This is a genomic window from Burkholderia sp. MSh2, from assembly GCF_000731655.1.
In the GTDB taxonomy this organism is placed as follows: Bacteria; Pseudomonadota; Gammaproteobacteria; order Burkholderiales; family Burkholderiaceae; genus Burkholderia; species Burkholderia paludis.
Window position 1 is genome coordinate 1 of sequence record NZ_JPGM01000099.1, and the last position, 44,885, is coordinate 44,885.

At 68.7% G+C, this 44,885-nt stretch carries 38 protein-coding genes; 21 read left to right on the plus strand and 17 right to left on the minus strand.

Translation table 11 applies throughout. The annotated features are described in order from the left end of the window. Positions 1 to 144: 144 nt before the first annotated feature. The gene (locus tag GQ57_RS43485; RefSeq protein WP_006489933.1) at positions 145 to 315 is read right to left on the minus strand and encodes a hypothetical protein; all 171 of its coding nucleotides are present in this window, start codon (positions 313 to 315) and stop codon (positions 145 to 147) included. Between the two features lie 150 nt (positions 316 to 465). Between GQ57_RS43485 and speG the strand changes: the two genes are divergently transcribed. The 3 genes from speG to GQ57_RS35950 all read left to right on the plus strand — a co-directional run bounded on the left by speG (position 466) and on the right by GQ57_RS35950 (position 2,602). Then, a complete protein-coding gene (gene speG, locus GQ57_RS35940) occupies positions 466 to 1,023 on the plus strand; it encodes a spermidine N1-acetyltransferase (RefSeq protein ID WP_031401500.1) in 558 nt (185 codons plus the stop codon). Positions 1,024 to 1,513: 490 nt separating this feature from the next. Further along, a complete protein-coding gene (gene sap1, locus GQ57_RS35945; RefSeq protein WP_031401499.1) occupies positions 1,514 to 1,861 on the plus strand; it encodes a surface attachment protein Sap1 in 348 nt (115 codons plus the stop codon). A 186-nt stretch (positions 1,862 to 2,047) separates the two neighbouring features. Beyond that, entirely contained in the window at positions 2,048 to 2,602 is a 555-nt protein-coding gene (locus GQ57_RS35950; RefSeq protein ID WP_031401498.1) for a YaeQ family protein, read from the plus strand. Between the two features lie 21 nt (positions 2,603 to 2,623). On the opposite strand, the gene GQ57_RS35955 is transcribed toward GQ57_RS35950, so the two are convergent. After that, positions 2,624 to 3,037 (minus strand): VOC family protein, encoded by a 414-nt coding sequence (locus GQ57_RS35955; protein ID WP_031401497.1) that lies wholly within the window; start codon positions 3,035 to 3,037, stop codon positions 2,624 to 2,626. A 431-nt stretch (positions 3,038 to 3,468) separates the two neighbouring features. On the opposite strand from GQ57_RS35955, the gene ada reads away from it, so the two are divergent. The 3 genes from ada (at position 3,469) to gshA (ending at position 7,563) form a co-directional block, all read left to right on the plus strand. Next, on the plus strand, positions 3,469 to 4,560 hold the full coding sequence (gene ada / locus GQ57_RS35960; RefSeq protein ID WP_031401496.1) for a bifunctional DNA-binding transcriptional regulator/O6-methylguanine-DNA methyltransferase Ada: 1,092 nt from the start codon (positions 3,469 to 3,471) through the stop codon (positions 4,558 to 4,560). Positions 4,561 to 4,580: 20 nt separating this feature from the next. Beyond that, positions 4,581 to 5,516, plus strand: coding sequence for a DNA-3-methyladenine glycosylase family protein (locus tag GQ57_RS35965; RefSeq protein WP_031401495.1), 936 nt, complete (start codon positions 4,581 to 4,583; stop codon positions 5,514 to 5,516). Positions 5,517 to 5,949: 433 nt separating this feature from the next. After that, positions 5,950 to 7,563, plus strand: coding sequence for a glutamate--cysteine ligase (gene gshA, locus GQ57_RS35970; protein WP_034200386.1), 1,614 nt, complete (start codon positions 5,950 to 5,952; stop codon positions 7,561 to 7,563). A 93-nt stretch (positions 7,564 to 7,656) separates the two neighbouring features. Here gshA and GQ57_RS35975 read toward each other — a convergent pair whose 3' ends face one another. Next, on the minus strand, positions 7,657 to 7,968 hold the full coding sequence (locus GQ57_RS35975; protein WP_034200387.1) for a DUF4148 domain-containing protein: 312 nt from the start codon (positions 7,966 to 7,968) through the stop codon (positions 7,657 to 7,659). Between the two features lie 542 nt (positions 7,969 to 8,510). Between GQ57_RS35975 and GQ57_RS35980 the strand changes: the two genes are divergently transcribed. Further along, positions 8,511 to 10,151 carry an L-lactate permease gene (locus GQ57_RS35980; protein WP_031401492.1) on the plus strand — a complete coding sequence of 547 codons (1,641 nt, stop codon included), beginning with the start codon at positions 8,511 to 8,513 and terminating at the stop codon, positions 10,149 to 10,151. 104 nt (positions 10,152 to 10,255) lie between these two features. Here the strand turns inward: GQ57_RS35980 and GQ57_RS35985 are convergent, their stop codons facing one another. Further along, complete coding sequence (locus GQ57_RS35985; RefSeq protein ID WP_031401491.1) at positions 10,256 to 11,164, minus strand: LysR family transcriptional regulator; 909 nt, start codon at positions 11,162 to 11,164, stop codon at positions 10,256 to 10,258. 231 nt (positions 11,165 to 11,395) lie between these two features. Here GQ57_RS35985 and GQ57_RS35990 point away from each other — a divergent pair, with 231 nt between their 5' ends. After that, positions 11,396 to 13,567: a phosphocholine-specific phospholipase C gene (locus tag GQ57_RS35990; RefSeq protein WP_034200388.1), complete on the plus strand. Its 2,172-nt coding sequence runs from the start codon at positions 11,396 to 11,398 to the stop codon at positions 13,565 to 13,567. 221 nt (positions 13,568 to 13,788) lie between these two features. Next, complete coding sequence (locus GQ57_RS35995) at positions 13,789 to 14,514, plus strand: phosphonate utilization associated transcriptional regulator (protein ID WP_031401489.1); 726 nt, start codon at positions 13,789 to 13,791, stop codon at positions 14,512 to 14,514. Between the two features lie 135 nt (positions 14,515 to 14,649). Here GQ57_RS35995 and GQ57_RS36000 read toward each other — a convergent pair whose 3' ends face one another. The 6 genes from GQ57_RS36000 to GQ57_RS36025 all read right to left on the minus strand — a co-directional run bounded on the left by GQ57_RS36000 (position 14,650) and on the right by GQ57_RS36025 (position 21,727). Further along, entirely contained in the window at positions 14,650 to 14,922 is a 273-nt protein-coding gene (locus GQ57_RS36000; RefSeq protein ID WP_031401488.1) for a hypothetical protein, read from the minus strand. A gap of 153 nt (positions 14,923 to 15,075) precedes the next feature. Further along, positions 15,076 to 16,464, minus strand: a complete 1,389-nt coding sequence (locus GQ57_RS36005; RefSeq protein WP_034200389.1) for an FAD-dependent oxidoreductase — start codon at positions 16,462 to 16,464, stop codon at positions 15,076 to 15,078. A 126-nt stretch (positions 16,465 to 16,590) separates the two neighbouring features. Beyond that, positions 16,591 to 17,721 carry a 2-aminoethylphosphonate--pyruvate transaminase gene (locus GQ57_RS36010; RefSeq protein ID WP_034200390.1) on the minus strand — a complete coding sequence of 377 codons (1,131 nt, stop codon included), beginning with the start codon at positions 17,719 to 17,721 and terminating at the stop codon, positions 16,591 to 16,593. A gap of 47 nt (positions 17,722 to 17,768) precedes the next feature. Continuing rightward, complete coding sequence (locus GQ57_RS36015; RefSeq protein WP_031401485.1) at positions 17,769 to 19,496, minus strand: putative 2-aminoethylphosphonate ABC transporter permease subunit; 1,728 nt, start codon at positions 19,494 to 19,496, stop codon at positions 17,769 to 17,771. Beyond that, on the minus strand, positions 19,493 to 20,584 hold the full coding sequence (locus GQ57_RS36020; protein ID WP_034200402.1) for a putative 2-aminoethylphosphonate ABC transporter ATP-binding protein: 1,092 nt from the start codon (positions 20,582 to 20,584) through the stop codon (positions 19,493 to 19,495). The genes GQ57_RS36015 and GQ57_RS36020 overlap by 4 nt, the downstream gene beginning before the upstream one ends. Before the next feature lie 87 nt (positions 20,585 to 20,671). Next, positions 20,672 to 21,727 (minus strand): putative 2-aminoethylphosphonate ABC transporter substrate-binding protein, encoded by a 1,056-nt coding sequence (locus tag GQ57_RS36025; RefSeq protein ID WP_031401483.1) that lies wholly within the window; start codon positions 21,725 to 21,727, stop codon positions 20,672 to 20,674. Positions 21,728 to 21,935: 208 nt separating this feature from the next. Here GQ57_RS36025 and phnA point away from each other — a divergent pair, with 208 nt between their 5' ends. From phnA to GQ57_RS36040, 3 genes are all read left to right on the plus strand, one after another. Beyond that, positions 21,936 to 23,174, plus strand: coding sequence for a phosphonoacetate hydrolase (gene phnA, locus GQ57_RS36030; protein ID WP_031401482.1), 1,239 nt, complete (start codon positions 21,936 to 21,938; stop codon positions 23,172 to 23,174). Between the two features lie 29 nt (positions 23,175 to 23,203). Further along, the gene (gene phnY, locus GQ57_RS36035) at positions 23,204 to 24,658 is read left to right on the plus strand and encodes a phosphonoacetaldehyde dehydrogenase (RefSeq protein WP_034200403.1); all 1,455 of its coding nucleotides are present in this window, start codon (positions 23,204 to 23,206) and stop codon (positions 24,656 to 24,658) included. 431 nt (positions 24,659 to 25,089) lie between these two features. Next, positions 25,090 to 26,151 (plus strand): asparaginase, encoded by a 1,062-nt coding sequence (locus tag GQ57_RS36040; RefSeq protein WP_034200391.1) that lies wholly within the window; start codon positions 25,090 to 25,092, stop codon positions 26,149 to 26,151. Positions 26,152 to 26,229: 78 nt separating this feature from the next. Here GQ57_RS36040 and GQ57_RS36045 read toward each other — a convergent pair whose 3' ends face one another. Then, on the minus strand, positions 26,230 to 27,204 hold the full coding sequence (locus GQ57_RS36045; protein WP_034200404.1) for a LysR family transcriptional regulator: 975 nt from the start codon (positions 27,202 to 27,204) through the stop codon (positions 26,230 to 26,232). Between the two features lie 411 nt (positions 27,205 to 27,615). On the opposite strand from GQ57_RS36045, the gene GQ57_RS36050 reads away from it, so the two are divergent. Further along, a complete protein-coding gene (locus GQ57_RS36050; protein ID WP_034200392.1) occupies positions 27,616 to 29,139 on the plus strand; it encodes an amino acid permease in 1,524 nt (507 codons plus the stop codon). A 56-nt stretch (positions 29,140 to 29,195) separates the two neighbouring features. Here GQ57_RS36050 and GQ57_RS36055 read toward each other — a convergent pair whose 3' ends face one another. From GQ57_RS36055 to GQ57_RS36065, 3 genes are all read right to left on the minus strand, one after another. Beyond that, a complete protein-coding gene (locus GQ57_RS36055) occupies positions 29,196 to 29,885 on the minus strand; it encodes an alpha/beta hydrolase (protein ID WP_031403452.1) in 690 nt (229 codons plus the stop codon). Positions 29,886 to 30,033: 148 nt separating this feature from the next. Continuing rightward, entirely contained in the window at positions 30,034 to 31,521 is a 1,488-nt protein-coding gene (locus tag GQ57_RS36060; RefSeq protein WP_034200405.1) for an aldehyde dehydrogenase family protein, read from the minus strand. A gap of 18 nt (positions 31,522 to 31,539) precedes the next feature. Then, positions 31,540 to 32,118 carry a thioesterase family protein gene (locus tag GQ57_RS36065; protein WP_034200393.1) on the minus strand — a complete coding sequence of 193 codons (579 nt, stop codon included), beginning with the start codon at positions 32,116 to 32,118 and terminating at the stop codon, positions 31,540 to 31,542. Positions 32,119 to 32,376: 258 nt separating this feature from the next. On the opposite strand from GQ57_RS36065, the gene GQ57_RS36070 reads away from it, so the two are divergent. Continuing rightward, entirely contained in the window at positions 32,377 to 33,507 is a 1,131-nt protein-coding gene (locus GQ57_RS36070) for a porin (protein ID WP_034200394.1), read from the plus strand. Between the two features lie 43 nt (positions 33,508 to 33,550). After that, a complete protein-coding gene (locus GQ57_RS36075; RefSeq protein WP_034200395.1) occupies positions 33,551 to 34,948 on the plus strand; it encodes an FAD-binding oxidoreductase in 1,398 nt (465 codons plus the stop codon). A gap of 75 nt (positions 34,949 to 35,023) precedes the next feature. Here the strand turns inward: GQ57_RS36075 and GQ57_RS36080 are convergent, their stop codons facing one another. The 3 genes from GQ57_RS36080 to GQ57_RS36090 are packed head-to-tail and all read right to left on the minus strand — an operon-like array spanning position 35,024 to position 39,147. Then, a complete protein-coding gene (locus tag GQ57_RS36080) occupies positions 35,024 to 37,147 on the minus strand; it encodes an acetate--CoA ligase family protein (RefSeq protein ID WP_034200396.1) in 2,124 nt (707 codons plus the stop codon). A 50-nt stretch (positions 37,148 to 37,197) separates the two neighbouring features. Further along, entirely contained in the window at positions 37,198 to 38,355 is a 1,158-nt protein-coding gene (locus GQ57_RS36085; protein ID WP_031403458.1) for an acyl-CoA dehydrogenase family protein, read from the minus strand. 3 nt (positions 38,356 to 38,358) lie between these two features. Beyond that, entirely contained in the window at positions 38,359 to 39,147 is a 789-nt protein-coding gene (locus GQ57_RS36090; RefSeq protein ID WP_052001608.1) for an enoyl-CoA hydratase/isomerase family protein, read from the minus strand. Between the two features lie 145 nt (positions 39,148 to 39,292). On the opposite strand from GQ57_RS36090, the gene GQ57_RS36095 reads away from it, so the two are divergent. The 6 genes from GQ57_RS36095 to GQ57_RS36120 all read left to right on the plus strand — a co-directional run. Next, complete coding sequence (locus GQ57_RS36095; protein WP_034200397.1) at positions 39,293 to 40,459, plus strand: ABC transporter ATP-binding protein; 1,167 nt, start codon at positions 39,293 to 39,295, stop codon at positions 40,457 to 40,459. Positions 40,460 to 40,562: 103 nt separating this feature from the next. After that, complete coding sequence (locus tag GQ57_RS36100; protein WP_034200398.1) at positions 40,563 to 41,672, plus strand: ABC transporter substrate-binding protein; 1,110 nt, start codon at positions 40,563 to 40,565, stop codon at positions 41,670 to 41,672. Positions 41,673 to 41,697: 25 nt separating this feature from the next. Further along, the gene (locus GQ57_RS36105; protein WP_034200399.1) at positions 41,698 to 42,567 is read left to right on the plus strand and encodes an ABC transporter permease; all 870 of its coding nucleotides are present in this window, start codon (positions 41,698 to 41,700) and stop codon (positions 42,565 to 42,567) included. Positions 42,568 to 42,588: 21 nt separating this feature from the next. Further along, positions 42,589 to 43,383 (plus strand): ABC transporter permease, encoded by a 795-nt coding sequence (locus tag GQ57_RS36110; protein WP_031403463.1) that lies wholly within the window; start codon positions 42,589 to 42,591, stop codon positions 43,381 to 43,383. Between the two features lie 32 nt (positions 43,384 to 43,415). Next, positions 43,416 to 44,144, plus strand: coding sequence for an NAD(P)H-dependent oxidoreductase (locus GQ57_RS36115; protein ID WP_034200400.1), 729 nt, complete (start codon positions 43,416 to 43,418; stop codon positions 44,142 to 44,144). A gap of 24 nt (positions 44,145 to 44,168) precedes the next feature. After that, on the plus strand, positions 44,169 to 44,885 hold a 717-nt coding region (locus GQ57_RS36120), incomplete at its 3' end, for an electron transfer flavoprotein subunit beta/FixA family protein (protein ID WP_034200401.1).

The window sequence follows — 44,885 nt, forward strand, 5'->3', positions numbered from 1 at the left end:
GGCGGGCTGGTCGTTCACGGCGGCGTCTCGCGGGTTGGGCGGGAATCGGATCGAGGCGGAATTCGGGTGCGTAACGGCGCGCGATACGCGCTCACCGTCCGGGGCGGCCCGGACGGCGCGCCCTGCGGATGCACGGCAAGCGACTCAATGCCCGCGTCGCACGCGGCGCCACGGATGCTTCCAGTCGATGTGCGGTGCGTTTTCGTCGCGCGGGTGCTGACGCCGATGTTCCTGCCACAGTTCGTCGGAAAACAGCGCCGCCACGATCACGAGCGGCAGCACGAGGAAAATTCCGAGTATGACTTGCTCGATCACGATAGCCTCCCTGAGGTGGCAGGAACCCTTGCTCCCATTCTAGGCTCTGAACCTCGCCCGCGTTCAATTTCTTACAGTGCGGAACGGGCCCGGCGCGGCCATGCCGCACGGGCGTTTCGTGCGTGCGCGGGCCTCAAACAGGATACGAACATGCAACTCCAGAACGATAGCAACACGCTCGCGCTGCGGCCGCTGGAGCGCCAGGACCTGCGCTTCGTCCACGAGCTGAACAACGACGCGAAGATCATGCGCTACTGGTTCGAGGAGCCGTACGAAACCTTCTCGGAGCTGTCGCAACTGTACGACCGTCACGTGCACGACCAGCGCGAACGCCGGTTCGTCGCGGTCGATGCGCAGGGCGAACTGGTCGGCCTCGTCGAACTGATCGAGCTGGACTACATCCATCGCCGCGGCGAGTTCCAGATCATCATCGCGCCGCAATGCCAGGGCCGCGGCTATGCGGGCCAGGCGACGCGTCTCGCGATCGAGTACGCGTTCAAGGTGCTGAACATGCGCAAGCTGTACCTGATCGTCGATACGTCGAATGCGGCGGCGATTCATGTGTACGAAAAATGCGGATTCCAGCACGAGGCCGAATTGAAGGAAGAATTTTTCGGCAACGGCGCGTATCACAATGCTTATCGCATGTGCATCTTTCAGCGCGATTATTTCGAACGTCAGCAGTCCGGTGCGAATCGCGCCGGTTAAAGGGGCACGGGCTCGACATGCCGGCGGCGGAGCGTGCGCGGGCGCCGCACGCATGCGGGGAAATACGGATAAATACGGGCGCGCTTATACCTGGCATTTTTCTTGTTTCAGGTAAATGCGATTCCGCGTTGCGGTAAAGTCGAATCGTTTTGAATGACTTTATGTGCGATGCATCAAAAAGATCCGGATAGCGAAATGGATTATCCAAACCGTTCAACCGCCGCATTGTAAATTTGCTGAAAGTCTTGCCCGGCAATGCTTTCCGCCCGGCGGCGCGGGCCTGTCCGCCGCGCGGCGCGCGTCGCGCGGCCGGGGCGCGGTGCAAAAGGCGGGTGGTGTACGGGGTGCGACAATCCGCCGCTATTGCGGTCGCACAACAAATGTGCTTGCTATCGTTTGACGGTCTTCTAAAGTGAAAAACGCGGGTTGACGATCACCTTTAAACACATAGCTAACCCAAGCCTGGTGCCCGCAAGCCTGGAGACAGAACATGATGAAGCGTACCGGATTCCTTTTTGCCCTCGTCGGCGCATTTTGTGCGGTGTCGATTGCCCAGGCCGGCGGCGATGCAGCCGTCAAGCCGAAGCAGGAAATCCAGTTGACGAAGAACGCTTGGGGCTGCCTGTCGAAAGACAATCTGGACTCCGTACTGAGTCACGAGCGTGACGGCCAGTCGCAGGCGAAGCAGCAGTACTTCGACGACTACCGTTGCCTGTCGGTGCCGGAAGGCCAGCGGTTCCGCGTGGTGTCGGTCGACCAGGGCGACGTGCAGTTCGTCAGCGCCGACAACAGCGACCAGCAGGGCCTCTGGACCGATTCGCGCTTCGTCAAGCAATAACCGCCCCGTCGCCGCGCAGTCACACGACGCGCGAGCGCGCCGGCCCGATGCGCCGGCGGCCCGAACCGAGCCCGGCCCGGCGCATGCCGGGCCGTTGCGCTGTGGGGGCATGACACGCGCCGGAGGGCGCGCATTCGGTATCATCACGGCCCGACCGAACCGAATGCCCGCCCGGGCCGTATCCGCATGGCGCTGAAATCCACGATCTACAAAGCTGAACTGCAAATCGCCGACATGGATCGGCATTACTACGCCGATCACGCGCTGACGGTGGCGCGCCATCCGTCGGAGACCGACGACCGGATGATGGTGCGCATCGTCGCGTTCGCGCTGTTCGCGCACGAGCGGCTCGAATTCTGCAAGGGGTTGTCGGACGTCGACGAGCCCGATCTGTGGCAGAAGGACCTGACGGGCGCGATCGACGTGTGGATCGAGGCCGGCCAGCCCGACGAACGGCGCATCTCGAAGGCGGCCGGCCGCGCCGGACAGGTCACGGTGATCGCCTACGGCGGCAAGACCTCGGATATCTGGTGGCAGGGCGTGCGCAGCAAGGTCGAGCGGCTGCGCAACGTGCAGGTGCTGTCGCTGGCCGACGGCGTCGCGGCCGCGCTCGGACAGCTCGCGGAGCGCACGATGCGCCTGCAGTGCACGGTGCAGGACGGCGCGGCATGGATCTCGAGCGCCGACCACGATCCGGTTGCGGTCGAATGGACGGTGTTGAAGGCGCGCGCGGGCGCGTGACGACCCGCGCGCCGGCCGCACTCAGCCGATCGCGGCCGGCGGCCCCTTGAATTCGAGCATGTTGCCTTCCGGGTCGAACAGGTAGATCGACGGCCCGTAGCCGCCGGCGCCGTAGCGCTCCGCCGGGGCGCCCGGCTGCGCGCCGTGCGCGGCGAAATGCGCGATCAGCGCGTCGGGGTCGAACGGTTCGACGCGCAGGCACAGGTGATCGAGGTTGCGTCCCGCGCCGGGCGGGCCGCTGTCGGGACGGTCGATCGGGCCGCCGACCGACAGCAGGTCGATCAGCGCATCGCCGGCCCGCAACTGCACGAGGCCGAGATCGGGTTGCTCCTTTTCCACGTGGCAGCCGACGGCGTCGCAGTAAAAGCGCGTCATCGTCGCCATGTCGGTCACGCGCAGCACGATGTGATCGATCGCGCGGATGGTCGGTTTCATGGGCAGGCACTCCTTCGCAGTCGGCGAGCATCGAGTGTAGACGCATCGCGCCTGCACCGCTGGCCGGAACGCGGCACAATCGACGGACGAAAAAAAGCCCGTTCACGCAGTGCGGAACGGGCTTAATCCATATCAGGAGGAGACATGGAGGAGACAGTTCAAACTATACACACGGCGATGGTGCGACGCAATATTCCGAATGAAAAAAAACGTCAGGACGGCGATTTGTCGCATCCGCACTGCAGCAAAATGGTGACGAAACGATGACGGAAACCGCGTTGTCGCAGCTGTCGCGGGCGTTTTGACGGACTTATTTTCGATCGATGTGTCCCCGGTTCGCTGGAGCGAATCACAGAGCAAGATTCAGGGCGCGTCGGCAGGTGCCGATGTCTAGAGTAGGCGCCATCTACACTAGAGAGTGCGAGGTTCAGATGAAAACCGCCTATCCGACCGATGATGCCCGCTGGGGCGCCGTGACCGAGCGCGATCCGCATGCGGACGGCGCGTTCTTCTATGGCGTGCGCACGACCGGCGTGTTCTGTCGGCCGACCTGCGCATCGCGGCTGCCGCGTCGCGAAAACGTGTCGTTCTTCGCCGATCCGGCGGCGGCGCGCGCGGCCGGCTTTCGTCCCTGCAAGCGCTGCCAGCCGGAAGGGCTGCCGCGCGAGCTGGAAATCGTGAACCGCGCATGCGCGGTGCTCGACGCGCAAGCCGAGCGGCTCACGCTGGAGCAGTTGAGCGACGCGGTGCACGTGAGCCCGTTCCACCTGCAACGGATCTTCAAGCGCGTGGTCGGCGTGTCGCCGCGGCAGTACCAGGCCGCGCAGCGCGGCGCCGCGCTGCGCCAGGCGCTGCAGGACGGGCAGCCGGTCACGCAGGCGGCCGTCGACGCGGGCTTCAACTCGCCGTCGCGGCTCTATGCATCGGTGCCGCGCGAGCTCGGGATGACGCCGTCCGCGTTCCGCCGCCAGGGCGCCGGCCTACGGATCGATTATGCGAGCGCGTCGACGTCGCTCGGCACGGTGCTGGTCGCCGCAACCGGGCAGGGCATCTGCCGGATCGCGTTCGGCGACGATGCGGCGTCGCTCGTCGGCGAGCTGAAGGACGCGTTTGCACGCGCCGAGCTGGTCGAATCGCCGGCACGGCTTGCGCCGTTCGTCGCGCAGATCCGCGCGTACCTCGACGGCACGCGGCACGCGTTCGACCTGCCGCTCGACATCGCGCCGACCGCGTTCCAGCAGCGCGTATGGGAGGCGCTGACGCATATTCCCTACGGCGAAACGCGCAGCTACTCGGAGATTGCGGAGGCGCTGGGCGCGCCGCGCGCGGTACGCGCGGTCGCGTCCGCGTGTGCGTCGAATCCGGTCGCGCTCGCGATCCCGTGCCACCGTGTCGTGCAAAAGGGCGGCGCGCTTGCGGGGTATCGCTGGGGCGTGCGCCGCAAGGCGACGCTGCTCGCGTCGGAAGCGAGTCGCGCGCGTGACGACGAAGCCGAATCCGTTGCGGAGGGCAACGCAGTTTGAGCATCGCAAAAACAACGAGGATGCCCATCGCGGACGGCGGCCATGTGCCGCCGTCCGTGCAGATGGAGCTGCGCTTCAATGCGCCTTACGACTGGGCGCGCGTGCTGCGCTTCTTCAGCGGGCGCGCGATTCCCGGTGTCGAGCAGGTCGCGGGCGGCGTGTACCGCCGCATCGTCGACCTGCACGGCGATGCAGGCCGGCTCACGGTCGCGAAACATCCGCGCAAGCATTGCCTGGTCGCGACGGTCGAAGGGGCGGTGGTCCGCCACGTCGACGATGCGTTCACCCGACGTGTCGCGACGATGTTCGACCTCGGCGCCGATCCGGCCGCGATCGGCGGCGGGCTCGCGCGCGATCCGTGGTTCGCGCCGCTCGTCGAGGCCGCGCCGGGGTTGCGCGTGCCGGGCGCATGGTCGGGGTTCGAGCTGGCCGTGCGCGCGATCGTCGGCCAGCAGGTGAGCGTGAAGGCGGCGACGACGATCGTCGGCCGGCTCGTCGAGCGCGCCGGCGAGCGCGTCGTGCCGGTCGACGACGGTGCGCCCGCGTGGCGCTTCCCGACGCCCGATGCACTGGCCGGCTGCGATCTCGACAAGATCGGGATGCCCGGCAAGCGGGTGGCGGCATTGACGGGCGTGGCGCGCGCGGTGGCGGCCGGCGACGTGCCGGTCGATCGCGAGCATGCCGATCTCGCGGCGCTGCGCCGCGCGTGGCTCGAACTGCCCGGCATCGGCCCGTGGACCGTCGAGTACATCGCGATGCGCGCGTGGCGCGACCCGGACGCGTGGCCGGCCTCCGATCTCGTGCTGATGCAGTCGATCGCCGCGCGCGATCCGGCGCTCGACCGGCTCGCGAGCCAGAAGCGCCGTACCGAAGGCTGGCGGCCGTGGCGTGCGTACGCGGCGCTGCATTTGTGGAACGAAGTGGCCGACCGGGCAGGCGGCGCGCGCGGCGGGTGAACGCGCCGGCCCACGGCCGGGTGCCACCGGACGGGGCCGCGACGCAACCCGTTGCGCGGCCGTGCCGAAAGACGCCGGCAGCCCGCCGTTCCGGCGCCGTCGCGAATCCGGCGCCGGCCGGAGCCCGGGCGCGCGAGGTGCGCCCAACTCCCTGCTCCCGGCCGGTTCAGCGGCCGGGTTGCACCTGCCGCCCGCTGCCCGCGTATCGCGTTCCGTCGGACGAAAGTGCGTGACCGGCCGGGCCGGCCGGAACCCGCAACGCATGCGGCGACCCCGTGCCCGGCGGGCCGCCGCGGCCCGCGCACCGTGCCCGTGGCCACCTCAAGCGCGTGTTCCGGCGAGATGTTAAAGTGCCCGCTACCAACGAAGCGACCAACAATCCAGCCGGCCGCGCGCGGCGTTCTGCGCGCGGCCGTCACGCACTTGCGTCTCCATGTCGAACACCATGACTCACCGCCAGTCCGAACTGCTGCTGAATCGCCTCGACGCGCTGAGCTCGGGCCCGACGCGGCAGCATCTGCCCGACGGCCTGCGCGGCATCGAAAAGGAAAGCCTGCGCGTGACGCGCGACGGGATGATCGCGTTCACGCCGCATCCGCGTGCGCTCGGTTCTGCACTCACGCATCCGGCGCTCACGACCGATTACTCCGAGGCGCTGATCGAGCTGATCACGCCGGCGGAGCGCGACGCCGCGATCACGCTCGAGCGTCTCGACGATCTGCATCGCTACGTGTACGCGTCGCTCGGCGACGAGATGCTGTGGAACGACTCGATGCCGGGGCGGCTGCCGGCCGACGACCAGATTCCGATCGCCGACTACGGCACGTCGAACATCGGCCGTCTGAAGACGGTGTACCGGCGCGGCCTCGCGTATCGCTACGGCCGCACGATGCAGTGCATTGCCGGCATCCACTACAACTACTCGCTGCACGAGGAAGTGTGGCGGCGCCTGCATGCGGAAGAGGGCTCGACGGCCACGCTGGTCGATTACCAGTCGGAGCGCTATCTCGCGCAGATCCGCAACTTCCGCCGCCGCAGCTGGCTGCTGATGTACCTGTTCGGCGCGTCGCCCGCGCTCGACACGAAGTTCCTGCGCGGCAAGCCGCACAAGCTCGACACGTTCGACGCCGATACGCTGTACCTGCCGTATGCGACGAGCCTGCGGATGAGCGATCTCGGCTACTCGAACACGACCGCCCAGGCCGCGCTGCACGTCGACTACAACACGCTGCCCGGCTATCTCGATGCGCTGTCGAAGGCGGTGAGCGAGCCGTATCCGGCATACGAGGCGATCGGCACGCATCGCGACGGCGAGTGGATCCAGATCAACACGAACGTGCTGCAGATCGAGAACGAGTTCTACTCGACGATCCGGCCGAAGCGTGTCACGTACTCGGGCGAGCGGCCGCTGCATGCGCTCGCGTCGCGCGGCGTGCAGTACATCGAGGTGCGCTGCCTCGACATCGACCCGTTCGAGCCGACCGGCATCGCGCTGGAGACCGCGCGCTTCATCGACGCGTTCCTGCTCGCGTGCGCGCTCGACGAGAGCCCGGCGCTCGACTGCCCCGCGTACCAGGAAGCGAATGCGAACTTCGGCAGCGTGACGATGGAAGGCCGCAAGCCGGGGCTCATGCTGTCGCGCGACGGCGAGCCGGTTACGCTGCAAGCGTGGGCGGACGCGCTGCTGACCGATATCGAAACCGTCGGCCGCCGTCTCGACGAGATCCGCGGCGGCGACGAGCATGCGCGCGCGATCGCCGCGCAACGCGAGAAGCTCGCCGATCCGGCGCGCACGCCGTCCGCGCGCGTGCTGGGCGCGATGCGCGAGCACGGGGAGTCGTTCCTCACGTTCGCGCTGGCGCAGAGCGAGGCGCATGCCGAGCATTTCCGCGCACGTCCGCCGTCGGCGGACACGCTGCGCGCCGAGCAGGCGCTCGCCGCGAAATCGCTGGCCGAGCAGGCCGAGCTCGAAGCGAAGGAGGCGGGATCGTTCGACGCGTTCGTCGCGGCCTATCGCGCCTATACGCTGAACCGCTTCAGCGTCTGACGTTCGTGCACGCGGCCGCACGCGCGTCGGCGTGCGTGCGGCGTGCGCGCCGTTACGTGTTCGACCCGATGTTCGCCCCGGTTCGGCCGGTCGTCAGTGATGCGCGTACGTGCCGCGATCGATCGCGTGCGGCAGTGCCGGCCGTCCCGATTCCACGTTCGCCCGGCCGTCGCCGCCGTAGCCGGCCGCTTCGCCGCGTGCCTGCGCGGCATGCTGCATGATCGCCTGCAGGTTCTCCGGAAAGTCGGGACTGCTCGCGAGGCTCGTCCGGTAGCCGGCGGCCTGCAGTTCCACGAGTTCCTGCCGGACCTCGGCACGCGTCAGCGTCGACGCGCCCTGTGCGTGAGCCGCGAAGGCCGCGCCGATCAATGCGAACGCGCAGGCCGCCTGCTTCATCGTCTTCATCGTGTCCACTCCGTGAGGTTCCGGTGCCGTGCTGTGCCGTGGCGGCGCGGGCGGAACCGATGCAACCAGTCTAGGCTTCGGATGCCAAACGAAACATCCCGCGCACCGTCAGGCACCTTTACCGCACCTGCAACATTGCGCACGCGACGACGTCGCCGCATGCCGGTGAACCGTTCGCGACGGGCTGCCTGACGAGCCCGACAGCGACTCGCCCGCTACCGGTCATCGCACTGCGTCCGATCGGTATCGGGTCGCGGCGCATCGGGCTTGTCCTCCTTGTACAAGCGTCGCGCGCCACCTAACCTCATTTAAGCGACCGATCGGTTGGCCGTGCGACGTCGTTGCGTGCGCAAGCGCCGAGGCGCTCACCCGGGGCGAGCGCGCAGGGCTCGGAACCCGATGCGAGGCATGGGGGGCGGGTGAGTGCCGAAGTACCCCGTTCGGTCCGGCGCAAGCGCTGACGCCTGAACCCGGCCGACCGCGCAAGGCATGGGACCAGAGTAAGTGCTAAAGCACCAACTCTGGTCGACACTGGAGACACGATGAACGCCACCGACGCCTTACCACCCGGCATCGTCTTCGCGCAGCCGCTGACGCCCGTCGCCCACTCGCTGTTCCTGTCCTTCCTCGTCGCCGCGATCCCGATCGCGGTCGCGCTGGTCGCGCTGGGCGTACTGCGCCGCCCCGCGTGGCAGGCATCGCTCGCGGGGCTCGTCGCCGGCCTGGCGGTCGCGATCGGCGCGTGGGGCATGCCGGCCGCGCTCGCGTTCGACGCGGTCGGCGCAGGCATGGCGCTCGCGGTGGTACCCGTGATGTGGATCGTCTTCAACGCGCTGCTGCTGTACAACATCGCGGTGAAGTCGGGCCGCTTCGACCAGTTCCGGCAGTGGATGCTCGACAACCTGCCCGACGATCGCCGCCTCGTGCTGCTGGTCGTCGCGTTCTCGTTCGGCTGCCTGCTCGAAGGGATCTCGGGATTCGGCACGCCGGTCGCGATCACGAGCGCACTGCTGATCGCGCTCGGTTTCCCCGCGCTCGAAGCGCTCACCTATACGCTGCTGTTCAACACGGCGCCGGTCGCGTTCGGCGCGCTCGGCGTGCCGATCACCGTGCTCGGCGCGGTGACGTCGCTGCCGCCCGCGACCCTCGCGCAGATGGTGGGCCGCCAGTTGCCGTTCTTCGCGCTGCTGCTGCCGTTCTACGTGGTCGGCGCGTACGGCGGGCTGCGCTCGATCTCCAGGCTGTGGCCGGCGCTGCTCGTGTCGGGCGGCAGCTTCGCGATCGCGCAGTTCGTCACGTCGAACTTCCTCGGCTACCAGCTCACCGACGTGCTGTCGTCGCTCACGTCGCTGATCGTCACGATCGGCTTCCTGCAGATATGGAAGCCGCAGCCCGATCCGCAGTTCGCGCTCGCACGCAGCGTGCCCGCCGCGGCCGGCGCCGCGCGCGCGGGCTTCGGCGGCTGGCTGCCGTGGCTCGTCGTGTCGGTGATCGTGATCGTGTGGGTGCACGCGAACGTCGCGGCGATCGGCGACGTGAAGATCAAGTGGCCGGGCCTGCACAACGCGGTGTTCGTGTCGCTGTATCACAAGCCGTATGCGGCGATCTGGGACTTCCAGCCGCTCGGCACGGGCACCGCGATCCTGGTGTCGGCGATCGTCACGGCCGCGCTGACGCGCACCGGCGTCGGCGATTTCCTCGCCTGCGTGGCGAAGACCTGGCGGCAGACGTGGATCGCGATCGTCACGGTGATGATGATCGTCGGGCTCGCGTACCTGCTGAACTACTCGGGGATCAGCTACACGCTCGGCACGGGCGTCGCGTCGACGGGCGCGCTGTTCCCGCTGGTGTCCGCGTCGCTTGGCTGGATCGCCGTGTTCCTGTCCGGCAGCGACACGTCGGGCAACGCGCTGTTCGGCAACCTGCAGGTCGTCGCCGCGCGGCAGCTCGGCCTCGATCCGGTGCTGATGGCGGCGACCAATTCGTCCGGCGGCGTGATGGGCAAGATGATCTCGCCGCAGAACATCGCGACGGGGGTATCGACGACGGACCTGAAGGGGCAGGAGGGCGTCGTGTTTGCGCGCACGTTCTGGCACAGCGTGATCCTCACGCTGCTGCTCGGCGTGCTCGTGTTCCTGCAGCAGCACGTGCTGACGTGGATGATTCCGGTGCTGCCGAAGTGACACGACGCGGAAAGTGAAGGCACGAAAACGACGAGGGACGGCGCGGGAACACGCGCCGGAAAATGGCGGCAAGCGTGACGCGAATCCGGCAAACGCGCGGCGGCTCAGCGCGCGTTTGCCCGTCGCGTCGCGGGGCGAGCGTCGTCCGCTTCCCCGCCGGCCGGCAGGATGCACGCCAGGAACGCGTCGATCGCGGGGCTCTGGCGGCGCGCTTTCAGGTAGTACACGTATTCGTCGATCGTCGTGTCGACGCCGCGCAGCGCGATCACGCGCAGGTCGGGATGGCGCTCGGCCTCGCCGAGCGGAAACAGGCTGCCGCCGACGCCGTGCAGGATCGCCTCGCGGATCGCTTCGCGGCTGCCGATCTCGGCGCTCGATGCGGCCGCGATGCCGGCCGCGGCGAGGATCGTCTCCGTGCAGCGGCGGGTGACCGAGCCTTCCTCGCGAATCAGCAGCCGCACGTCGGCAAGCCGCGCCGGCTCGATCGCGTCGAAGCGTGCAAGCGGATGGGTGCGGTGCACGACGAGCACGAGCGGATCGGTCGAGATCACCTTGCGTTCGAGGCCTTCGGCATCGTTGCGCTGCGACGAGACGGCGAGGTCGATGCGGAATTCCTGCAGCGCCTGCAGGATCTCCTCGGAGTTGCCGATCCGGCACGTGAGCGCGATCGACGGATGCGCGTTCGAGAAGCGGCCGACCGCCTCCATGATGTAGTACGGCCCCGTTGCGCCGATCCGCAGGTGCCCCTCGAACAGGCCGCCGACGTTGCGCAGCATGATGTCGGCCTGCGCCTCGAGCGCGATCATCTTCTCGACGAGCGGCAGCAGCTCGATCCCCGTCTCGGTGACCTCGAGCTTGCGGCCGTTGCGGTAGAACAGCTCGACGCCGTACACCTGCTCGACTTGCCGGATCTGCGCGGCGATGGTCGGCTGGCTCACGCCCAGGTGGCGTGCGGCGCGCGTGATGCTGCCCTGCCGGACGGTCGCGTGGAACGCCTTCAGCTGATCGAACACGACTCGGCTTCTCCCCCTCTTGAGCGCGCGCCAGCGTAGCGCAGGCGTATGTCGGCCGCATGAAACGCCTGTCACCGGCCGTTTCGAAAAAAAACTGGGGGTCACCGCAAGAAACCTGCTGGAACCGGTCACGGCCGGGACATGCCGGTGCGGGGTAATAGTGCGTAATACACCAACCGCCGGCCCCGCTCGACCGGCACCCCGACTCCCACCGATAACAAGGTTTTTTTCATGTCCTCGAACAATCGACGCGATTTCCTGCGCCTCGCCGCGCAGTCGGCCGGCGCGATGGCCGCCTACGCGGGCTTCCCGCCCGCGATCCGCAATGCGCTGGCGATGCCGGCCGCCTATCGCACCGGTACGATCCGCGACGTCGAACACGTCGTGATCTTCATGCAGGAAAACCGTTCGTTCGACCATTACTTCGGCGGGCTGCGCGGCGTGCGCGGCTTCAACGACCCGCGCCCGCACCTGCTGCCGGGCGGCGCGCCCGTGTGGCAGCAGCCGCCGGCGTCGGTGTTCACGAAGAACTACCATTCGCGCGGCCTCGATCCGTCGGCGCCGTACGTGCTGCCGTTCTACCTCGATCCGAAGCAGACGACCGAGTTCCAGCCGGGCACCAACCACGGCTGGAGCAGCGGCCACCTGTCCTGGAACAACGGCCAGTGGGACCAGTGGGTGAACCAGAAGCAGGACGTGCTGACGATGGGCTACCTGAAGCGCCAGGATCTCACGTACCACTACGCATTGGCCGACGCGTTCACGATCTGCGATTCGTACTTCTGCTCCGCGCACGCCGACACGGCGCCGAACCGCATCTACCTGTGGACCGGCACGATCGACTCGCGCAACATCTACGGCACCCCGCCGAACGGCCCGGGCATCGGCGAGCGCGACAACGTGAACGGCTACACGTGGACCACCTACGCGGAGCGCCTCGAGAACGCGAAGATCAGCTGGAAGGTGTACCAGGGCGGCACCGGCATCCCGGGCGACCCGACCGACAACTACACCGACAACTCGCTGATGTTCTTCAAGAAGTTCCAGGTGCAGGAAGGCGCGAGCGGCCCGCTCGTCGACAAGGGCGCATCGAACCACACGCTCGCGGAACTCAAGGCCGACGTGCAGGCGAACCGGCTGCCGCAGGTGTCGTGGATCGTCGCGCCGTACAAGTACAGCGAGCATCCGCAAGCGTCGCCGACCGACGGCGCGTTCTACATCAACATGGTGCTCGAGGCGCTCACGTCGAACCCCGAGGTGTGGGCGAAGACGGTGTTCATCCTCAACTACGACGAGAACGACGGGCTGTTCGACCACGTCGTGCCGCCGGTGCCGCCGGTGACGAGCGGCGTGGGCGGCCAGGGCATCGTGTCGTCGAACCTGCTGTCGAACCTCGGCGACGAGCTGCTCGACCTGAACAAGTACCCGGGCGAGATGAGCCCGCTCGTACCGGGCGCCGACCCGGGCGGCATCCAGCCGATCGGCCTCGGGCCGCGCGTGCCGCTGATCATCATCTCGCCGTGGACGAAGGGCGGCTGGGTCTGTTCGGAGACGTTCGACCACACGTCGGTGCTGCGTTTCCTCGAAGCGCGCTTCGGCGTGAAGGAGCCGAACATCAGCGCGTGGCGCCGCTCGATCTGCGGCGATCTCACGTCCGCCTTCGACTTCTCCGCGCGGCCCGACGCGCGCCCGGTGAGCTTCACGGTGCCGCAGCACATTGCGACGGCCGGCCAGGCATACCAGGTGCCCGCGCAACAGTCGATGCCGGCGCAGGAAGCCGGTACGCGGCCCGCGCGCGCGCTGCCGTACGAGCTGTTCGTGCACGGCCGCGTGAGCGGGCGCGACGACACCGTGTCGCTCGACTTCGCCAACACCGGCGACGCGGGCGCGGCGTTCTACGTGTACGACCGCCGCAATCCGGCGACGCCGCCGCGCCGCTATGCGGTGTCCGCGCGCGACCGCTTCGTCGATACCTGGAGCACGTCGGCCGCGCGCGGCGATTACCATCTCGCGGCATACGGCCCGAACGGCTATCTGTGCGAGTTCCAGGGCAACACGCGGCTCGCGACGGACGGCCGCCACGCGAACCCCGAGGCGCGGATCGGCTACGACGTGTGCAACCGCCACGTGTACCTGCAACTGCGCAACAGCGGGCGCGCGACGTGCCGCGTGACGGTCGACAACGCGTACAGCCATGCGCATGCGCGGACCTACACGCTGGAGCCGGGCGAGCGCATCGAGGATCACTTCGCGCTGGCGTCGAGCCACGGCTGGTACGATCTGACGATCACCGCGACGACGCTGCGCGGCGGCGACGACAAGGTCGTGCGCCGCTTCGCGGGCCACGTCGAGACGGGCCGGCCGAGCCAGAGCGATCCGGGGCCGGTGAAGCAAACGGCCTGACGGCCGCCGCGCATCGCGGGCGGCGGGCAAATAACGCTCGCCGCGTGACGCATGACGCGCGACCGCCGCCTGCCGGGTGCAATCCCGTCGCATTCCGGCAGGTGGAATTGGTTTTTGGAAACTGAAAACTGTTGACAATGTGTCGGGTCGAGGGTATACAGGGATCATTCGCCGATCCGGCGCCCCCGATTTCCTACCGCAGCCTTGCTGCCCGCCCGACCATGACTGCCCCGAACGCGCTCAGCGCCATCGAACTCCTGCAAAGCCAGTCGCTCGCGATGATCGTCCAGGACATGCTCGAGCGCGCGATCGTCTCCGGCGAATACGCGCCCGGCGAGAAGCTCAACGAAGTCGAGATCGCCACCCGGCTGAACGTGTCGCGCGGCCCGGTGCGCGAAGCATTCCGCGCGCTCGAACAGGCCGGCCTGCTGCGCAACGAAAAGAACCGCGGCGTGACGGTGCGGGTCGTGCCGCTGCGCGAGGCGGAGGAAATCTACGAAGTGCGCGCGATGCTCGACGAGTCGGTCGCGCGCGCGCTCGCGAAGCGCATCTCGCCGGACACGCTGAAGGTGCTGAAGGGCATCATCCAGTCGATGAAGGACGCCGCGAAGACACACGACTTCACGCGCTATACGGAGCTGAACGTGCAGTTCCACGACGCGATGGTCGTCGGGGTCGGCAACACCCATCTCACCGACACCTACCGCCGGCTCGTGCGCCAGCTCGGGCTGCTGCGCCAGGCCGCGATCGAGGCCGAGGAGGATGCGATTGCCGTGTCCGCGGCCGAGCACGACAAGATCGTGCAGGCGCTCGCGGGCGGCGACGAGGAGCAGGCCGTCGCGCTGGTGCGCGAGCACGTCGCGCACGGTCTTGCGCGGATGCGCCGCACGCACGAGCAGGGGTTGCCGGCGGCGGGCAAGGCGGCGCGGGAGAAGGCCGGCGTGTGAGCGGGCGCGGTACGCGGCACCGCACATCGTGCGAAAACGCTGGACCGATCTGCCTTGTACGTTGCTCCGGCCAGGTTCAATGCCGTTTGAACCCGACGATGTCCGGAGCGGATGTGGCGATCGCCGGCGCGGAGGCTATTTGCCGCGTCGTTTATCGAAGAAGTCGTCCAGGATCCAGCCCGTGCCGGAGGTGCAGCGCACCTGGGTGTACGCGTAGATCTTCGCGACGCGATCCGCCAGCGGGATGCAGGATTCGCCTTTCCCGACCGTGAAGATCGGCGCGCTCCGGTCGTCATTCGGCTCGGCGAAGACAGGCATGTCCTGACGTGCCGTCCACGTTTCATCGGTGTATCTGGAGCACGCGCCGATCGTCACGGTGACCAGGGCCAATAGCAGCAAGCGCGTCATTTCTTCGGGTATCGACGGATTCCGATCAATCGCTTCGAATGGCGCAGACCGATCGTCAGATCCGCAGGGGGCAATGATACCCGCCGGGGAACTGCCATCCTCATCGCCCGATGTCCCGATGAGATAGCCGATCGCATCGCGCCCCACTCACCGTCACGCCTTGTCCGCCTTCCCCGCCGCGCTCGCGAACGTCGCGAGCCACTTGTCGACGGCCGATGGCGACCGGTTCTCGTCCTCCGCGCGCTCCTTGCGGCGAATGGCATTGCGCACGACGTGCGCGCCGACGTAGCGGAACGGTTCCGCCGGGAACCGGCCGAGCGGGCCGCGCACGATCGGGCTGCGCGTCCACGCATTGTCGAGGCCGAGCACGAGCGACGACAGGATCTGTCCGCCCATGTAGGTCGGCCCGACACCGTTGCCCGAATAGCCGAAGCCGTAGAACACGTTCGGCGCGCCGTCGAGGCGGCCGAAGAACGGGAAGCCGGTGACGGAGCGGTCCGACGGCCCGTTCCAGCTCGCGGTGACCGGCACGCCCGCGAGCGAGGGGAAGAACTCGCGCAGGCTTTGCGTGAGTTGCGCCTCGTACGGCGAGCGCCGGTCGAACACGGGTGCGATGCCGCTGCGCCACGAGAACGTGTTGCCGCCCTTGCCGAGCATCAGGCGGCCGTCGGCGGTGGTGCGGTAGTAGTAGACGAAGATGCGCGAATCGAGCACCGACACGCCGTCGACGAGCCCGGTTCGCGCGAGCAGCTCCGGGCATCGCTCGGTGATGACCATGTCGCTCGACACGACCGCGATCGTGCGTTCGAACTGCGGGAAGCGGCTCGCCATCCACGCGTTGATCGCGAACACGAGCGTGCCCGCGCTCACGCTGCCGGACGGCGTGCGCACGACGGCGGGCTGGCCCGGCGTGAAATCGAGCATCGGCGTGCGCTCGTAGATCCGGATGCCCATCGCGAGCGCGACGCGGCGCAGCCCGCGCACGAGCTTGCCGGGATGGACGGTCGCGGCGATCGGCGAGTACACGCCGTCGAGATTGCGCGCGGAACCCGAGCGGCGCGCGACCTCGGCGGCCGGCAGCGGCTCGTAGCTATGCATGCCGCACGCGGCGAGCGCGTCGAGCACCGGCGCGAGCGCGCCGACCTGCGCGCGCGACGTCGCGGTGTACAGCGTGCCGTCGAGCCGCAGCTCGGCGTCGATGTCGTGTGCGCGGCAGAAATCGGCGATGTGCTGCACGGCCGCTTCGGATGCCTTCACGAGCCGGATCGCCTCCGCTTCGCCGAACAGGCGCCGCAGCGTCAGGAATTTCGCGGACCACGTGAGCAGGCAGCCGCCGTTGCGGCCGCTCGCCCCGGCGCCGCACAGGTCGGCCTCGACGATCGCGATGTCGAGCGCCGGATTCTGCTGCTTCGCCTGGATCGCGGTCCAGAGCCCCGTGAAGCCGCCGCCGACGATGCAGACGTCGGCCTGCGTGGCGCCCTGAAGCGCGGGGGCGAGATCGCCGTCGTTGAACAGCGCTTGTTCGATCCAGAAGGGTCGCATCGAATGTGTCGTCAATAAGGGGCGGGGGCCGAGCCGGGCACGGCGGGAAAGCTGCCCGCCGCGCGGTGAGTTGCGGCGGTGCGGGCCGCGCGCGCAACCGCACGCGGCGGGGTGCATCGCATCGCGTCAGGCGGCCGCTTCGGCGGACACGCGGCGCACGCCCATCGCCCGCAGCGTGTCGGCGATCGCGGCGACGGCGCCCGGAATGCCGGCTTCGCCGAAGTGGCCGATGCAGCCGACCCGGAACGTCTCGACCTCGGTCAGCTTGCCCGGATACAGGATGTAGCCGCGCTGCTTGACCTCCTGATAAAACCGCTTGAAGTCGTAGTTCGGATCGTCCGGCGCATGGAACGTGACGATGATCGGCGCCTGGATCGCCGGATCGAGGAACGGCCGGAAGCCGAGCGCGAGCATGCCGTCGATCAACGCGCGATAGTTGCGCCGATAGCGGCCGCCGCGCGCGACGAGCCCGCCTTCGTCGACGTATTGCGCGACGGCCGCGTCGAGCGCCGCGACCACGTGCGTCGGCGGCGTGAAGCGCCATTGCGTCGTGCGCTGCATGTAGACCCACTGGTCGTACAGGTCCATCGCGAGCGAGTGGCTGTTGCCTTCGCAGCGTTCGAGCGCGCTGCGCCGCGCGATCACGAAGCCGAGCCCCGGCACGCCTTCGAGGCATTTGCCGGACGCGGCGATCACCGCGTCGAACGGCGTCGTGCGCGCATCGATGTCGATCGCGCCGAACGAGCTCATCGCGTCGACGATCAGCGCGCGCCCGTGCTTCGCGACGACCTGCGCGATGTCGTGCAGCGGGTTCAGCACGCCGGCGCCCGTCTCGCAGTGCACGAGCGCGACGTGCGTGATACCCGCATCCGCGGCGAGCGCGCGGTCGACGTCGGCCGGATCGACGCGGCGATCCTCGCGGTAGTCGATCGTCGTCAGCGTACGGCCGAGCACGCGGCAGATCTTCGCGATGCGCTGGCAGTACGCGCCGTTGTTCGGCACCAGCACGTGGCCGTCGCGCGGCACGAGCGTGCCGAGCGCCGCTTCGACCGAGAACGTGCCGCTGCCTTGCAGCGGCACGCATTCGTGCGTGCCTTCGCCGTGCACGATCTGCAGCAGGCGTTCGCGCAGCCGCGCGGTGATCGCGTTGAAATCGCCGTCCCACGACCCCCAGTCGCGCAGCATCGCGTCGCGCGTGCGCTCGGAGGTCGTCAGGGGGCCGGGGGTAAGCAGGACAGGCTGGGCGGCGGGCGTCATGGTGTCTCCTTGATGAAGTCGGGACGTCACGTGAATGCGGTGGAACATCAGTGTCGATGCGGGGTGCGCCAGGCCTGCGTGCGGCGCAGCAGGCGGTGCGAGATGCACGCGAACAGCACGCAGGCGCACGACGACGTCGCGAGCACGAGCGTCGCCATCGCGGCGGCCGGGCCCATCTGGCCCGCGTCGTCGAGGTTCAGGATCGCGACGGAGGCGGGCTGCGTGTCCGGCGAGTAGAGGAACGCGACGGCCGAGACCGTCGTCATTCCGTTGACGAACAGGTAGCGCGCGATCAGCAGGATCGCGGGCAGGCACACGGGGACGGTCACGCGCAGGAAGGTCCTGTAGAACGGCACCTTCAGCGATGCGGACACGGCCTCGAACTCGCTGTCGATCTGCCTGAGCGCGGTGACGGCGGTCAGGTGGCTCGACGCGTAGTAGTGCACCACCGTGACGATCGCGAGCAGCCACAGCGACCCGTACAGCCCGTTCAGCGGATTGCCTGGCGCGTTGAACAGGAAGATGTAGCTGATGCCGAGCACGAGCCCCGGCACGCCCATCGGCAGGATCGCGCACAGGCTGAGGAAGCCGCGCAGCCCGCGCGCGCCGCGGGTCTTCTCGATCAGATAGGCGCCGCCGAATACCACGATCGTGCCGCCGATCGCGACGGTCGCGGCCATCCGCAGGCTGTTCCGGTACGCGTCGAAAATGCCGGCCGCGATCAGTCCCATCCGGTAATGCTGCAGCCCGAGGCTCATCTGGTACGGCCAGAACTTCACGAACGACGCGAACACCGAGATGCCGACGACCGCGACGAAGAACGCGCAAACCAGCCCGCAGTAAGCGAGCATCGCGGCATCGAAGCCGCGCGACGGCTTCGGCTGATACGGCGTCGAGCGCGCGCCGAGCTGCGACTGCTGGCGGCGGCGGATGAAGAAGTCGACGCCGAACGCGACCAGCGCGGGGCACAGCAGCATCAGGCTCACGACCGCGCTGCGATTGAAATCCTGCAGGCCGATGATCAGCTTGTAGATGTCGGTCGACAGCACGTTGTACGAGCCGCCGATCACGACCGGCACGCCGAAGTCGTTGATGCACATCGTGAACGCCACCATCGTCGCGCTGATCAGTCCGTACTTGGCGCCGGGCAGCGTGATCGTGAAGAACCTGCGCAGGCGGCCCGTGCCCATCGCGTCGGCGGCCTCGTAGAGCCGGCCGTCGGCGAGCGACAGCGCTGTGACGAGGATCATCAGCACGTGCGGGAACGATGCGTACACCATGCTCAGCACGATGCCCGGCAGCCCGTAGATCGAATGGCCGTGCAGCAGCGGCTTCAGCAGCCCCGCGTTGCCGAACCAGTAGATGAACGACACCGCGGACAGCAGCGTCGGCGCGAGCAGCGGCAGCAGCGCGATCGTGCGTGCCGCGTTCTTCAGCGGCATGCACGAGCGCGTCAGCGCATACGCGAACGTGAACGCCATCGGCACGACGATCGACGTGACGAGCGCGCCGACCGTCAGCGAATGCAGCATCGAGCGCAGCACGCCGCTGTCCTCGAGATACGCGACGAAGTTGTGCGCGCCGACGAAACGCCCGTCCGCATCGACGAAGCACTTCTGCACGACGAGCGCGAGCGGCAGCAGCAGGAACAGCGACATCAGCGCGGCCATCGCGACGAGCGCGAGCTGCGCGACGCGATCGTGCCAGTGCGTGATCTGCCGCACGTCGGCGGGGGCGGAGGCGCCGCGGCGGCGCTCGGTCAGGACGGCGCTCATTGCAGTCGCTCCTTCGCGCACGGGAACACGCGGACATGCTCGCGATCGAGCGCGAGGTCGATGCGCGCGCCGGCCTGCACGCCGGTGCGGTCGACGTCGTGATACGACAGGTCGGCGACGATCTCCTGGCCGTCGAGCCCGTCGATCCGGAAGCTCACGCGGCAGAACGCGCCGAGGAATTCGAGTTTTTCGACGCGGCCGGCCAGCAGGTTGTCGGCGGTTTCGCCCGGCACGCGAATGCGCAGGTCCTCGGGCCGCACGTAGACCGAGACCGCCGCGCCCGGCGCGGGGCGTGCCGCGCCGTGGCGGCAGTCGAGGCCGACCGTGCCCGCGCGCAGCGTGCCGTCCCGCGCGACTTCGGCGGGAATCGTGTTGACGCGGCCGATGAAGTCCGCGACGAACGGCGAGGCGGGCTGCCGGTAGATCTCGAGCGGCGTGCCGATCTGCTCGATCACGCCGTGGTTCATCACGACGATGCGGTCGGCCATCGACAGCGCTTCCTCCTGGTCGTGCGTGACCATGATGGTCGTCACGCCGAGCCGCCGCTGCAGCGCGCGGATTTCCTGGCGCAGCCGCACGCGCACGCGCGCGTCGAGCGCCGACAGCGGTTCGTCGAGCAGCAGCAGGCCGGGCGACGTCGCGAGCGCGCGCGCCAGCGCGATGCGCTGCTGCTGGCCGCCGGACAGCTGGCCCGGATGCTTGCGATGGCTGTCGGGCAGGCCGACCAGCGCGAGCAGCGTGTGCACGCGCTCGTGGATCGCGTCGCGCTTCATCTTCCGGTTCACGAGCCCGTATGCGACGTTGTCGTATACGGTGAGGTTCGGGAACAGCGCGTACGACTGGAACACGATGCCGTAGTCGCGCAGTTGCGGCGGCAGCCGCGAGATGTCGCGGCCGTCCTGCATGATCCGGCCGGCGTTCTGCGTCTCGAGCCCCGCGATGATCCGCAGCAGCGTGGTTTTCCCGCAGCCGGACGGCCCGAGGAAACAGATCATCTCGCCCTTCATCACGCTCAGGTCGATGTCGGTCAGGACCTGCGTGTCGTTGTACCGCTTCTCGATGCGTTCTACGCTCAGATAAGGTGCCATGCGCGCCTCCATGGTGGGGCGGCCCGGGGGCCGGATTCGACGACGGGAAGGGTGGCGCGGGGCGCGGCCCCGCTGCCGGTCGCGGCGTTACTGCTGCGTTTTCGCGCCGTAGCGCTTCTGCCACGTATCGAGGATCGACTGGCGATTCTTCGCCGACCACACGAAGTCGTTCTTCACGAGCAGGTCCGCGTAGTTGTCGGGGATGCCGGCCAGCTTCCGTGCGACGCCCGGATACGCGACGATCGCCCACCAGCGCGCGGTGATCTGGTTCGCGTCCTTGCTGGCCATGAAGTCGGCGAGCTTCTTCGCGGCGTCGGGCTGCTTCGTCGTCTTCATGATCGCCGTGCCTTCCATGTCCCAGCCGAGCCCTTCCTTCGGGAACACGAGATCGATCGGCGCGCCCTGCGACTGCAGTTCGTGGCCGCGGAACTCGAACGAGATGCCGATCGGGAATTCGCCGGTGCCGGCGAGCGTGCACGGCTTCGAGCCCGAGTGCACGTACTGCGCGACGTTGCGGTCGAGCGCGTCCATGAATTTCCAGCCGCGATCGTCGCCGAAGGTCTGCAGCCAGGCGGTCACGTCGAGGTAGCCGGTGCCCGACGAAACCGGGCTCGGCATCACGATCGCGCCTTTATAGACGGGCTTCGTCAGGTCTTCCCACGACGTCGGCTTCGGGATGTTCTTCGCCTGCGCGGCGACGCGGTTGTAGCAGATCGTCGCGCCCCACACGTCCATGCCGACCCAGTGCGGCGGCGTGCTTGCGTCGCTGTACTTGCGCGTGAGCTGGTCGAAGCCCTTCGGCGTGTACGGCATCAGCATGCCCTGCAGGTCGAGCAGCGTGAGGCTCGACGCGGCGAGGCCGAGCACGACGTCCGCGCGCGGGTTGTTCTTTTCCGCGAGCAGCTTCGCTGTGACCGAGCCGGTCGAGTCGCGTACCCAGCGGATCTCGATATCGGGGTTCGCTTTCTCGAATGCGTCCTTGTAGGGCTTCATCGCCTCGTCTTCCAGCGCGGTGTAGACGAGCAGCGACGTCCTGGCGTGCGCCGCCTGCGCGGCGCCGAGCGCGACCGCGGCGGCCAGCGCGAGGCGGGCCGCGCCTGCCGCCCATGCATTCAAACGCGTGTTTACCGGCACTTCGTTCATCTTCAGACCCCTTGACTGTGGCGCCGCGGCACACGGCGGATGAGTGGAGACCAGCCCTCTTGATGCACTGTTGTTTTGCTTTCTGTTCTCTGCATGTTGTTGACAATCTACAAATCATCCATTTTAATGTCAAGCATGGAAAACACCTCCCTTCGGCGCGGCGCGAGCGCCGACGGCTCTACCCTTCGAACCGAAAGGAATGAACGTCATGACTGAAACGCCTGTATCCGTGGAAGTGAACGGCCGCCGCTACAACTGGATGAGCCGGCCCGTGGTGGTCGTCTGCGTCGACGGCTGCGCTTACGAATATCTGGAAGAAGCCGCCGAGGCCGGCGTCGCGCCGTTCCTGCGCACGCTGCTGAAGCCCGGCACGGCGCTCAAGGGCGAGTGCGTGGTGCCGAGCTTCACGAACCCGAACAACCTGTCGATCGTGACCGGCGTGCCGCCGGCCGTGCACGGGATCAGCGGCAACTACTTCTACGATCGCGACACCGGCGCCGAGGTGCTGATGAACGATCCGAAGTACCTGGTCGCGCCCACGGTGCTCGCGACCTTCGCCGAACAGGGCGCGCGCGTCGCGGTCGTCACCGCGAAGGACAAGCTGCGCCGCCTGCTCGGCAAGGGGCTGAAGGGCATCTGCTTCTCGTCGGAAAAGGCCGACGAGGCGAGCCTCGAGGAAAACGGCATCGACAACGTGCTCGAACTGGTCGGCAAGCCGGTGCCGAGCGTGTACAGCGCGGACCTGTCCGAGTTCGTGTTCGCGGCCGGCGTGCGCCTGCTCGAGACGCGCCCGATCGACCTGATGTACCTGTCGACCACCGACTACGTGCAGCACAAGTGCGCGCCCGGCACGCCCGGCGCGAACGCGTTCTACGCGATGATGGACGCGTACCTGAAGCGCCTCGACGAACTCGGCGCGATCGTCGCGATCACGGCCGACCACGGGATGAACGCGAAGCACGACGACGAGACCGGCGAGCCGAACGTGATCTACCTGCAGGAGCTGTTCGACGAGTGGCTCGGCCACGACGCCGCGCGCGTGATCCTGCCGATCACCGATCCATATGTCGTGCACCACGGCGCGCTCGGCTCGTTCGCGACCGTCTACGTGCCGGCGTCGGCCGATGCCGACGCGCTGCGTGCGCGCCTCGCCGCGGTGGACGGCATCGAGGTCGTGCTGACGGGCGCCGAAGGCTGCGCGCGTTTCGAGCTGCCGCCCGCGCGGATGGGCGACCTGATCGTGATCTCGAAGCAGGACGTCGTGCTCGGCACGCGCCGCATCAAGCACGACCTGTCGGGTCTCGACGTGCCGTTGCGCTCGCACGGCGGCATCTCCGAGCAGATCGTGCCGCTGATCTTCAGCAAGCCGGTCGCGACCGACGTCGCGGGCCGCGCGCGGCTGCGCAACTTCGACATCATCGACATCGCGCTCAACCATCTGCAGTGATGCGCACGCATCCGCAAGGGGACACACTCATGAACGCCATTGCAGCATCGACGGACGCCCGCGAGATTCGTCGCGAAGCACTGCGAATCGACGGCGAGCGGATTCATCGGGACGCGGTGATCGACGTGCGCAACCCGTACGACGGCACGCTGGTCGGCACCGTGCCGAAGGCGACGCTGGACGACGTGCGGCGCGCGTTCGCGGTTGCGCGCGCCTACCGGCCGACGCTCACCCGACACGATCGCGCGGCGATCCTGCGCCGCGCGGCCGACATCGTGCGTGCGCGCACCGCCGAGATCGCGGCGGTGATCACGGCCGAGGCCGGCCTGTGCATCAAGGATTCGACCTACGAAGCGGGCCGCGTTGCCGACGTGCTGACGTTCGGCGCCGGCGAAGTGCTGAAGGACGACGGGCAGATCTTCTCGTGCGACCTGACGCCGCATGGCAAGAAGCGCTGCGTGTACACGCAGCGCGACCCGCTGCTCGGCGTGATTTCCGCGATCACGCCGTTCAACCATCCGATGAACCAGGTCGCGCACAAGATCGTGCCGTCGGTGGCGACCAACAACCGGATCGTCGTGAAGCCGTCGGAGAAGGTGCCGCTGTCGTGCTACCTGTTCGCGGACATCCTGTACGAAGCGGGCCTGCCGCCGCAGATGCTGCAGGTCGTCACCGGCGATCCGAAGGAGATCGCCGACGAGCTGATCACGAACCCGGCGATCGATCTCATCACGTTCACGGGCGGCGTTTCGATCGGCAAGTCGATCGCGTCGCGGATGGGCTACCGGCGAGCGGTGCTCGAACTCGGCGGCAACGATCCGATCATCGTGATGGAAGATGCCGACCTCGACGAAGCGAGCACGCTCGCGGTGTCGGGCTCGTACAAGAACTCGGGGCAGCGCTGCACCGCGATCAAGCGGATGCTCGTGCACGAGGCGGTGGCCGATCGCTTCACGGCGCTCGTGGTCGAGAAGACGCGCGCGTGGTCGTACGGCAATCCGGCCGATCCGTCGGTGGACATGGGCACGGTGATCGACGAGGCGGCCGCGAAGTTCTGCGAGCAGCAGGTGAACGACGCGATCGCGCGCGGCGCGCGGCTGCTGGCCGGCAACGTGCGCGACGGCGCGCTGTACGCGCCGACGGTGATCGACCGCGTGACGCCCGACATGCCGGTCGTGAAGTACGAGACCTTCGGCCCGGTATCGCCGATCATGCGCTTTCGCGACATCGACGAAGCGATCCGGATGTCGAACAGCACCGACTATGCGTTGTCGTCGTCGGTCTGCACGAACCGCTTCGACCACATCACGCGCTTCATCACCGAGCTGGAAGTCGGCAGCGTGAACGTGCGCGAGGTGCCGGGCTACCGGCTCGAACTGACGCCGTTCGGCGGCGTGAAGGATTCGGGGCTCGGCTACAAGGAAGGCGTGCAGGAAGCGATGAAGAGCTACACGAACGTGAAGACGTATTCGCTGCCGTGGTGAGCGCGGCAGGCAGGGGGCGTATCGCACCTTCCTGCCGTCGCCCGCATTCCGGATGGACGCCGAGCGTGAGCGTCGCCGAGCGGCCGGGTGCTCGCGTCGCGTCGATCGGAGGTGCGCTCGCTGAGTGCCGGCTGTCGAACAGGTTCTTCGCGTCGAGCGGGACGTCCACCGTCTTGCATCGAAGATGCACGGATGCAAATGCGTGTCATTTTTATCCGCGGCTGCAATTTCCCGAATTGATGTCGAACAGGCAAAGGACCGGGTGGATTCGCCCCGTTCGGTCGGTCTTTCGTGACGCGACCCCTGGCTTTGCGTGGCGTGCAACACCGATTTCCATGGCGCGGCCGGCGCGCGGCGGCGATGACTCGATACACTGCCGTACCGGCAGGGAGGCCCCGGCAATCCGGCCCCGAGCAAGGAGACAAGACACGATGGACACCCCACGCGCAGCGGTCGTCACGTACCGCGGCAATGCGATCGAGAACACCCACGTCGCCCATGTGGCGGTGGTGGACGCACGCGGCAGGCTGCTGGCCCGGTACGGCGATCCGTTCCGGATGACGCTCGCGCGGTCGGCGGCGAAGCCGGCCCAGGCGCTGTCGGTGATCGAGACCGGCGCGCCGGAGCGCTTCGGTTTCGACGATGCGGACATCGCGCTGATGTGCGCGTCGCACAGCAGCGAGGACCGGCATATCGCGCGCACGCGCGCGATGCTCGAAAAAGTCGCCGCGCACGAATCGGATTTGCGTTGCGGCGGCCATCCGCCGTTGTCCGACGCGGTGTACCGGTCGTGGATCAAGCGCGACTACACGCCGACCGGCGTGTGCAGCAACTGCTCGGGCAAGCACGTCGGCATGCTGGCCGGCGCGCGGGCGATCGGCGCGGCGATGGCGGACTACCATCTGCCCGACCATCCGATGCAGGTGCGCGTGAAGCGGGTGGTGGCCGATGCATGCGGGCTGCGCGACGACGAGGTGGGCTGGGCGATCGACGGGTGCAACCTGCCGACGCCGGCTTTCGCGCTGGATCGTCTCGCGCGGCTGTACGCGTCGCTGGCCGACGGCGCGGACCAGGTGGAAGCGGGCGGCGCGACCGGCGATCGCGTCCGCGCGCTGGCGCGCATCCATCGTGCGATGACCGCGTATCCGGAGCTGGTGGCCGGCGACGGGCGCTATTGCACGGTGCTGATGAACGCGTTCGGCGGCCAGGTGGTCGGCAAGCTGGGCGCCGATGCGTGCTACGGGATCGGCGTGCGCGCGTCTGAGCGCACGCGGCAGCTCGGCGCCGACGGCGCGCTCGGCATCTCGGTCAAGATCGAGGACGGCAATCTCGACGTGCTGTACATGGTCGTCTGCGAACTCCTCGCGCGGCTGGGGATCGGCACCGACGCGCAGCGCGCGCAACTGGCCGGCTTCCACCGGCCGAGGATGCTCAACACGCAGGGCGTGGAGATCGGGCACGTCACGTTCCCGTTCGAATTGCAGGCCGCCTGACCCGCGCGGATGCGCCGCCGCCGGCTCGCTCCGGGCCGCGCGCGGCGGCGCCGGCCGGTGCGAGCCCCGGCGCGACCGTTACGCGCGTTCGCCGCGAATCTTCGCCAGCTCCAGCTCCGACAGCTCGCCGATATGCGCGAGGTGTTCCGCGAGAAAATCCTTCAGCACGCGCAGCTTTGCCGAACTGCGCCGGTTCGCCAGATACGCGATGTAGATGGATTCGCCCGTGAGCCGGTTGTGCAGCCGGTAGCGCGGCAGCACGGCTTCGAGCCGGCCGCTCGCGAGCAGGTCGCGCACCAGCCAGATCTCGAACTCCGCGATGCCGAGCCCGGCGCAGGTCGCTTCGAGCAGCAGCTCCGAATGGTCGGTGACGAGATTGCCGGCCGGCAGCACGCTGTGGGTCGTGTTGCCGCGCACGAGATCCCAGCGCGGATCGCCTTCCGGGTGCGCGTAGCGCAGGCAGTTGTGATGCCGCAGGTCGTCCGGCGTCGCCGGGCGACCGCAGCGCTCGAGATAGCCGGGCGTCGCGCACAGGATGCTGTCGTTGCGCGACAGGCGATGGACGACCAGGTTGTCCAGGTAGTTCTCGCCCTCGTGAATGTCGAGATCGAAGCCGCCGGCCACGAGGTCGTTGTGGTTGTCGGTGAGGCGCACGTCGAGCTGGATCGTCGGGTAGCGCGCGAGAAACGGCGCAACCAGCGGTGCGAGATGGCGGCGGCCGAATGCGACCGGCGCGGTGAGCTTCAGCGGGCCGCTCGGCTGCGCATTCAGCTCGGCGACCACGCGCAGCGTGTCGTCGAGATCGGCGATCAGCGTGACCGCCCGCTCCAGGTAGATGTGACCGGCCTCGGTCAGCGTCACGCTGTGCGTCGAGCGATGCAGCAGCGCGACGCCGAGCGCCTGCTCGATGGCCGTCACCTTGCGCGCGACGGTGGACGTCGACACGTGCATCTCCTTCGCGACCGCCGAAAAACTCCCCGTTTCGACCACGCGCACGAACGCGCGCATGGCGCCCAGGTGATCGATGCCGGGTTCTTTCGCGCTTTTCTTCATTCGATTCTCGCTGTTGCATTCCACGCAAAACCGCTTTCGATAATACAGAGACGAGCTTGTTTTTGCAAAGGCATAGAATGCGAACCCGTCGTGCCGGGAAGCGGTGGCGGGCGAGCGGCGTCGTGCATGCGGGAGGGCGAGTGTGGACGCCCGGCTGCGCGTCGAAACAGCATGTTTAGGTACCCGAATCATGCGCGCGAGGTCTGGCGCGGGTAGCCATGCATCGTGCGCGGACGAATGCGGCGCTGCTCGGGGCCGAAGCGTCGCGCCGCTCGCGGGCCGGTGCGCGTGCCGGCCGCGGCTCCCGCACGGACGCTACCCTCGGGCGCTACCCTCGGGCGCCCGCGCACGGCCGGTTCGAGGCCCGCCCCCATGCGGGGGCGATACATCAAGAAACTACGGAGACTCACGATGAAACACCCCAGCGAGCGACAGGCCGATGCGGCCGCCGGCGCGCCATCCCGTCACGCCGACCCGGACGCGCTGTTCGCGTCGCACGAAGCCGGCTATGCGAAGCAGCTGAAGCCGCGGCATGTGCAGATGATCGCGATGGGCGGGGCGATCGGCACCGGCCTCTTTCTCGGCGCGGGCGGGCGCCTGCAGGGCGCGGGCCCCGCGCTCGCGCTCGTGTATCTGGTGTGCGGCGTGTTCGCGTTCCTGATCATGCGCGCGCTCGGCGAGCTGGTGATGCACCGGCCGACCAGCGGCAGCTTCGTGTCGTACGCACGGGAGTTCATGGGCGAGCGCGCGTCGTTCGTCGCGGGCTGGATGTACTACCTGAACTGGGCGACGACCGGCATCGTCGACATCACCGCGGTCGCGATCTACATGAAGTACTGGGCGGTGTTCACGGATGTGCCGCAATGGGTGTTCGCGCTCGGTGCGCTCGGGATCGTGTCGGTGATGAACATGATCGGCGTGAAGGTGTTCGGCGAAATGGAGTTCTGGTTTTCGCTCGTCAAGGTCGGCACGCTCGCGGTGTTCCTCGCGGTCGGCGCCGTGTTCCTCGCGAGCGGCCATCCGGTCGCGGGCCACACGCCGGGGCTCCACCTGGTCGCGGATCACGGCGGGATCTTTCCGCACGGCATCCTGCCGGCCGTGCTGATCGTGCAGGGCGTGGTGTTTGCCTACGCGAGCATCGAGCTGGTCGGCGTCGCGGCGGGCGAGACCGCCGACGCCCGCAAGGTGCTGCCGAAGGCCATCAACGGCGTGATGTGGCGCATCGCGCTGTTCTACGTCGGCTCGGTCGTGCTGTTGACGCTGCTGCTGCCGTGGACCGCGTACAGCGCGCACGAAAGCCCGTTCGTGACGTTCTTCGGCAAGCTCGGCGTGCCGTACGTCGGCACCGTGATGAACGTCGTGGTGCTGACCGCCGCGCTGTCGAGCCTGAATTCCGGCCTCTATTCGACCGGGCGCGTGCTGCGCTCGCTCGCGATGGGCGGCTCGGCGCCGCGCTTCGTGGCGCGGATGAACGCGCGCGGCGTGCCGTACGGCGGGATCCTGATCACGGTCGCGATCAACGCGATCGGCGTGCCGCTGAACTACATTGTGCCCGCCCAGGCGTTCGAGATCGTGCTGAACATGGCGTCGCTCGGGATCATCACGACCTGGGGCTTCATCGTGATGTGCCAGATCCTGTTCCGCCGCGCGGTGAATCGCGGCGAGCTGAAGGCCGTGTCGTTCCGGATGCCCGGCGCGCCGTTCACGTCGTGGCTGACGCTCGCGTTCCTCGCCGGCGTGCTGGTGCTGATGGCGTTCGACTACCCGGGCGGCACGTGGACCGTCGCGACGATTCCGGTCGTCGTGCTGGCGCTCGTGGTGGGCTGGAAACTGGCGCAGTGCGGCGCAGCCCGCGAGCGTGAGCGTGAGCTTGAGCGGGCCGCCGCGATGCGCGCACCCGCGCCCGCCGGCGCCGATTCAGTACCGAACGCGTGACGTCGTGCGCCGGCGGCGCCGGCCCGTTCGCGGGGCGGCTTCCCGGCGCGCCCGGTTCAAGCGCGGGTCAATCCGGTGCGCTCGGCCACCCAGCGGGCGAAATCGCGGGTCATGTCCTCGGTCAGTACGTGGCCGGCCGCATACAGCCGCGTGTCGTGCGCGACCCCGAGTGCAGTGAGCTTCGCGTCGGCGGTGTCGGCCCAGGCGACGGGCAGCTTGTCGTCGAGGCGGCCGTGCACGATCAGCGCATGGAGCGGGCGAAGCGCGTCGCGCGGCGCGATCAGCGGATCGATTTCGGGCAGGATGCGCCCGCACAGCACCGCGAAGGCGGCCACGTCGCCCGGCGAGGTAAGGCCGACGCTCGCGCTCATGATGCCGCCCTGGCTGAAGCCGGCGATCACGGTCGGCAACGCGGTGCCCGCGTCGTATTGCGCGCGGAATGCGCGCAGCAGCGCGATCAGCCGGAGGCGGCTTGCGTCCGCGCGCGCCGGGTCGATTTCGGGGCCGTCCGGCCCGAAACGCACCGGAAACCATGCATGCTGACCGGGCCCGAACGTGAGCGGGGCGCGCAGGAACACGATTTCGATACGCGGATCGATCTCGTCGGCCACGTTCAGCAGGTTGGTTTCGTTGCCGCCGACGCCATGCAGCAGCAACAGGCGGGCGACGGGGCGGCCGGCGGCCGGGCGCAGCCGGTACTGGAGGCCCGAGGCGGGATCGGTGTTCAGCGGCAGGACGTCGGTCATGGCCTGGATCCGGAAAGGGAAGCGATGCGACAGTCTAGGGCGTGCGGACGGGAAGGTGAATCGCCGGATGGCGATTGATTGTTTCCCGGCAGGAATGAATCGCCGCCCGCACCGCGAAACGGGCAGGGGCCGACGCCCCCGTTTCGTCTTACCGCAGCCGGATGATCGTCGACTTCAGTTCCGTGTATTTCTCCAGCGCGTGCAGCGAGTTGTCGCGCCCGTTGCCCGACTCCTTGAAGCCGCCGAACGGGAAGTTCATGTCGTCGGTTTCCTCGTAGCCGTTCACCCATACCGTACCGGCCCGCAACCGGCGCGCGGTTTCGTGCGCGGTCGTCAGGCTGGCGGTCCATACCGATGCCGCGAGCCCGTAGCGCGTGTCGTTCGCGAGCGCGATGGCCGTCTCGAGATCGTCGAACGCCGTGACCGCCAGCACGGGCCCGAAGATTTCCTCACGTACGATCCTTGCATCGGCGCGCGGGCAGTCGAACACGGTCGGCTCGACGTACTGGCCGCCGCTGGCGGCGCGCGCCCGCTTGCCGCCGGCCAGCAGCGTCGCCTCGTCGCGGCCGGCGTCGACGTAGCCGAGCACGCGCTCGACCTGCGCGGCGTCGATCAGCGCGCCCATCCGCGTGTCGGGCGACAGCGGATCGCCCGGCGCGTAGTCGGGGGCGATCGCGAGCACGCGCTCGAGCAGCGCGTCGCGAATCCCGCGGTGCACGAGCAGGCGAGAGCCGGCCGTGCACATCTGCCCGGTGTTGTAGAACACCGCATGCGCGACGGTCCGTGCCGCGCGGTCGAGATCGGGGCAGTCGGGCAGCACGATCTGCGGCGACTTGCCGCCGAGTTCGAGCCACACGCGTTTCAGGTTCGAATCGGCCGCGCAGCGCGCGACCCGGTGGCCGACCGCGGTCGAGCCGGTGAACGCGATGCAGTCCACCGCCGGATGGCGCGCGAGCGCCTCGCCGGCGTCGCCGAAGCCCGGCAGCACGTTGAGCACGCCGGCCGGCAGCCCGGCCTGCGCCGCGAGCGCGGCGAGCCGCAACGCGCTCAGCGGCGATTTCTCCGACGGCTTCAGCACGACGCTGTTGCCGGCCGCGAGCGCCGGCGCGCATTTCCACATCGCAATCATCGCGGGGAAGTTCCACGGCACGACCGCCGCGACCACGCCGACCGGCTCGCGCGTGACGAGCCCGACGAGATGCGCGTCGGCCGGCACGACTTCACCGCCGGTCTTGTCGATCGCTTCGGCGAACCACTCGGCGCAATACGCGGTGGACGGAATGTCGACCGCGGTCGTATCGGCGATCGGCTTGCCGGTATCGAGCGTTTCGAGCAGCGCGAGATCGTCCGCCTGCTCGCGGATCAGCGCGGCCCAGCGCAGCAGCACGCGCTTGCGTTCGCGCGGCGTGGCGCCGCGCCATGCGCCGTGCTCGAATGCACGCCGCGCGGCCGCGACCGCGAGGTCGGCATCGGCCTCGCGGCAGTGCGCGACCTGCGCGAGCACGCGGCCGTCGATCGGGCTCGTGCACGGGAAGGTCGCGCCGTCGCGCGCGTCGCGAAACGCGCCGTCCACGAAGGCGCGCGATTCGATGTCGAGTTGGTCGGCGCGCGTGCGCCAGCGGTCGTTCGTCTGCATGAAGGGCTCCATCGTGGTTCAGCGTGCGGCGGGGGCGGGGCGGCGGATCGCGATCGCGCGGCCCGCGTGCGGTTCGCGCGGGGCGCGCGCGTGTTCGGCGTGAATCGCGTCGAGATGCATGCGGATCGCCGCGGGAAACGGCGCCGAGCGCTTCGCGCGCATGTCGACGTGGGTCAGCAGTTGCTCGCCGGTCGCGAGCGGCGCGCCGCTTGTCGCGTGATGCATCGAATGGAAGACGTGCAGGCGCCGGTCGTCGACGTCGAGCAGCCGCAGCGTCAGCCTGAGCGGATCGCCGAGCATCGCTTCGCCCAGATGGCGGATATGCGTCTCCGCCGAATAGATCGAGCAGCCGGCTTCGCGATAGTCGTCGTCGATGCCGAAGTAGCGGAAGAACGCGTCGCTGCTGTCGCCGAAGACGAGCAGGTAGCACGATTCGCTCATGTGGCCGTTGTAGTCGACCCATTCGGGCCGCACGGTGCAGCGGTGCAGTTCGAGCGGCGTCGCGATCGGCGCGCCCGGGTCGTACGGGCGGGACTTCTGTCCTTCGTAGGCCGAGCGCAGGCGCGGCTCGGCGGCAGGGGGGAGATGGGTCGTCATCCGGTGAACTCCGAAGTTCGGAACGGGCCCGCACGTCGTCCGCGGGGCTGCCGGCCGATGTTATGACGGGTTGAACGTTTTTTCAATAAAGAAGTGGCCGATGCGTGTAAACACCGGTGCCGGGCGCGGTGTTTACGGATTGAACATTCATTCAGCAAAACCTATACTCGCCAGCGCCGCGATGCCGAAGTGGAGCGGGCGGCCCGTCACGAACAACGAAAATCGATCCGCGTCGCGCGGAAACTGGAGACACCGGAAATGAAGAAACGCTTCCTGCTGGCCGGGGTGATGTCGGTGATGGCCCACGGCCACGCGCATGCGCAAAGCAGCGTCTCGCTGTACGGGATCATCGACGGCGGCATCACCTATGTGAACAACACGGGCGGCGCGCACGCGTACCTGTTCGACGACGGCGTGTCGTACGGCAACCGCGTCGGCCTGATGGGCACCGAGGATCTCGGCGGCGGCAACAAGGCGGTGTTCAAGCTCGAGAACGGTTTCCGGCTCGGCACGGGCAAGCTGAACCAGGGCGGTGCGATGTTCGGGCGCCAGGCCTACGTGGGGCTCGGCAACGACTGGGGCACGCTGACGTTCGGCAACCAGTACGACTTCGCGTTCGACTTCACGGCGGCGTTCAACGTCAGCGCGTTCGGCAGCGGCTATGGCGTGCACCTGGGCGACTTCGACCGGCAGAGCGGCGATCGCCTGCAGAACGCGGTGAAGTTCGTGAGCAACAGCTTCCACGGGCTGGTGGTCGGCGGCATGTATTCGTTCAGCAACGATGCGGGCAGCTTCCACGACGGCAGCGCGTGGAGCGTCGGCGCGACCTACACGCACGGCGATTTCTCGACGGGCGGCAACTATACGCGGCTCAATTCGCCGCGCGGGCTCGCGGCGCTCGATCCGTATGCGCAGATCGGCGTGACGACGATGCTCGGGCAGACGGTCGCGACAGTCGATCCGGCGACGGGCGCCGTGACCGACCTGCACGGCTCGACGCCGTTCGCGGTCGATTCGCAGTCGATCTTCGGGATCGGCGCGTCGTACGTATTCGGCAAGCTGACGCTCAGCGCCGACTTCAGCAACACGACGTTCAAGGGCTACGGGCAATCGTCGACGATGCGCGTGTACGAGGCGGGCGGCGTGTACCAGGCGACCGCGCCGCTGTCGCTCGTCGCGGGCTACCAGTACACGACCTTCGAGGGCCATCACTGGCATGAGGTCGCGCTCGGCACGCACTATGCGCTGTCGAAGCGCACCGACGTGTACGCGGCGGTCGACTGGATGCGCGCATCGAACGGCGTCGACGCGGTGATCGGCTACAGCTTCACGCCGTCGACGAGCCGCACGCAGGCCGCCGCGCGCGTCGGCATGCGGCACAACTTCTGAACCGCCTTTCATCCGAAGCCGGGAACGGCCGGCCGCACCGACCATGTCCGATTTTCTGTCCAGCGGCGATGTCGTCGCCGCGCTGCGCGATGCGCTCGGCGACGATTGCGTGAGCACCGGCGACGCGATCGGCGCGCGCCATTTCACCAGCTACGGCGAAACGCCGGGCCCGCGGCCCCGTGCGCTGCTGCGGCCGCGCGGCGTCGACGACGTCAGCCGCGCGCTCGCGATCTGCACCGCTTACCGGCAGACGGTCGTGCCGCAGGGCGGGATGACGGGGCTCGCGGCCGGCGCGGCGCCGGCCGCGGGCGACGTCGCGCTGTCGCTCGAGCGGCTGACGGGCGTCGTCGAGATCGATGCGGAGGCGGCGACCGTCACGGCGTGGGCCGGCACCACGCTGCAGGCGCTGCAACAGGCGGTGGACGAGGCGGGGTTCGCGCTCGGCATCGATCTCGGCGCGCGCGGCTCGTGCCAGATCGGCGGTAATGTCGCGACCAACGCGGGCGGCAACCGTGTGATTCGCTACGGCACGACGCGCGAACAGGTGCTCGGCCTCGAAGTGGTGCTGGCCGACGGCGCCGTGCTGGGGTCGCTGAACAAGCTGCTGAAAAACAACGCCGGATACGACCTGCGGCAGATCTTCGTCGGCAGCGAGGGCACGCTCGGCATCGTCACGCGTGTCGTGCTGCGGCTGCACCCGAAGCTCGCGATGCCGTCGACCGCCCTGTGCGCGGTGCGCGACACGGCCGCCGCGCTCGCGCTGCTGCGTGACGCGCGGGCGTCATGTGCGGACTTGCTGAGTTTCGAGACGATGTGGCCGGCGTTCTACGATCATGTCGCGCGACACACGCCGGGCGTGCGTGCGCCGTTGCCGGCGGACGGCGGCGTCAAGGTGCTGATCGAATGCGCCGGCGCCGGCGGCGACGCGGCGCGGACCGCCGGGCGATTCGAAGCGGTGCTGGCCGGCTGGCTCGAACGCGGGCTGATCGACGACGCGGCGCTCGCGCAGAGCGCCGCGGATGCACAGGCGTTCTGGACCTTGCGCGAAGGGCTTGCGATCGACGCGCTGCCCGGCCTGGTGAATTTCGACGTGGGGATTGCGCCGCGCGAGACGGCGGCGTTCATCGACGCGTGCGAGCGTGCGTTGACGGCGCGCTGGCCCGGCGCGCACGTGTTCTTCTTCGGGCATCTCGGCGACAGCAACCTGCATGTCTGCGTATCGGCGCCGTACGCGGCGGGCGAGGGTGCGCACGACGTCGACGCGGTGCTGTATCCGCTGGTGCGCGACGCGGGCGGGTCCGTATCGGCCGAGCACGGCATCGGGCGCCACAAGCGCGACTGGCTCGGCTGCTCGCGCAGCGACGCCGAGCTGGCCGCGATGCGCCGGCTCAAGCACGCGTTCGATCCGCTCGGTCTGCTCAATCCGGGCAAGGTGCTCTGAGTCGCGCGCCGCGCGGCGGCGTCCGGCCCGCTCACGCATTGCGCGAGCGGGCCGGCGCGCTGCCTGCGGGCCGCTTCAGGTATCGAGCCTCACCAGCGCGTCGACTGCGACCGCGCCGTGTTCCATCGCCAGCAGCGGATTGACGTCGAGCTCGACGAGCGTCTCCGCGTGCGCCTGCGCGAAGCGCGCGATCGCCATCACGTTCGCGACCACGGCGTCGAGATCGGCCTTCGGCCGCCCGCGATAGCCGGTCAGCAGCGGCCCGAGCTTCAGCCCGAGCAGCGCGTCGCGCACGTCGCTTTCGCGCACCGGCAGCAGCAGCGTCGCGGTGTCGCGGATCAGTTCGACCAGCACGCCGCCCGCGCCGAGCACGAGCGCGAGGCCGAAGTCCGGCTCGCGCTTGACGCCGACGATCAGTTCGAGCAGCGGCGCGTCGGCCATCTTCTCGACGAGGATCCGCTCGACGCGCACGTCTGGCGCATGATGCGCGACCTGTTCGGTCATCCGGGCGACCGCGTCGGCGACGGCCGCGGCCGACGCGAGCTTCAGCACGACCGCGCCGGCCTCGGTCTTGTGCGGCAGGCGATCGCTGACCACCTTCACGCACACGGGGAAGCCGAGCCGCTGCGCGGCGGCCGGCGCGTCGGCGGGAGCGACGCATTCGGCCGGCGGCACGTCGAGCCCGTGCGCGACCAGCATCCGCTTGCTTGCCCATTCGTCGTGCAGCCGCGCGCCGTCGCCGCTGCCGGCCCGCAGCACGGGCAGCGCGTTCAGCGCATCGGCGGCGAGAAGGCGGCGGCGCGTGTCGCCGTAGGTCATGGCCGCGCCGAGCGCGTCGATCCCGTCGGCGAGCCCCTGCAGCGGGGCGATGCCGGCCTCGGCCATGCGCGCCGCGTGGTCCGGCGGCGTCAGGTCCGGAAACACCGAGATGACCGCGCCGGCCACGCCGTGCCGGCGGGCGGAGGCCGCGAACGCGCCGGCCGCGATGTCGCACAACGGCCGCTCGCCGGTGGCTTCCTGCGGATAGTCGAGGATCATCACGGCCGCGCCCGGGCGATCGGCCAGCAGCGCGTCGCAGCACGCGCGCATTTTGTCGGGGTCGCCCCACGGCGTCGTCGTGAAGTCGAGCGGGTTCGCGATCGTCGCATAGGCGGGCAGGACCTTGCCGAGCGCATCGCGGCCCGCGTCGCCGACCGGCGGAAACGCGATGCCGCGCGCTTCGCCGAGATCGGCGACGAGGCCGGCATCGCCGCCCGACGTCGCGAGCGCGGCCAGCGTGCGGCGCTCGGGCACGCCGGCGATCGCGAGCAGCTTGAGCGTCTCGACGAGGCCGACCGGGTCCTTCACGCGGATCACGCCGAGGCGCCGGAACAGCGCGTCGTACAGCGCATCGGAGCCCGCGAGCGAACTCGTGTGGCTCATCGCGAGCTGCGCGCCGAGCGTCGACGTCCCGCTCTTCAGCGCGACGATCGGCACGCCGCGCGCGAGCGCGCGCGTGGCGGCCTCGCTGAATGCGTGCACGTCCTTCAGCCCTTCGAGATGCACGCCGATCGCGCGGATCCGCGGATCGTCGACGAACGCGTCGACGAGGCGCGCGATGTCGACGCACGCCTGGTTGCCGACGCTCGCCAGGTACGCGAACGGCACCGAGCGCGTGCTCATCGACAGGTTGTACGCGAGGTTGCCGCTTTGGGTGATCACGGCGACGCCCGATTCGACGCGCGGCGCGCCGTGCGCGACGGGCCACAGCGCGCTGCCGTTCAGGCCGTTGATCAGCCCGTAGCAGTTCGGCCCGAGCACGGCCATGTCGCCGGCCGCGTCGACGAGCGCCTGCTGCAGCGCGGCGCCGTCGGCGCCGGTCTCGGAGAAGCCGGACGCATAGACGATTGCGCCGCCCGCGCCGCGTTCGGCGAGCGCGCGCACGACGTCGATCGCCTGCCGCGCCGGCACCGCGACGAACACCGCATCGGGCGCGGCGGGCAGGTCGGCGACGCTCGCATGGCATCGCACGCCGTCGATGTCGGCGTGGTTCGGGTTGACGAGCCGGATCTCGCCGGCATAGCCGTAGTCGCGGCAGCGCTGCACGGCGCCCGCGATGCCGCGCCCGCCGACGAACGCGATGCTGGCCGGCTCGAGCAGCCGGCGCAGGTTGGCCGCGGCGGTCGCGCGGCGATCCCTGACAGCGGGAGATAAGGTCATGAAAGGTCCTTTCGGAAGTCGCGCCGGACGGGCCGGCGCGGCGGTTCGCGTCAGCTGTAGCGTCGGAGGATTTCCTTGGACAGGATGTGCCGCTGGATCTCGGACGTGCCTTCCCAGATGCGCTCGATGCGCGCGTCGCGCCAGAAGCGCTCGATCGGCAGTTCGTCCATCAGCCCCATGCCGCCGTAGATCTGCACCGCGTGATCGGTCACGCGGCCGAGCGTCTCGGTCGCCAGCAGCTTCGCGAGCGCGGCGTCGCCGTCGGTCATCGTGCCGCGGTCGAGCTTCTGCGCGGTGTAGAGCGTGACGAGTTCCGCCGCGCGGATCTCGGTCTGCATGTCGGCGAGCTTGAACGACGTGCCCTGGAATTCGCCGATGCGCTTGCCGAACTGGTGGCGCGTGGCGGCCCATTCGGCGGCCATCTCGAACGCACGCTGCGCGCGCCCGATGTTGTTCGCCGCGACCATCACGCGGCCGGCGGTCAGCCAGTCGTTCGCGAGTTCGAAGCCGCGATGCTCCTCGCCGAGGATCTGCGCGGTGCTGACGCGGCAGTCGGTCAGGAAGATCTCCGACTGGTGGTAGCCGCGCAGGCTCGTGCAGTGCGGGCCGCGCCGCACGGTCATGCCGGGCGTGTCCTTGTCGATCAGGAAGCAGGTGACGCGCTTGCGTTTCTGGCCGCGCACTTCCTCCTCGCCGGTGACGGCGAACAGGATCACGAAGTCGGCCGTATCCGCATGGCTGATGAAATGCTTGCTGCCGTTGATCACGTAGTCGTCGCCGTCGCGCACCGCGCGCGTGCGGATGCCCATCGCATCCGAGCCGGCGCCCGGTTCGGTCAGCGCGAAGCAGTCCACGCGTTCGCCCCGGACGGTCGGCTTCAGGTAGCGCTCGATCTGGTCGTCCTTGCACGCCATCAGGATCTTGCTCGGCCGTGCGACGAACACGTGCAGCGCCCAGCTCGTGCGGCCGAGCTCGCGCTCGACGAGCGCCTGCGTCAGGTAGTCGAGGCCGGGGCCGCCGGCGCTTTCGGGCATGTTGAATGCGTAGAAGCCGAGCTCGAGCGCCTTGCGCCGGATCGCGGCGGCGAGCTCGGGCGGCACGTCGTCCGCGCGATCGACCGCGAATTCATGCGGCTGCAGTTCCTTCTCGACGAACTGACGCAGCGACGTCACCAGCATGTCCTGCTCATGGGTCAGCGAAAAATCCATCAATCATCTCCCGACAAAAATGGGCGCGCGCCCCTCGACCGACGCGCGAAGCGCTTCCCGGCCGTCCTCGCTGTGACCGCAAGCGACGCCGGCTGCCAGCTCGCCGCGCAATTGCTCGGCGAGGGTATGCGTGAGCGACTGCGCGAGCAGCGCCTTGGTATGCCCGAACGCGACGCTCGGCCCTTGCGCGAGACGCGCGGCGAAGGCCGCGACGTGCTGCGCGAACGCGTCGGCATCGACGACTTCGGAGACGAGCCCGGCCGCGTGCGCGTCCTGCGCGCTCCAGCGTTCGTTCAGGAAGATGAAGCGGCGCGCGACGTCGGGGCGCGCGATGCGCGGCAGGAACCAGCTTCCGCCCATGTCGGGGCTGTAGCCCATGCCCGTATACCCGCAGCGCAGCGTCGCGGCCGTGCTCGCGATGCGGAAGTCGCACGCGAAGCCGATGTCGGTGCCCGCGCCGACGGTCGAGCCGTTCAGCGCCGCGACGGTGGGGCGCGGGAACGCGGCCAGCGACTGCACGAACCGGTGCGCGCGCTCGGTCCACCCGTAGGTGTCGAGTTCGCCGTTGCGCTCGGCCTCGGCCCATTCGTCGACGTCCGCGCCCGCGCAGAACGCGCTGCCGGTGCCGGTCAGCACGAGGCAGCGCACGGCCGGATCGTTCGCGAGCGCGTCGAGCGTCTCGCGAAGAAAGTCGAGATGCGGCCGCGCGAGCGAATTGCGTTTCGCCGGGCGGTTCAGGCGAAGGGTCACGATGCCGTCGTGCCGTTCGATTCGGATGTCCTCGATGCGCATGCTGATCACTGTCTCCTGGGTGTTGGGTGTGGCGTGGTGTCAGAGCCGGCAAGGGTCGCCGCTACTTGCGAACCGTATTTCGGCATAGTATAAGTTCTGTTAAATGAACGTTCAACCCAATTGTGAGTCGACCAGGAGACACGCGATGAGCGCGGTGATGGAGACGTCGGCAGGTGTGGGAGCGGGGCGGCCCGGTGCGCACGCGGTGCGCGCGGAGCCGGCGGGGAACGCGGCGAGCGGCGCGGGCCTGCAGATCGACCGCGTGTCGAAGCGCTACGGGAGCGTGCAGGCGCTGCGGGAAACGACGATCGACATTCCGCGCGGCGAATTCCTGACGATCCTCGGGCCGTCGGGTTCCGGCAAGACGACGCTGCTGACGATCGTCGCGGGTTTCGAGCATCCGAGCACCGGCGACCTGCGCGTCGGCGGCCGCAGCATCGTCGCGTTGCCGCCCGAGAAGCGCAACTTCGGGATGGTGTTCCAGGGCTATGCGCTGTTTCCGCACATGACGGTCGAGCAGAACGTCGCGTACCCGCTGATGGTGCGCAAGCAGAAGGGGCCCGACGCGGTGAGGCGGGTGAAGGCCGCGCTCGATCTCGTGCGGCTCGGCCATCTCGCGGATCGCCTGCCGCGCCAGCTGTCCGGCGGACAGCAGCAGCGCGTCGCGATCGCGCGCGCACTGGTGTTCGATCCCGATCTCGTACTGCTCGACGAACCGCTCGGCGCGCTCGACCGCAAGCTGCGCGGCGAGGTGCAGGTCGAGCTGAAGGCGCTGCACGAACGGCTCGGCGCGACGTTCCTGTTCGTCACGCACGATCAGGAGGAAGCGCTGTCGATGTCGGACCGCATCGCGATCATGCGCGACGGCCGGCTCGAACAGATCGGCACGCCGGACGGGTTGTACGAGCAGCCGGCCAACCGCTTCGTCGCCGATTTCCTCGGCAAGAGCAATTTCATCGAGGGGGTCGCGCTCGGCGGTGACGGCGCGGCGACGCACTACCGCGTCGGCGACGCGCGTTTCGTCGCGCCCGCCTGCGGCGCGCGGCCGGACGACACGCTGCTGTTCGCGCTGCGGCCGGAGAAGGTCGCCGTGTCGGCGGCATCGTGCGGCGGCGCGCACAACGAGGTGGCCGGCCGGATTCGCCACTGGAGCTATTTCGGTTCGTCGTACCGCTTCGAGATCGAGACGGCGGCGCTCGGCTGCATGACGGCCGACGTGCCCGCATGGCGCGGGCTCGCGTCGCCGCGCACCGGCATGGACGTGTTCGTGCAATGGGAGCGCGACGCGACCTGCCGGATCGCGCGCGACTGACGTACCACGTGCGGCGCGGCACGTGCCGCCGTCGCGAAACGCCTCACCGGCGCCCGGAAACGACGAGATGCGTGCGGGCGCTGCCCAGCCAGGAGGAGACACCATGACGAACCGCCATCTGCAGGACCTGCTCGACCAGGCCTGCGAACTTCAACCGGCGACCTCGCAGCGCCGCCGCGATTTCCTGCGGCTGTGCGCGGCCGCGGGCCTCGCGCCGACGCTGCTGTCGGCCGGCGCGAGGGACGCGCTGGCCGCGAACCCGAAGGAAATCGTGCTCAGCGCGTGGGGCGGGGAGGCGCGCGCCGCGTTCCGCTCAGCCTACATGGACCCGTTCACGAAGGCGAGCGGGATCCCGATGGGCTACGACTCGTCGCCGGAGGACGGCAAGATCAAGGCGATGGTCGAGAACCGGAACGTGATCTGGGACGTGATGGATCTCGACGGCTTCGCGGCGATCAAGCTCGGCAAGCAGGGCTTCCTGCGGCCGATCGATTATTCGGTCGTCGGCCGCAACGCGCTGCCGGGTCTCGCGTCGGATTTCGGCGTGCCGTCCTACCTGCTGAGCTATGTGCTCGTCTATGACGCGCGCAGGTACGGCGCGAATCCGCCGAGGAACTGGGCCGATTTCTGGAACGTCGGCAAGTTTCCGGGCAAGCGCGGATTGTGGAAGTGGATGGGCGGCGCGCTCGAGGCCGCGCTGATGGCCGACGGCGTCGACAAGGACAAGGTCTATCCGATCGACGTGCCGCGCGCGCTGAAGAAGCTGAAGGAGCTGCGTTCGAACGTGCTGCTGTGGGATTCGGGCGCGGACAGCCTGCAACTGCTGCGCAACGGCGAAGTCGGGATGGCGTGCATCTGGCATACGCGCGCGAACGTGCTGCAGCGCGAGAGCAACGGGCGGTTCCGCTATACGTGGGAGCAGGGGCTCGCGTCGTGCGACGTGTGGGGCGTGCCGAAGAACAATCCGTCGGGCGACGCGGTGTGGCAGTTCATCAGGTTCGCGCAGGGCATCGAGCCGCAGGTGCGCCTGCTGTCGCTGCTCGGCAACGGGCCGGTGACGCCGGCCGCGACGGCCGCCGTGCCGGCGGCGCTGCGGGCGGACAATCCCGGCACGCCGGAGAACTGGGCGAAGCAGTGCAAGGTGAATCCCGAGTGGTGGGCGCAGCATTACGAGGCGACGCTCGCGCAGTACACCGACCTGATGTCGTCCTGAGCCGCCTTCTCGCGAGCGTGATCCCATGAATACCCTGTCTTCCCCTGTCGCGGCCCCGCTCGGGCGAGCGAAGGCCGACCGCTACTGGCTGCTGGTCGTGCCGCTGCTGGCGGTGCTGATCGTGCTGTACGTGTACCCGCTCGTACGCGTGCTGTGGCTCGGCTTCGCGGTGCCGGAGCCCGGCCTGCACAACTACGCGCGGCTGCTGGACAACCGCGGCGTGCACCGCGTGCTGTGGACCACGCTGCGGGTGTGCGCGGTCACGACGGTGTGCGCCGTCGCGCTCGGCTACGCGATCGCGTATGCGATGGCGCACGTCGGGCCGCGCCAGCGCACGGCGCTGATGTTCGGGCTGCTCGTGCCGTTCTGGGCGTCGGTGCTGGTGCGCGCGTTCTCGTGGCTGTTCCTGCTCGGCGAGCAGGGGCTCGTCAACACGCTGCTGATGCGCATCGGGCTGATCGACGCGCCGCTGCCGCTGATGCGCAACGAGACCGGCGTCGTGATCGGGATGATCCACTTCATGATCCCGTACGCGGTGCTGCCGCTGTACGCGAACATGAAGGGCATCGATCCGCAGCTCGTGCGCGCGTCGCAGGGGCTCGGCGCGGGCGCGTTCGTCACGTTCCGCAAGGTGTATTTCCCGCAGACGCGGCCGGGCATCGTCGGCGCGGCGATCCTGGTGTTCATCTTCTCGCTCGGCTTCTACGTGACGCCGGTGATTCTCGGCGGCGGCCGCACCGTGATGATCGCCGAGTACATCAGCACGCAGATCCTGCAGCTCGTGAACTGGGGCGGCGGCGCGGCGCTCGCATCGCTGCTGCTGGCGTCGATCCTGGCCGCGCTCGCATTGCTCGCGCGTTTCGTCGACCTGCGCGAGCTGTTCGGCGCGCGCTGAATCCGACCGGAGGAACCGAAGATGAAATCCAGACTGACGGCCGGCCGTGCGCTGGTGATCGGCGTCGCATGGGCCGCGATCCTGTTCCTGATGCTGCCGCTGCTCGTATCGGTGCCCGTGTCGCTGACGCCGAGCGACTACCTGTCGATGCCCGACGGCGCGCTGTCGCTGCGCCATTACCGCGTGCTGCTCGACGACGACGGCTGGGTGTCGAGCTTCCTGCAGAGCGGCGCGATCGCGCTCGTCTCGTCGGCGATCTCGGTCGCGCTCGGCACCTTGTGCGCGATCGGCCTGTGGAAAGTCGCGTCGCGGCGCGGCGAGCTCGTGCGCGGCGTGATCCTGTTTCCGCTGATCGTGCCGCCGATCGTGTCGGCGCTCGCGTTCTACCGGCTGTGGGGCGAGCTGGGAATGCTCGACAGCTATCCGGCGGTGATCCTGTCGCACGTCGTGCTGTCGGTGCCGTACGTGGTCGTCGCGGTATCGGCGTCGCTGGCGACGGTCGGCCTGCGGATCGAGCAGGCGTCGCGCAGCCTCGGGGCGAACCTGTCGCAGACGCTGCGCTACGTGATCCTGCCGTCGATCCGGCCCGGCGTGCTGTCGGCGGCCGTGTTCGCGTTCATCCTGTCCTGGGACGAACTGGTCGTCACGCTGTTCATTTCGAGCCGGGGCGTCTATACGCTGCCGCGCCGCATGTGGGACGGGATGCGCGAAAACGTCGATCCGGCGATCGCATCGGTCTCCACGCTGCTGCTGGCGGCCACCTGCGTCGCGATCGGCCTGTCGCTGCTGCGCAAGCGCGCGGCCGGGGCCGTCTGACATCAACGTTGCATTGCGGAGAAACCAGCACCATGAAAGTCCTGATCGTTCACGCCCACCCCGAACCGCAGTCGTTCACGACATCGATGCTGCACCGCGCGGTGAGCACGCTCGAAGCGCAGGGGCATGCCGTGACCGTGTCCGACCTGTACGCGATGCAGTGGAATCCGGTCGCCAGCGCGGCGGATTTCGGCGTCCGCAAGAACCCGGACTACCTCGTCTACGCGCTGGAGCAGCGCGAGAACGTCGCCGCGCATGCGATTGCGCCCGACATCGCCGCGGAACTCGACAAGCTGGCCGAGTGCGACCTGCTGATCCTCAGCTTCCCGCTGTTCTGGTGCTCGGTGCCGGCCATCATGAAAGGCTGGATCGATCGCGTGCTCGTGTCGGGCAAGGTGTACGGCGGCGTGCGGTTCTACGATCGCGGCGGGATGCGCGGCAAGCGCGCGCTGCTTGCGTATACGTGCGGCGGCCGGGACTACATGTTCGGCGCGGACGGCGTGCACGGCGAGATGGACCTGATGCTGCGCCACGTGCTGCGCGGCACGCTCGGCTATGCGGGTTTCGACGTGCTGCCGTCGTTCGTCGGCTATCACGTGCCGTATATCGGCGACGCCGAGCGTGCAGCCGTGCTGGAGCGGTACGACGCGTACCTGGCGCAGCTCGACGGGCTCGCGCCGATGGCGTTCCCGACGCTGGACGATTTCGACGGCGACATGCGGCCGCGCGAACGCGCGCCGCAGGAAGTCGCGCAGGACTGAACGATTCGACGATTGGGGGAATGCATGGGCGGCAAGGTACTGGTGGCAGTGAAGCGCGTGGCCGATTACAACGTGAAGGTCCGCGTGAAAACGGACAACACGGGTGTCGACCTCGCGAACGTGAAGATGTCGATGAACCCGTTCGACGAAATCGCGGTGGAAGAAGCGGTGCGCCTGAAGGAAGCGGGCGTCGCGACCGAAGTGATCGCGGTATCGGTCGGTGTGGCACAGGCGCAGGAAACGCTGCGCACGGCGCTGGCGATCGGCGCGGATCGCGCGATCCTGGTCGAGTCGAACGACGGCGTCGAGTCGCTGGCCGTCGCGAAGATCCTGAAGGCGCTGGTCGACAAGGAACAGCCGCAACTGGTGATCCTCGGCAAGCAGGCGATCGACGACGATTCGAACCAGACGGGCCAGATGCTGGCCGCGCTGGCCGGTCTCCCGCAAGCGACGTTCGCGTCGAAGGTGACGGTGGCTGACGGCAAGGCAACGGTTGCACGCGAAGTCGACGGCGGCGCGGAAACGCTGTCGCTGTCGCTGCCGGCGGTCATCACGACCGACCTGCGCCTGAACGAGCCGCGCTACGTGACGCTGCCGAACATCATGAAGGCGAAGAAGAAGCCGCTGGAAACCGTCAAGCCGGAAGACCTCGGCGTGGATGTCGCGCCGCGTCTGAAGACGCTGAAGGTGGTCGAGCCGCCGAAGCGCGCGGCCGGCGTGAAGGTGCCGGACGTGAAGACG

Bases quoted from the DNA above. Each gene is read 5' to 3' on its own strand.
- GQ57_RS36040 (WP_034200391.1), top strand. From the start codon at position 25,090: ATGGACACCCCACGCGCAGCGGTCGTCACGTACCGCGGCAATGCGATC.
- GQ57_RS36085 (WP_031403458.1), bottom strand. From the start codon at position 38,355: ATGGATTTTTCGCTGACCCATGAGCAGGACATGCTGGTGACGTCGCTG.
- GQ57_RS35965 (WP_031401495.1), top strand. From the start codon at position 4,581: ATGCCCATCGCGGACGGCGGCCATGTGCCGCCGTCCGTGCAGATGGAG.
- GQ57_RS36000 (WP_031401488.1), bottom strand. From the start codon at position 14,922: ATGACGCGCTTGCTGCTATTGGCCCTGGTCACCGTGACGATCGGCGCG.
- speG (WP_031401500.1), top strand. From the start codon at position 466: ATGCAACTCCAGAACGATAGCAACACGCTCGCGCTGCGGCCGCTGGAG.
- GQ57_RS35995 (WP_031401489.1), top strand. From the start codon at position 13,789: ATGACTGCCCCGAACGCGCTCAGCGCCATCGAACTCCTGCAAAGCCAG.
- GQ57_RS36060 (WP_034200405.1), bottom strand. From the start codon at position 31,521: ATGCAGACGAACGACCGCTGGCGCACGCGCGCCGACCAACTCGACATC.
- GQ57_RS36025 (WP_031401483.1), bottom strand. From the start codon at position 21,727: ATGAACGAAGTGCCGGTAAACACGCGTTTGAATGCATGGGCGGCAGGC.
- GQ57_RS36110 (WP_031403463.1), top strand. From the start codon at position 42,589: ATGAAATCCAGACTGACGGCCGGCCGTGCGCTGGTGATCGGCGTCGCA.
- GQ57_RS36045 (WP_034200404.1), bottom strand. From the start codon at position 27,204: ATGAAGAAAAGCGCGAAAGAACCCGGCATCGATCACCTGGGCGCCATG.
- phnY (WP_034200403.1), top strand. From the start codon at position 23,204: ATGAACGCCATTGCAGCATCGACGGACGCCCGCGAGATTCGTCGCGAA.
- ada (WP_031401496.1), top strand. From the start codon at position 3,469: ATGAAAACCGCCTATCCGACCGATGATGCCCGCTGGGGCGCCGTGACC.
- GQ57_RS36100 (WP_034200398.1), top strand. From the start codon at position 40,563: ATGACGAACCGCCATCTGCAGGACCTGCTCGACCAGGCCTGCGAACTT.
- GQ57_RS36015 (WP_031401485.1), bottom strand. From the start codon at position 19,496: ATGAGCGCCGTCCTGACCGAGCGCCGCCGCGGCGCCTCCGCCCCCGCC.
- GQ57_RS36080 (WP_034200396.1), bottom strand. From the start codon at position 37,147: ATGACCTTATCTCCCGCTGTCAGGGATCGCCGCGCGACCGCCGCGGCC.
- GQ57_RS35980 (WP_031401492.1), top strand. From the start codon at position 8,511: ATGAACGCCACCGACGCCTTACCACCCGGCATCGTCTTCGCGCAGCCG.
- GQ57_RS36105 (WP_034200399.1), top strand. From the start codon at position 41,698: ATGAATACCCTGTCTTCCCCTGTCGCGGCCCCGCTCGGGCGAGCGAAG.
- GQ57_RS36090 (WP_052001608.1), bottom strand. From the start codon at position 39,147: ATGCGCATCGAGGACATCCGAATCGAACGGCACGACGGCATCGTGACC.
- GQ57_RS36055 (WP_031403452.1), bottom strand. From the start codon at position 29,885: ATGACCGACGTCCTGCCGCTGAACACCGATCCCGCCTCGGGCCTCCAG.
- GQ57_RS36050 (WP_034200392.1), top strand. From the start codon at position 27,616: ATGAAACACCCCAGCGAGCGACAGGCCGATGCGGCCGCCGGCGCGCCA.
- GQ57_RS36070 (WP_034200394.1), top strand. From the start codon at position 32,377: ATGAAGAAACGCTTCCTGCTGGCCGGGGTGATGTCGGTGATGGCCCAC.
- GQ57_RS35975 (WP_034200387.1), bottom strand. From the start codon at position 7,968: ATGAAGACGATGAAGCAGGCGGCCTGCGCGTTCGCATTGATCGGCGCG.
- GQ57_RS36010 (WP_034200390.1), bottom strand. From the start codon at position 17,721: ATGACGCCCGCCGCCCAGCCTGTCCTGCTTACCCCCGGCCCCCTGACG.
- phnA (WP_031401482.1), top strand. From the start codon at position 21,936: ATGACTGAAACGCCTGTATCCGTGGAAGTGAACGGCCGCCGCTACAAC.
- GQ57_RS35955 (WP_031401497.1), bottom strand. From the start codon at position 3,037: ATGAAACCGACCATCCGCGCGATCGATCACATCGTGCTGCGCGTGACC.
- GQ57_RS36020 (WP_034200402.1), bottom strand. From the start codon at position 20,584: ATGGCACCTTATCTGAGCGTAGAACGCATCGAGAAGCGGTACAACGAC.
- GQ57_RS36115 (WP_034200400.1), top strand. From the start codon at position 43,416: ATGAAAGTCCTGATCGTTCACGCCCACCCCGAACCGCAGTCGTTCACG.
- GQ57_RS36005 (WP_034200389.1), bottom strand. From the start codon at position 16,464: ATGCGACCCTTCTGGATCGAACAAGCGCTGTTCAACGACGGCGATCTC.
- sap1 (WP_031401499.1), top strand. From the start codon at position 1,514: ATGATGAAGCGTACCGGATTCCTTTTTGCCCTCGTCGGCGCATTTTGT.
- GQ57_RS36075 (WP_034200395.1), top strand. From the start codon at position 33,551: ATGTCCGATTTTCTGTCCAGCGGCGATGTCGTCGCCGCGCTGCGCGAT.
- GQ57_RS36065 (WP_034200393.1), bottom strand. From the start codon at position 32,118: ATGACGACCCATCTCCCCCCTGCCGCCGAGCCGCGCCTGCGCTCGGCC.
- GQ57_RS36095 (WP_034200397.1), top strand. From the start codon at position 39,293: ATGAGCGCGGTGATGGAGACGTCGGCAGGTGTGGGAGCGGGGCGGCCC.
- gshA (WP_034200386.1), top strand. From the start codon at position 5,950: ATGTCGAACACCATGACTCACCGCCAGTCCGAACTGCTGCTGAATCGC.
- GQ57_RS35990 (WP_034200388.1), top strand. From the start codon at position 11,396: ATGTCCTCGAACAATCGACGCGATTTCCTGCGCCTCGCCGCGCAGTCG.
- GQ57_RS35950 (WP_031401498.1), top strand. From the start codon at position 2,048: ATGGCGCTGAAATCCACGATCTACAAAGCTGAACTGCAAATCGCCGAC.